General features: G+C 66.3%; 51 protein-coding genes and 1 riboswitch (1 of these 52 cut by a window edge). Of the genes, 28 read left to right on the forward strand and 23 right to left on the reverse strand.

Annotation, left to right across the window (positions count from 1 at the left end; all coding sequences use genetic code 11):
- Nucleotides 1–2,154: InlB B-repeat-containing protein (locus DA1_RS10480; RefSeq protein ID WP_444979538.1), on the reverse strand; the 2,154-nt coding region annotated here is incomplete at its 3' end.
- Between the two features lie 505 nt (nt 2,155–2,659).
- Here DA1_RS10480 and DA1_RS10485 point away from each other — a divergent pair.
- Entirely contained in the window at nt 2,660–3,046 is a 387-nt protein-coding gene (locus DA1_RS10485; RefSeq protein WP_034395824.1) for a hypothetical protein, read from the forward strand.
- A 49-nt stretch (nt 3,047–3,095) separates the two neighbouring features.
- On the opposite strand, the gene DA1_RS10490 is transcribed toward DA1_RS10485, so the two are convergent.
- The 6 genes from DA1_RS10490 to DA1_RS10515 form a co-directional block, all read right to left on the reverse strand.
- Complete coding sequence (locus tag DA1_RS10490) at nt 3,096–4,382, reverse strand: arsenic transporter (protein WP_034395822.1); 1,287 nt, start codon at nt 4,380–4,382, stop codon at nt 3,096–3,098.
- A 102-nt stretch (nt 4,383–4,484) separates the two neighbouring features.
- Nucleotides 4,485–4,988: an arsenate reductase ArsC gene (locus DA1_RS10495; RefSeq protein ID WP_034395819.1), complete on the reverse strand. Its 504-nt coding sequence runs from the start codon at nt 4,986–4,988 to the stop codon at nt 4,485–4,487.
- A gap of 40 nt (nt 4,989–5,028) precedes the next feature.
- Nucleotides 5,029–5,352 (reverse strand): ArsR/SmtB family transcription factor, encoded by a 324-nt coding sequence (locus DA1_RS10500; RefSeq protein ID WP_012206185.1) that lies wholly within the window; start codon nt 5,350–5,352, stop codon nt 5,029–5,031.
- Nucleotides 5,353–5,517: 165 nt separating this feature from the next.
- The gene (locus tag DA1_RS10505; RefSeq protein ID WP_034395816.1) at nt 5,518–6,222 is read right to left on the reverse strand and encodes an SDR family oxidoreductase; all 705 of its coding nucleotides are present in this window, start codon (nt 6,220–6,222) and stop codon (nt 5,518–5,520) included.
- A 30-nt stretch (nt 6,223–6,252) separates the two neighbouring features.
- A complete protein-coding gene (locus DA1_RS10510; protein ID WP_034395813.1) occupies nt 6,253–7,254 on the reverse strand; it encodes an NADP-dependent oxidoreductase in 1,002 nt (333 codons plus the stop codon).
- Between the two features lie 73 nt (nt 7,255–7,327).
- A complete protein-coding gene (locus tag DA1_RS10515; RefSeq protein WP_034395810.1) occupies nt 7,328–7,933 on the reverse strand; it encodes a TetR/AcrR family transcriptional regulator in 606 nt (201 codons plus the stop codon).
- A 70-nt stretch (nt 7,934–8,003) separates the two neighbouring features.
- On the opposite strand from DA1_RS10515, the gene DA1_RS10520 reads away from it, so the two are divergent.
- The 4 genes from DA1_RS10520 (at nt 8,004) to DA1_RS10535 (ending at nt 11,811) form a co-directional block, all read left to right on the forward strand.
- The gene (locus DA1_RS10520) at nt 8,004–9,314 is read left to right on the forward strand and encodes a flavin-dependent oxidoreductase (RefSeq protein WP_034398818.1); all 1,311 of its coding nucleotides are present in this window, start codon (nt 8,004–8,006) and stop codon (nt 9,312–9,314) included.
- A 131-nt stretch (nt 9,315–9,445) separates the two neighbouring features.
- Nucleotides 9,446–10,348, forward strand: coding sequence for a glutamate ABC transporter substrate-binding protein (locus DA1_RS10525; RefSeq protein ID WP_013801878.1), 903 nt, complete (start codon nt 9,446–9,448; stop codon nt 10,346–10,348).
- Between the two features lie 3 nt (nt 10,349–10,351).
- On the forward strand, nt 10,352–11,014 hold the full coding sequence (locus DA1_RS10530) for an amino acid ABC transporter permease (protein ID WP_034395807.1): 663 nt from the start codon (nt 10,352–10,354) through the stop codon (nt 11,012–11,014).
- Nucleotides 11,011–11,811: an amino acid ABC transporter permease gene (locus DA1_RS10535; protein WP_034395804.1), complete on the forward strand. Its 801-nt coding sequence runs from the start codon at nt 11,011–11,013 to the stop codon at nt 11,809–11,811. The genes DA1_RS10530 and DA1_RS10535 overlap by 4 nt, the downstream gene beginning before the upstream one ends.
- 6 nt (nt 11,812–11,817) lie before the next feature.
- Here DA1_RS10535 and DA1_RS10540 read toward each other — a convergent pair whose 3' ends face one another.
- On the reverse strand, nt 11,818–13,275 hold the full coding sequence (locus DA1_RS10540; RefSeq protein ID WP_034395801.1) for an MFS transporter: 1,458 nt from the start codon (nt 13,273–13,275) through the stop codon (nt 11,818–11,820).
- A 128-nt stretch (nt 13,276–13,403) separates the two neighbouring features.
- Between DA1_RS10540 and DA1_RS10545 the strand changes: the two genes are divergently transcribed.
- The 3 genes from DA1_RS10545 to DA1_RS10555 all read left to right on the forward strand — a co-directional run bounded on the left by DA1_RS10545 (nt 13,404) and on the right by DA1_RS10555 (nt 16,695).
- On the forward strand, nt 13,404–14,342 hold the full coding sequence (locus tag DA1_RS10545; protein WP_034395799.1) for a LysR family transcriptional regulator: 939 nt from the start codon (nt 13,404–13,406) through the stop codon (nt 14,340–14,342).
- 175 nt (nt 14,343–14,517) lie between these two features.
- Nucleotides 14,518–15,201, forward strand: a complete 684-nt coding sequence (locus tag DA1_RS10550) for an energy-coupling factor ABC transporter permease (RefSeq protein WP_034395797.1) — start codon at nt 14,518–14,520, stop codon at nt 15,199–15,201.
- A gap of 330 nt (nt 15,202–15,531) precedes the next feature.
- The gene (locus DA1_RS10555; protein WP_034395795.1) at nt 15,532–16,695 is read left to right on the forward strand and encodes a GGDEF domain-containing protein; all 1,164 of its coding nucleotides are present in this window, start codon (nt 15,532–15,534) and stop codon (nt 16,693–16,695) included.
- A gap of 89 nt (nt 16,696–16,784) precedes the next feature.
- Here DA1_RS10555 and DA1_RS10560 read toward each other — a convergent pair whose 3' ends face one another.
- Nucleotides 16,785–17,864, reverse strand: a complete 1,080-nt coding sequence (locus tag DA1_RS10560; RefSeq protein WP_034395792.1) for a glycosyltransferase family 9 protein — start codon at nt 17,862–17,864, stop codon at nt 16,785–16,787.
- A gap of 188 nt (nt 17,865–18,052) precedes the next feature.
- Here DA1_RS10560 and DA1_RS10565 point away from each other — a divergent pair, with 188 nt between their 5' ends.
- The 7 genes from DA1_RS10565 to DA1_RS10590 all read left to right on the forward strand — a co-directional run bounded on the left by DA1_RS10565 (nt 18,053) and on the right by DA1_RS10590 (nt 25,004).
- Nucleotides 18,053–20,167 carry a metallophosphoesterase family protein gene (locus DA1_RS10565; RefSeq protein ID WP_034395789.1) on the forward strand — a complete coding sequence of 705 codons (2,115 nt, stop codon included), beginning with the start codon at nt 18,053–18,055 and terminating at the stop codon, nt 20,165–20,167.
- A 226-nt stretch (nt 20,168–20,393) separates the two neighbouring features.
- Entirely contained in the window at nt 20,394–20,549 is a 156-nt protein-coding gene (locus DA1_RS31050; RefSeq protein WP_012206197.1) for a hypothetical protein, read from the forward strand.
- Nucleotides 20,550–20,797: 248 nt separating this feature from the next.
- Complete coding sequence (locus DA1_RS10570) at nt 20,798–21,199, forward strand: BLUF domain-containing protein (RefSeq protein WP_034395786.1); 402 nt, start codon at nt 20,798–20,800, stop codon at nt 21,197–21,199.
- Between the two features lie 60 nt (nt 21,200–21,259).
- The gene (locus tag DA1_RS10575; RefSeq protein WP_034395782.1) at nt 21,260–23,044 is read left to right on the forward strand and encodes a putative bifunctional diguanylate cyclase/phosphodiesterase; all 1,785 of its coding nucleotides are present in this window, start codon (nt 21,260–21,262) and stop codon (nt 23,042–23,044) included.
- A gap of 86 nt (nt 23,045–23,130) precedes the next feature.
- Nucleotides 23,131–23,309: riboswitch (yybP-ykoY riboswitch) on the forward strand.
- Between the two features lie 19 nt (nt 23,310–23,328).
- Nucleotides 23,329–23,898: a manganese efflux pump MntP gene (gene mntP / locus DA1_RS10580; RefSeq protein ID WP_034395779.1), complete on the forward strand. Its 570-nt coding sequence runs from the start codon at nt 23,329–23,331 to the stop codon at nt 23,896–23,898.
- 164 nt (nt 23,899–24,062) lie between these two features.
- Nucleotides 24,063–24,470 carry a PRC-barrel domain-containing protein gene (locus DA1_RS10585; protein ID WP_034395775.1) on the forward strand — a complete coding sequence of 136 codons (408 nt, stop codon included), beginning with the start codon at nt 24,063–24,065 and terminating at the stop codon, nt 24,468–24,470.
- Between the two features lie 159 nt (nt 24,471–24,629).
- Entirely contained in the window at nt 24,630–25,004 is a 375-nt protein-coding gene (locus DA1_RS10590; protein ID WP_034395772.1) for a cytochrome c, read from the forward strand.
- Nucleotides 25,005–25,006: 2 nt separating this feature from the next.
- Here the strand turns inward: DA1_RS10590 and DA1_RS10595 are convergent, their stop codons facing one another.
- Nucleotides 25,007–25,942, reverse strand: a complete 936-nt coding sequence (locus tag DA1_RS10595) for a LysR substrate-binding domain-containing protein (protein WP_034395769.1) — start codon at nt 25,940–25,942, stop codon at nt 25,007–25,009.
- A 90-nt stretch (nt 25,943–26,032) separates the two neighbouring features.
- Here DA1_RS10595 and DA1_RS10600 point away from each other — a divergent pair, with 90 nt between their 5' ends.
- A complete protein-coding gene (locus DA1_RS10600; protein ID WP_034395766.1) occupies nt 26,033–27,397 on the forward strand; it encodes an MFS transporter in 1,365 nt (454 codons plus the stop codon).
- A complete protein-coding gene (locus DA1_RS10605; RefSeq protein ID WP_013801864.1) occupies nt 27,394–28,032 on the forward strand; it encodes a LysE family translocator in 639 nt (212 codons plus the stop codon). Before DA1_RS10600 ends, DA1_RS10605 begins: the two co-directional genes overlap by 4 nt.
- A gap of 125 nt (nt 28,033–28,157) precedes the next feature.
- On the opposite strand, the gene DA1_RS10610 is transcribed toward DA1_RS10605, so the two are convergent.
- A complete protein-coding gene (locus tag DA1_RS10610) occupies nt 28,158–28,463 on the reverse strand; it encodes an antibiotic biosynthesis monooxygenase family protein (RefSeq protein ID WP_034395763.1) in 306 nt (101 codons plus the stop codon).
- Nucleotides 28,464–28,629: 166 nt separating this feature from the next.
- Nucleotides 28,630–29,643 (reverse strand): NAD(P)H-quinone oxidoreductase, encoded by a 1,014-nt coding sequence (locus DA1_RS10615; protein WP_034395761.1) that lies wholly within the window; start codon nt 29,641–29,643, stop codon nt 28,630–28,632.
- Nucleotides 29,644–29,765: 122 nt separating this feature from the next.
- Between DA1_RS10615 and DA1_RS10620 the strand changes: the two genes are divergently transcribed.
- Nucleotides 29,766–30,662, forward strand: a complete 897-nt coding sequence (locus DA1_RS10620; protein ID WP_034398816.1) for a LysR family transcriptional regulator — start codon at nt 29,766–29,768, stop codon at nt 30,660–30,662.
- Here DA1_RS10620 and DA1_RS10625 read toward each other — a convergent pair.
- Genes DA1_RS10625 through DA1_RS10650 form a run of 6 tightly spaced genes read right to left on the reverse strand, consistent with a single transcriptional unit; the run spans nt 30,634 to nt 36,150 of the window.
- Entirely contained in the window at nt 30,634–32,595 is a 1,962-nt protein-coding gene (locus DA1_RS10625) for a hybrid sensor histidine kinase/response regulator (protein WP_034395759.1), read from the reverse strand. The genes DA1_RS10620 and DA1_RS10625 overlap by 29 nt on opposite strands.
- A 45-nt stretch (nt 32,596–32,640) precedes the next feature.
- Nucleotides 32,641–33,501, reverse strand: coding sequence for a sensor histidine kinase (locus DA1_RS10630; protein ID WP_012206210.1), 861 nt, complete (start codon nt 33,499–33,501; stop codon nt 32,641–32,643).
- On the reverse strand, nt 33,498–34,484 hold the full coding sequence (locus DA1_RS10635) for an ATP-binding protein (RefSeq protein WP_232625580.1): 987 nt from the start codon (nt 34,482–34,484) through the stop codon (nt 33,498–33,500). Before DA1_RS10635 ends, DA1_RS10630 begins: the two co-directional genes overlap by 4 nt.
- Before the next feature lie 47 nt (nt 34,485–34,531).
- A complete protein-coding gene (locus DA1_RS10640; RefSeq protein WP_080736943.1) occupies nt 34,532–34,936 on the reverse strand; it encodes an anti-sigma regulatory factor in 405 nt (134 codons plus the stop codon).
- Nucleotides 34,926–35,300, reverse strand: a complete 375-nt coding sequence (locus DA1_RS10645; RefSeq protein WP_034395755.1) for an STAS domain-containing protein — start codon at nt 35,298–35,300, stop codon at nt 34,926–34,928. Before DA1_RS10645 ends, DA1_RS10640 begins: the two co-directional genes overlap by 11 nt.
- Before the next feature lie 7 nt (nt 35,301–35,307).
- A complete protein-coding gene (locus DA1_RS10650) occupies nt 35,308–36,150 on the reverse strand; it encodes an STAS domain-containing protein (protein WP_034395752.1) in 843 nt (280 codons plus the stop codon).
- A gap of 450 nt (nt 36,151–36,600) precedes the next feature.
- On the opposite strand from DA1_RS10650, the gene DA1_RS10655 reads away from it, so the two are divergent.
- Nucleotides 36,601–37,302, forward strand: a complete 702-nt coding sequence (locus DA1_RS10655; protein ID WP_034395749.1) for a pentapeptide repeat-containing protein — start codon at nt 36,601–36,603, stop codon at nt 37,300–37,302.
- Between the two features lie 35 nt (nt 37,303–37,337).
- On the opposite strand, the gene DA1_RS10660 is transcribed toward DA1_RS10655, so the two are convergent.
- Together DA1_RS10660 and DA1_RS10665 are read right to left on the reverse strand one after the other, a co-directional pair.
- Nucleotides 37,338–37,838 (reverse strand): hypothetical protein, encoded by a 501-nt coding sequence (locus tag DA1_RS10660; RefSeq protein ID WP_155294311.1) that lies wholly within the window; start codon nt 37,836–37,838, stop codon nt 37,338–37,340.
- A 103-nt stretch (nt 37,839–37,941) separates the two neighbouring features.
- The gene (locus DA1_RS10665) at nt 37,942–38,205 is read right to left on the reverse strand and encodes a VF530 family protein (protein ID WP_034395743.1); all 264 of its coding nucleotides are present in this window, start codon (nt 38,203–38,205) and stop codon (nt 37,942–37,944) included.
- Between the two features lie 206 nt (nt 38,206–38,411).
- Between DA1_RS10665 and DA1_RS10670 the strand changes: the two genes are divergently transcribed.
- The 6 genes from DA1_RS10670 to DA1_RS10695 all read left to right on the forward strand — a co-directional run bounded on the left by DA1_RS10670 (nt 38,412) and on the right by DA1_RS10695 (nt 44,425).
- A complete protein-coding gene (locus DA1_RS10670) occupies nt 38,412–39,968 on the forward strand; it encodes a methyl-accepting chemotaxis protein (RefSeq protein WP_034395741.1) in 1,557 nt (518 codons plus the stop codon).
- 26 nt (nt 39,969–39,994) lie between these two features.
- On the forward strand, nt 39,995–40,300 hold the full coding sequence (locus DA1_RS10675) for an NIPSNAP family protein (RefSeq protein WP_012206218.1): 306 nt from the start codon (nt 39,995–39,997) through the stop codon (nt 40,298–40,300).
- A gap of 112 nt (nt 40,301–40,412) precedes the next feature.
- A complete protein-coding gene (locus DA1_RS10680) occupies nt 40,413–41,405 on the forward strand; it encodes an ABC transporter substrate-binding protein (RefSeq protein ID WP_034395739.1) in 993 nt (330 codons plus the stop codon).
- A 19-nt stretch (nt 41,406–41,424) separates the two neighbouring features.
- Nucleotides 41,425–42,288 (forward strand): ABC transporter permease, encoded by an 864-nt coding sequence (locus DA1_RS10685; protein WP_034395737.1) that lies wholly within the window; start codon nt 41,425–41,427, stop codon nt 42,286–42,288.
- The gene (locus tag DA1_RS10690; protein WP_034395735.1) at nt 42,285–43,010 is read left to right on the forward strand and encodes an ABC transporter ATP-binding protein; all 726 of its coding nucleotides are present in this window, start codon (nt 42,285–42,287) and stop codon (nt 43,008–43,010) included. The genes DA1_RS10685 and DA1_RS10690 overlap by 4 nt, the downstream gene beginning before the upstream one ends.
- A gap of 47 nt (nt 43,011–43,057) precedes the next feature.
- Entirely contained in the window at nt 43,058–44,425 is a 1,368-nt protein-coding gene (locus DA1_RS10695; RefSeq protein WP_034395732.1) for an LLM class flavin-dependent oxidoreductase, read from the forward strand.
- A gap of 31 nt (nt 44,426–44,456) precedes the next feature.
- On the opposite strand, the gene DA1_RS10700 is transcribed toward DA1_RS10695, so the two are convergent.
- Nucleotides 44,457–45,350 (reverse strand): amino acid ABC transporter substrate-binding protein, encoded by an 894-nt coding sequence (locus tag DA1_RS10700; RefSeq protein ID WP_034395730.1) that lies wholly within the window; start codon nt 45,348–45,350, stop codon nt 44,457–44,459.
- A 181-nt stretch (nt 45,351–45,531) separates the two neighbouring features.
- On the opposite strand from DA1_RS10700, the gene corA reads away from it, so the two are divergent.
- On the forward strand, nt 45,532–46,506 hold the full coding sequence (corA, locus tag DA1_RS10705) for a magnesium/cobalt transporter CorA (protein WP_012206223.1): 975 nt from the start codon (nt 45,532–45,534) through the stop codon (nt 46,504–46,506).
- A 114-nt stretch (nt 46,507–46,620) separates the two neighbouring features.
- Entirely contained in the window at nt 46,621–47,541 is a 921-nt protein-coding gene (gene ppk2, locus DA1_RS10710; RefSeq protein WP_034395727.1) for a polyphosphate kinase 2, read from the forward strand.
- A gap of 138 nt (nt 47,542–47,679) precedes the next feature.
- On the opposite strand, the gene proA is transcribed toward ppk2, so the two are convergent.
- The gene (gene proA / locus DA1_RS10715) at nt 47,680–53,733 is read right to left on the reverse strand and encodes an anti-phage protein ProA (RefSeq protein ID WP_034395724.1); all 6,054 of its coding nucleotides are present in this window, start codon (nt 53,731–53,733) and stop codon (nt 47,680–47,682) included.
- Between the two features lie 201 nt (nt 53,734–53,934).
- Here proA and DA1_RS10720 point away from each other — a divergent pair, with 201 nt between their 5' ends.
- Nucleotides 53,935–54,822, forward strand: coding sequence for a LysR substrate-binding domain-containing protein (locus DA1_RS10720; protein WP_034395721.1), 888 nt, complete (start codon nt 53,935–53,937; stop codon nt 54,820–54,822).
- 59 nt (nt 54,823–54,881) lie between these two features.
- On the opposite strand, the gene DA1_RS10725 is transcribed toward DA1_RS10720, so the two are convergent.
- Nucleotides 54,882–55,534: the 3' portion of an EamA family transporter gene (locus DA1_RS10725; RefSeq protein WP_034395718.1), read on the reverse strand. 217 nt of this gene lie beyond the right edge of the window; the window shows 653 of its 870 coding nt (coding positions 218–870); the start codon falls outside the window, past its right edge; the stop codon is at nt 54,882–54,884.

Raw genomic sequence — 55,534 nt, forward strand, 5'->3', positions numbered from 1 at the left:
GGGATAGGTGTTCAGCGCGAAGGTGGCACCCACGCTGCGCGGGCTGGTCACGTTGGTGAGCTGGCATGCACCTGTGCCCGCGCAATCGCCTGACCAACTGGTGAAGTGGTAACCCGCATCAGGCGTGGCGGTGCAGCTTGCGTCCTGGCCGTGGGTGACGGGGTTGGGTGCGCAGGTGACCGTGCCGTTGACGGCGGCGGGGGTGGCGATGGAGTGGGTGTTGGGCGTGAAGGTGGCCGAGACGGTGCGCGACGCGGTCACGCTGGTGAACTGGCATGCACCCGTGCCCGCGCAATCGCCCGACCAACTGGTGAAGTGGTAACCCGCATCGGGCGTGGCGGTGCAGCTTGCATCCTGGCCGTGGGTGACGGGGTTGGGCGTGCAGGTGACTGTGCCGTTGGCCGGGGCGGGGACGATGCCGATGGAATAGGTGTTGAGTACAAATGTGGCACCCACGCTGCGCGGGCTGGTCACGTTGTAGAGAATGCACGCGCTGGCAGTGCCCGAGCAATCGCCCGACCAATGGGTGAAGTGGTAGCCCATCGCGGGCGAGGCGACGCAGATCGTGTCTTGCCCATGGGGCACGGGGTTGGGCGTGCAGTTCACGCTGCCGCCGGTGATTGCGGGGGAGGCAATGGCGTAGGTAATGGGCGCGAAGGTGGCTCCCACGCTGTGCGCGCTGGTCACGTTGGTGAACTGGCATGCACCCGTGCCCGCGCAATCGCCCGTCCAGCCGGTGAACTGAAAGCCCGTTTGCGGCGTGGCAGTGCAGCCAGCGGCCTGGCCGTGGGGCACGGGATTGGGCGTGCACGACATGCTCCCGCCCGTGGTGGCAGAGGTGGTGATGGCGTAGGTGATGAGCGTCGTGTTGGCAGAGACGGTGGTAGTCCCGAGAACCACGGGCTGGCAAGCTCCCGTGCCGCTGCATGCGCCGCCCCAGCCGCTGAAGGGGCGGGCGACAGGGTCGTGCACCGTGGCCGCGCAGGTGGCGCTGGAGCCATGGGTCACTGGGTTCGGGGTGCACTGTGCGCTGGCGATGCCCGCATCCGTGTTGACTGTCACCATGTATTGGCGCGGTGCCAGGCAAGCGGCCGTGGTGCCGCCGCTGATGCCCGCGCAATTCCAGCGGAAGGCATCGGCCGCGGCAGACTGGTTGGTGGCCGAACCGGCGCTGCACAAGAGGGTTGGCAAGGTGAGCGAAGGCGCCGTGCTGCCACACGCGCCGTTGGTGGGCGGCGGGGCGAAGGTGGCGCTGATGGTGCAATTGCCGGTAATGGTCGCAGTGGTGTAGGTGTTGCCCGCAAGCGATCCGCCGCAGCCGCTGACCTGCACCGTATAGCCCGGTGGCGTGGTGAGCGTGAAGCTGGCCTGCTGCCCCGCCGCTACATCGCGCCCCGCCTCGATGCTGCCGCCGCCCGTGGCCTGGGAGGTAACGAGGTAGGCGCGAGGCACGGAGCATTGCGGCGAAGGGTTGCCGCCGTAGCTGCTCTGGCACACCCAGGAGAAGGAGTAGGTATCGCCCATCACGCCGCTGGTCGTGCCCACGCTGCACAGCAAGGCGTCTGGCGGATAGCGGCGAGGCGTGGTGCTGCTGGCACTGCCGCACACGCCATCGAGCTGCACGGAACCGGCCTCGACCGTCATGCCGATGGAGGTCTGCGGCTCGGCCACCCAGGCTGGGTTGTGGCTCGCGCCCGAATACCAGGTCAGCCCGTCGTTGGTGGCCGTGGTGATCTGGCGGCGGATCATGGTCTGGCCGATGCTGCGCACCACCACCCAGGCAAAGTCGCCCGCCGCCACGATGCGGTCGCCCGTGAACACGCGCATGCCTGGCGTGGCCGCGTCGGCGATGAAGGGGGTGCAGGCCGTCATGTCCGCGAACGGCGTGGCGGCGCTGGCGTCGGTTGCGCACACTTGCAGCTCGAACTGGTCGATCTGGGTGAGATTCATCTTCACCTGCGTGATGCGCAGCGACTGGCTGCCAATCGGGATCCGGTTGGCCACCCACAGGTTGGTGTGGTAGCTGGAGTTGTGCTGGATGAGCCACGGGTCATTGGCGGCTGCCAGGTTGTCGAATACCGTGACTGCACCAGCAGACACTGAAGCCGCCGCCGTCAGCAGCAGCATGGCAATTCGAAGGGCAAGGGTTTTCATGGCGATGCGGTGGGTGGGTGGAGCTGTGTTCCACCCAGCCGCGATCGGCCATGAAAAATGCTTTCAGCGCTTGTGTATCAAGCGCTGAAAGCCATGTTTATGGAAGCGTGTGGCACGGGTGGATGCGCACTGCCGGCCATCTTGCGGGCGCGCAGCCCTGGCGGCTTGACTGTGCGTTCGTGCCGCGCTTGACTGGACGTTTCGCAAGCCTCACCCCCCCCAAAAAAGGGGCGTTCCCCTCCCCCTCCCGCGCTATCATCCGCCCCGGCCCCCTGTCCCGGGGCTGATGCTTCAAAACATCCGTCGTATAGCGGCACAGCCTCTCCGAAAGCGAGGCTTGGTACACCGAATCCATCAGTCAATGCAGATGCAATGGCCTGTGGCTTCGATCCGCAATGGAGCACGGAACAATGAACGCCGTTTCTCTCGCCTGCGCGCCGTCTTTTGGCGCAGCCCCTCGCTCATGCCAGCCCTTTGTGCCCGGCCAACTGCGGAGGGACATGGCATGAACCCCACCCAGCCCTCCCCCACCACGGACAGCCACACCACGCGGCAACTGTCCAATGCGCTCACCCAGGTGGACCATCTCGTGCAGCAAGGCTGTGCAGAAATCTCCGCCATCGCCCAGCTGGCTCTGGCCTGGCTGGAGACCCCCAAGGGCCACCGGCACCTGGACGTGGTGGCACGCGCCCTGCAAAGCATCCGCGACAGCGCCGAGACGCTGGCCGACTACGCCGGCACCGAGGCCCAGGCCATGGGCTGCGGGTTTGACGATCCGGCCGAGATGCGCCGCGCTGAAGCGGCCGAGGCGGCGGCAAAGGCAATGGCAATGGCCCACCTGTTTGAACGCCGCGCCAATGTGCCGATGCCTGCGCAGGACGGCAGCAGCTGATGCGCCTGCGCGCCGGCCGGCCGGCGTTCAGCCCACGTTCAGACCACACTCAGCCCACACTCAGCCGCAGCGCAAGCGCGACCAGCGTGATGGCAAGGACCGGAAGGGTCAGGACGATGCCGACGCGCAGGTAGTAGCCCCAGCCAATCGTCATGCCCTTGCGGGCCAGCACATGGAGCCAGAGCAAGGTGGCCAGGCTGCCGATGGGCGTGATCTTGGGGCCGAGGTCACAGCCGATCACATTGGCATAGACCATGGCTTCCTTCACCAGCCCCGTGGCCCCGGAGTGCTCGATGGACAGGGCGCCCACCAGCACCGTGGGCATGTTGTTCATCACGGAAGACAGGCCCGCCGACAGAAAGCCGGTGCCTATTGCGGCGCCCCACACGCCGCCGCCCGCAAATACTTCCAGCACTCTGGCCAGGGCGCCGGTCAGCCCTGCGTTGCGCAGTCCGTAGACCACCAGGTACATGCCCAGCGAGAACACGACGATCTGCCATGGCGCGCCCTTCAGGACCCGGCCTGCGCTGATGACCCGGCCATGGGCGGCGACGGCCAGCAAGAGCAGCGCACAGGCCGCGGCCACGGCGCTGACGGGAACGCCCAGCGGCTCCAGCCCGAAGAAGCCCAGCATCAACAGCGCCAGCACGGCCCAGCCTGCGCGGAAGGTGGCCAGGTCCCGGATGGCGGCCGATGGCGGCTGCAGGCGCTCCAAGGCATAGGTGCGGGGCAGATCCTTGCGGAAGAACAGGAACAGCACGCCCAGGCTGGCGGCCACGGCAACCAGGTTCACCGGCACCATGACCGATGCATAGTCGTTGAAGCCGATGCCGAAGAAGTCCGCCGAGACGATGTTGACCAGGTTGGAGACCACCAGCGGCAGGCTGGCCGTGTCCGCGATGAACCCTGCCGCCATGACGAATGCCAGGGTGCTTGCGGCAGAAAAGCCCAGGGCCACCAGCATGGCCATCACGATGGGCGTCAGGATGAGCGCGGCGCCATCGTTGGCAAAGACCGCTGACACCACGGCGCCCAGCAGCACGATGAAGGCAAACAGGCGCCTGCCGCTTGCGCGGCCCCAGCGGGCCACGTGCAGTGCAGCCCAAGCGAAGAACCCGGCCTCGTCCAGCAGCAGGCTGATGATGATGACCGCCACGAAGGTGGCGGTTGCGTTCCAGACGATGCCCCAGACGACGGCGACATCGGCCCAGTGCACCACCCCCAGGGCCAGTGCCACGATGGCGCCGAGCGACGCGCTCCAGCCGATGCCCAGGCCTGCGGGCTGCCAGATGACAAGGACAAGGGTGGCTGCAAAGATCAGGAGGGCCGCAAGCATGTGCTGTTTTCTTCGAGGATGTGCAGGCGGCAGCGGGGGCCGCAGCGGTGTCGGTGCCGGGTGACGGTGGCAGGTGTCGGTAGCAGGTGTCAGTGGCAGGCTTCAGCCACGGGCCAGGTCGCGGGCAGACTGCTGCAGCGCGTGCCTGGCCAGGGACGATGGCGGCAGGTTGACGAGCCGCTCCAGGCGCTGCCGCATGGCCAGCAGGGTCTGGCGGAATGCGGCCTGCCGGCCTTCGTCGCTTCCTTCGGCCTGCGACGGGTCCGCGTAGCCCCAGTGCGCGGTGGCGGGCTGGCCCGGCCAATAGGGGCATGCCTCGCCAGCGGCGCTGTCGCAGACAGTGATGACCAGATCCATAGGGGGCGCATCAGGCGCGCCGAACTCATCCCAGCTTTTGCTGCGCAGGCCTTCGGTGCACACGCCCGCCTGCTCCAGCGCCGCAATCGCCATCGGATGGGGCTGCTGGTTGTCGCGGGGGCTGCTGCCTGCGGAGTAGGCCTTGAAGCGCCCGCCGCCGAGGTGATTCAGAAGGCCTTCCGCCAGGATGCTCCGGGCAGAGTTGTGCGTGCACAGAAACAGGACGTTCAGGGGTTTGTCGGTAGTCATGGCAGGAAGTGTTCGGGGCGGGGAAACCGGGGGAGCAGCGTCAGCAGGACTTGCAGGACATGTCGGCCACCTCGCATGCCGCGCCTGCACAGCAGTTCTGCGTCAGGAAGCCAAGCAGGCCGTTCATGCGCTCATAGGCGGCGCGGTACACCAGGTTGCGGCTGGCCCGCTCCTGCGTCACCAGGCCCGAGCGGGTCAGTTCCTTGAGATGGAAAGACAGCGTGGTGTTGGCGGCGCCCAGGCTTTCTGCCATGACGCCCGGCGTCAGCCCCTCGGGCCCGGCCACGACGAGCGCGCGGAAGATGCGCAGGCGCAAGGGGTGGGCAAGCGCGGCCAGGGATTCGACGACTTCAGATTCATCCATGGGCAAATCATACGATATTTCAACAAATATGGAAATATAGACCAGCCGGCGCTGACCGATCGTGCCAGCCCATGCCAACCCACGCCACCCCATGCAGATGGGCACCCATGGCTGACCGCCGTGCCCGGTTGCCGAAAAGCGCAGGCAAGCGGGCACGGTCCGATCTCAGGCGCCCTGTGGCAGATAGCTCGGCCGGGCCGCCGTCATGCCGCGCTTGACCTGCTGGGTGAGCTCGTCGGCCAGCACTTCATCGAGCCCGGCCTCCAGTCCGTCCAGCGCGCGGCTGACGATGTCCTCGGGGCTGGACTTCGGCGCTTCAAGCCCGCGCGTGAGGTCGGTGTCGACATAGGCCATGTGCAGGCCCAGCACCTGTGTCTTCTGCCCTGCAAGCTCGCTGCGCAGGGCGTTGGTGAGCGACCAGGCGGCAGATTTGCTGGCCGAATAGGCGGCCAGTTCCCCACCGTTCACCCAGGAGGCCACCGACAGCACATTGAGCAAGGCCCCGCCGCCGTTGGCCTTGAGAACCGGCGCGAAGGCCTGGCTCATGCGCAGCACGGCGAAGAAGTTGGTCTCGAAGATGCGCCTGGCGACCTCTTCGCTGTCGGGCGCCATGAAGCCGCCGGGCTGGGCGATGCCGGCGTTGTTGATCACCAGCGTGACGTCCGACGCCAGCGCGGCGGCGGCGGCCACGTCCTGCGGGCGGTTCACGTCCAGCTGCAGGGCATGCACGCCGGGCTGGGTGACGGTGGCGGGGTCGCGCGCGCCGGCGTAGACCTTGCGGGCGCCACGGGCGAGCAGCTCGCGCGCGAAAGCCAGGCCGATGCCGCGATTGGCACCGGTGACGAGAACAACAGCGTTTTCAATTTTCATGGAGCACTCCAGGGGTGGGGGAAAACAGATTCAACGGATCTTGATGACGACCTTGCCCTTGGCATGGCCGGCTTCGGCATAGGCAAGGGCCTCGTTGGTGGACTCGAATGCGAAGACCTTGTCCACGACCGGGCGGATGGCGCCCGCTTCGATGAGGCGGGTGATCTCGCGCAGCTGGGCGCCGTTGGCCCGCATGAAGAGAAAGGAGTAGTCAATGCCACGGCCTCGCGCCCGGCGCCTGATGCCGGAGCTGAGCAGCCGCATCACCAGCCGCACGAATGCGGGCGCCGCGATGTTTCTGCCAAATGCGGGATCGGGCGGGCCGGAGATGGAGACCAGCTTCGCGCCGCCCTTGAGCACGCGCAGGGATTTGCCAAGCGTCTTGCCGTCCTGGCTGTTGAGCACCACGTCGTAGTCGTGCAGGACGTTCTCGAAGTCCTGCGTGCGGTAGTCGATGACGACATCCGCACCCAGGCTCCTGACCAGCTCGAAGTTGGCCGCGCTCGTGGTGGTGGCCACAGTGGCGCCCAGGTGCCTGGCCAGCTGGATGGCGAACGTGCCCACGCCGCCGGAGCCGGCCTGGATGAAGACCCTTTGCCCCTTCGACAGCTTCGCCGTCTCCACCAGGGCCTGCCAGGCCGTCAGGCCCACCAGGGGGATGGAGGCGGCCTCTTCCATCGTGAGCCCCTTGGGTTTTGGCGCCAGCGACGACTCCTTGACCGGCACGAACTCCGCGAACGTACCGATCCGGAAATCGTCCGTGCGTGCATAGACCTCGTCGCCCGGCTTGAACTGCCGCACGCTCGGGCCGGCCTTGACCACCACGCCGGCCACGTCGTGGCCCAGGATCAGGGGCAGGCGATAGGGCAGGATGAGCTTGAATTGCCCGTCCCTGATCTTGGAGTCCAGCTGGTTCACGCCTGCGGCATGGACCTGGACCAGGACTTCATCGTCACGCAGCTGCGGCTCGGGCACCTCTGCCAACTGCAAGGCGCGGTTCGCTCCATAGCTTTCCAGAACAAATGCCTTCATGGTCTTCCTTTATATGATGATCATCATATGTAATGGCGAAAAAAATCCAGGCATATGCACAGGGCATGCGCCATCACTGGCTGGCCGGCGTCAGGTGCTTGAGTGCTGCTTCGCGCAGGCTGTCGGACAGGGCCGGATCGTCCACTGCCCGTGCCAGCAGCAGGCTGCCGACCATGGTGGACAAGGTGACGAGCGCGCGCTCATGGGCGCCGGGCTGTCCCCAGTCCGGCGATTGGCGGGCGATGAGATCGACCATTTCCTTGATGTGGCCCGTGGCCACGCGGCGCACCTCCGGCGCCTGGCGCGAGGTCTCGGAGCCCAGGGCCGCCAGGGGGCAGCCCACCTCGGCGCGCTGGACATGTTCCTTGGAAAGATAGGCGGCCAGCATGGCCTGCAGCACCATGCCGGGCGGCGCCTTGGCCACCACGTCGGCGACAGCGGCGCAGGACTCGGCGCAGGCCTTGCCCGCCGCTTCGGCCAGCATGGCATCGCGCGAGGCGAAATGGGCGTAGAAGGCGCCGTGCGTCAGGCCCGCCGCCTTCATGATGTCCGCCACCCCGGTGCCGCCATAGCCGCTGCGGCGGATGGCACGCGCTGCCACGGAGACGATGCGCTCATGCGTGGCCTCCTTGGCGGAAGCCCGGGCGCTGGAATTTGTGTTTCGCATGATGGTCATCATACATTGTTTGCCCCATGCACGCGCCGCAGATGGGACATCCGCCCGCAGCCATTGCATGGACAATCCCGGGATGTCTGCTGCTGCTTCACACAACAATCCATCCCGCCCCGTGCTCATTGCCGGCGGCGGCATCGGTGGCATGGCCACTGCCCTCACGCTGCACCAGATCGGCGTGCCCTGCATCGTGTTCGAGTCGGTGGCGCAGTTGCAGCCGCTGGGCGTGGGCATCAACCTGCAGCCGAACGCGGTGCGGGAACTGCATGACCTGGGCTTCGGCAACGATGTGCTGGACACCATCGGCCTGCAGGCGCGGGAATGGGCGCTGGTGGGCCGCAACGGCAACGAGGTGTATGCCGAGCCGCGCGGGCTGCAGGCGGGCTACCACTGGCCGCAGTACGCGGTGCACCGCGGGCAGTTGCAGATGATGCTGTTCAACGCCGTGCGGGAGCGCCTGGGCGAGGGTGCCGTGCAGCTGGGCCGGCGCGTGGTGGGCTACCGGCAGGATGCCGAGGGCGTGACCGCGCTCATCGACACCCGCGATGGCCAGCGGCTGGAGGTGCAGGGCTCGCTGCTGGTGGCGGCCGATGGCCTGCACTCGGCCGTGCGCGCGCAGATGCACCCCGCGCAGCCGCCCATCCAGTGGGGCGGCGCCATCATGTGGCGCGGCACCACGCCGGGCGTGCCGGTGCGCACCGGTGCGTCCTTCGTGGGCGTGGGCTCGCTGCGCCATCGCGTGGTGCTGTACCCCATCACGCCGCCGGACCCCGTCACGGGCCTGGCCACCATCAACTGGATCGCCGAGATCACGGTGGACAACGACGGCGGCTGGCAGCAAGGCGACTGGAACCGGCGCGTGGCGCTGGAGGAATTCATCCACCACTTCGACGGCTGGGACTACGGCTGGCTGGACGTGCCGGCCATGCTGCGCGGCGCCACGGATGTCTTCGAGTACCCCATGATCGACCGCGACCCCGTGCCCACCTGGGTGGACGGCCGCGTGGCCTTGCTGGGCGATGCGGCGCACGTAATGTACCCGGTGGGCTCCAACGGCGCCAGCCAGGCCATCGTGGACGCGCGCGTGCTGGGCGCGCAGCTGCTGGACCACGGCGTGGGTCCGCAGGCGCTGCGCGCCTATGACGACAGGCTGTGCAAGGACATCTCGGCCCTGGTGCTGCGCAACCGCGGGGCCGGCCCCTTCGGCCTGCTGGGACTGGTGGACGAGCGCTGCGGCGGCGTCTTCGACCATATCGACGAGGTGCTGCCGCGCGAGGAGCGCGAGGGCTTCATGGCCCGCTACAAGGCAGCGGCCGGCTATGCGATCGAGACGCTCAATGCCGCAGCCCCCACCATCGCGCCCGGTCGGCGCATGGCCAGCACGTGACCGGCGCGTGACCGGCGCATGACCAGGGACTGAGCCCTTGTGCGGCAGCAAGGGCCGCGAGTCGCCATAATCGGCCCTTGCCCCTGGCAGCCATCCCCAGATTTACATCACAGACCAAGCAGGAAGACCACATGCCCATCAAATCCATTCTGAAATCCACCGTGGTGACGCTGGCGATCGTGGGCAGTGGATCGCTTTTTGCGCAGGGCGCGCCCCTGAACACAGCGGCGTTTGACGCCCTGGTGGCGCAAGGCCCCGTCGCCGACGCCGCGACCATTGCATCGAGCACCTGGGCCAGCAAGATCAAGCAGACCGGCACGCTGCGCCTGGGCAGCACCCAGACCTCCAATCTGTTCTCCCTGCTCAACGAGAAGGACGGCAAGATCCGCGGCTTCGACGCAGGCCTGGCCCAGCTGCTCACGCGCTACATCCTGGGCGATGCGTCCAAGTACCAGTTCGCACAGGTGACCTCGTCCACGCGCGAGCAGGTGCTCATCAACAACCAGGCGGACATGGTGATCGCCACCTACTCCATCACCCCCGCACGCGCCGAGAAGATCTCGTTTGCCGGCCCCTACTACACCTCGCAGGCCGGAGTGCTGGTCAAGGCAAGCAACAAGACCGTGCAGTCGTACAGCGATCTGGCAGGCAAGAAGGTGGCCACGCAGGCCGGCTCCACGGGCCCCGCCATCCTGGCGCAGCACGCGCCCAAGGCGGTCGTGCAGGAGTTCCAGACCCACCAGGAAGCGCTGGACTCCCTGCGCCAGGGCCGTGTGGACGCCTATGTGACCGACTACACCCTGCTGCTCAACACCCTGAGCCTGGGCACCGGCGACGCGCGGCTGGCGGGCGCGCCCTTTGGCGCCCAGGATTCCTACGGCATCGGCCTGCCCAAGGGCTCGGACGGCGTGGCCTTCATCAACGCCTTCCTGAAGAAAATCGAAGCCGATGGCACCTGGGCCAAGCTGTGGACCGTCTCCATCGGACAGCGCACCGGCAGCACGGCCGTTCCCACGCCGCCCGCCCTGCCCTGAACGATGGGTGACATCTCCCGGCTCCTCGCCGACCACGGGCCTGCCTTCTGGCAGGCCCTCTTGCTGACCTGGAAGCTCACCGCCTTCTCGTTCCTGCCCGGCTTCCTGCTGGGCGTGGTCGTCACGGTGCTCAGGCTTCTTCCGCTGCCGCCGCTGCGCTTCGTGCTGACCGCCTACGTCGAGATCTTCCGCAACATTCCCAGCGTGGCGCTGCTGATCTTCATCGTGTTCGCGCTGCCCGATCTCAATGTCGTGATCGACTATGAGCCCAGCGTGATCCTGGCCCTGACCCTGGTCTGCTCCGCGTTCACGGCCGACTATCTGCGCGCGGGCATCAACACCATTGCCGGCAGCCAGATCGAGGCCGCGCTCAGCCTGGGCATGCGGCCCATGCAGATCATCTCGGCCGTGGTGCTGCCGCAGGCGCTGCGCTCGGTGGTGCAGCCGATGACGTCGCTGCTCATTGCGCTGATGCTGTCTACCTCGCTGGCGTCCCAGGTGCCGCTTGCGGGCCGGGAGCTCACGGCGCTCGTGTCCAAGATCGCCAACGACTCCGCCGCCGGCATGGCAGCGTTCGCGGTGGCTGCTGCTTTGTACGTGGCCACCGGATTGCTCATTGCCTGGGTGGGCGCCATCCTGGAAAAGAAGCTGCGGATACTGCGATGAGCCGTTCTCTGGAAGACATTCTGTTTGGCGCGCCCAGCCCGCAGGCCAGGAAGATCACGCAGGTGGTCAGCCTGATCGCCGCGGCCGGGCTGATTGCGCTGGCTGCGGGCGTCGTGTGGCGTTTTCATTCCGCAGGCCAGCTCGAGGCCCGGTTCTGGGAATTCTTCGCCTGGCCCACCACCTGGGCCTTTCTGGCCAAGGGCCTGCTCGGCACGCTGGCATCCTCGGCCATGGCCGCCGTCATTGCGCTGAGCCTTGGGCTGGTGCTGCTGGCGGGGCGCCTGGCGCGGCCCCGCATCGTGCGCTGGCCCAGCATCGCCGTCATCGAATTCCTGCGCGGCACGCCCACGCTGCTGCTCATCTACGTGTGCTTTCTGGTGCTTCCCGCAGCCGGCATCAAGCTCGGCACGTACTGGATGCTGACCCTGCCCATAGGCCTGAGCACTGCCGCCGTGGTGGCCGAGGTCTATCGCGCAGGCGTGCTGGCCGTCCCTCGCGGCCAGACCGATGCCGCGCGAAGCCTGGGGCTGACCGAGGTCCAGGTCTTCCGGTTCGTCGTCTTCCCGCAGGCCCTGCGCTACATCGTCCCGGCCCTGGTCGCGCAGCTGGTCATCGTGGTCAAGGACACCACCTTCGGCTACATCGTCACCTATGGCGAGCTCATGCAGAACGCCAAGGTGCTCATCGCCAACTACCACGCGCTGGTGCCCGTGTACCTGGTGGTGGCGGTGCTGTACTGCCTGGTGAACTACGCGATATCGAGGGCGAGCAGGCAGCTGAGCCGGCCGGTGCACTGAGCCTCGTCACGAACGGCTTGTCGCGAGAGCACGGCTTGCAACTGCCATTGCCATGGCCAGGGCAACGACGATCAGAACGGCCGTGACTGCGAACGTGATCCGCATCGCGTTGGCAATGGCCTCGGGATGCGCCGTTGCGATGTCGGGCGACTTCGAAGCGAGCGCGAAAACGGTCCCCATCATGGATGCCCCGGTGATGAGCCCGAGGTTGCGTGACAAGCTGAGCATGCCCGAGATGACGCCGCGCTGGTCTGGATGGACATTCGCCATGACGGCGGTGTTGTTGGCCGCCTGGAAGAGCTGATATCCAGGGGTCAGGACGACGATGGCAGCAACGTATCCCGCCACGCCGAACATCGCCGCAAGCACGGACAGTGCAAATGCACCCGCCGCCATGGCGATGAGCCCGACGATGGCCATGGATGGCGCGCCCCAACAATCGACGGCACGGCCAGAGGGGACACCGCTCAATATGGCGATCAACGGGCCCACCGCCATCACGATGCCAACAATGGCTTCGTTGAGCCCGAGCGCACGGGCGAGGTAGAACGGCCCCACCACCAGCGTCGACATCATCACCGTCGAGACGAGCGCATTCATGGCAAGGCTTGCGCTGAAGCCTGGATCACGGAACATCGCCAATCGAATCAAGGGCGATGCGGCTTTCGCCTCGGCAAGCACGAAGAGCACGGCACCCAAGGCAGTGGTCAACACAAGAGCCCCGTTGAGCGGACCGAAACTTCCGCGCCCCAGCGTCATGGCCAGTGCGTACGCCACAAGCGTCACAGCCAGCAGCAAGGTGCCCAGATTGTCGAAGCGGGCCCGCCCCGTCTTCTCCCCCCGGCAATCGGCGGGCAGGTAACGGTGCGCGAGAACCCATGCCACGATACCCAGCGGTACGTTGATGAGAAAGATCGCCTGCCAACCGAGTCCGGCGATCAGAACGCCGCCCAGCGATGGACCGAGAGCGGTGCCCATTGCGGACATCGTTCCGAGCAGTCCCATGGCGCTGCCGGTCCTTTCCTTCGGCACCGCCCCAGCGACAAACGCCATGGTGAGGGCCATCATGATGGCCGCGCCAAGACCCTGCACCGCCCGGGCGGCAATCAGCAGCCGGAGCGTGGGCGCCAGGCCGCAAAGGACCGAGGCCAGCGTGAACAGGAAGATGCCGACCAGCAGCAGCCGTCGGCGGCCCATGACGTCACCGAGCCGTCCGACGCTGACGATCAGGGCGGTGATGGCCAGCAGATAGGCAAGGACGACCCACTGGACCTGCTGGAAAGAGGCGCCGAACGCCTGAGCCAAGGTCGGCAACCCCACATTGGCGATGCTGGTGCCCAGCGATGACAGCAACATGGATAGCGAAAGGCTGGCAAGCACCCACCGAATCGAAGGCGTCCGCGCTGCACTGTCAGCGGCTATCCCATCTCTTGCTGTCGTGACTGATTCTGGTGTGATTTTCATCGTTGGCGACTCCCGAAATTGAGCTATCGGAAGCGTAGTTCCCTGCCCGGCATGGCGGAAGGCGCACCACTTTCACTTTATTCATGCGTCTGGCGCCATGTCACCACACGCCGTGCTACGGTCAATCCATGTCAAGACCCGATCTCAACCTGCTTGTCACCCTGGATGTGCTGCTTGCGGAAGGCAACGTGGCGCGCGCCGCCCAACGGTTGCGGCTGAGCCCGTCAGCGATGAGCCGGGCGTTGGCGCGTTTGCGGGAGACGACGGGCGATCCACTGCTGGTCCGGGCCGGGCGCGGCCTCGTTCCCACACCTCGGGCGCTCGAACTCCGCGAGCGGGTCAGCCAGCTCGTGCAGGACACGGAAGCGGTTTTGCGCCCTGCCGAGCAGCCCAACCTCCAGCAGCTGGTCCGAACGTTCACACTGCGGACCAGCGAAGGCTTTGTGGAGAATTTCGGACCGGACCTGATTGCCCGCGTCGGCGAGCAAGCGCCTGGCGTTCGCCTTTGCTTTGTGCAGAAGTCAAACAAAGGGAGCGGCCCGCTTCGCGACGGCACGGTCGATCTGGAGACCGGCGTTGTCGGGAGCACGATAGGTCCGGAGGTGCGTGCGCAGGCGTTGTTCCGAGACCGTTTCATTGGCGTCGTGCGAATGGGGCACCCGCTGAGCCAGGGCGAGATCACGCCCTCGCGCTATGCGGCCGGCAGGCATATCCTGGTGTCCCGGCGAGGGCAGGACAAGGGGCCCATCGATGAAGCCTTGAGTTCTCTCGACCTGCAACGGCAGATCGTTGCGATCGTTGGCGGCTTTTCAGCGGCGCTGGCCTTGGCCCGGGCCTCCGACCTGATCGCCAGTGTTCCCGAACGGCACACGGGGAACCTGCGTGCCGGAATGCACAGCTTCCCCCTCCCCGTCCCTGTGCCGGAGATTACGGTCTCACTCCTGTGGCACCCGAGGCTGCATGCCGATCCGGCGCACCGGTGGCTGCGCGGGTGCGTACGGGAGATCTGCTCGGAACAGCACAGCGATTCCTGGTCATGCGAAAAAGCGGCCGAAAGCCCGGCGTGAGAGCCAGCGCGTGAAACCGATGGCTATCCGAAGTGCGGCAGCGTGACTACAGCGTGGCCACAGCGTGAAATGAACATGGCGCAGCACACCGTCCCCGGCTATGCTCGGTGCCTTTGCCGTTGCGCAGTCGGTGCCCGCCGGCTCTCCAACGGACCTTGCCTGTTCAGGACCTCCCATGCACATCGAACCCGGCGTCGTCAGCCCCGAGAAAATCGCCCTCAGTTACGTCACTGCCGCAGCGGCCTTCGGCCTGACCGCCGCCCTGGCACGGCAAAGCCTGCGCGACAACGGCGGCGCGCTCGCGCTGCTGGTGCGCAGTGTGATCACCACCGCGCTGGTGTTCAGCTTCTTCGAGGTGTTTCCGCATGAGCCGGTCGGCGTATCCGAGGTCCATCTGATTCTGGGCTCGACCTTGCTGCTGATGTTCGGCGCGGGTGCTGCGGCCATTGGCCTGGCGTGCGGCCTGCTGGTCCAGGGCCTGTTCTTTGCACCCTTCGACCTGCCGCAGTACGGCATGAACGTCACCACCTTGCTGGTGCCGCTGTATGCGGTGAGCCAGCTGGCGCGCCGGCTGATTCCGGCCGGCACGGCCTATGTGGACATCAGCTACCGGCAGGCCCTGGCCCTGTCCACCACCTACCAGGGCGGCATCGTGCTGTGGGTCGCCTTCTGGGCAATCTACGGCCATGGCGCCAGCCTGGCCACCATGACCGAAGTCGCAAGCTTTGGTGCCGCCTACATGTGCGTGGTGCTGGTGGAGCCCCTGGTGGACCTGGCCGTGCTGTGGCTGGCCAAGCGTCTGGCCGCCTTCACGCAAGGGCCGCTTTTCAATACCCGCCTGCACGCAGCGGCGATCTGACAGCCGGCTTCCCGGTCACCGCACCCTTGGTGCTCCGCTGTGGCGGGCTGCTCAAGACTCCAGCCGCATCCGTGCTGACCAGCGCCACGGCGGCTGCATCACGGAAATCAGGCCGAAAATCAGGCAACGGGCTCCCGTTCACGGGCCGCCCGATCCGTGACTTCCACCCAACGGACTGCCGCGCAGCAAGGGCCTGAAGGCCCGCATCCTGCGACAATTCGGCCCGCGCGCTCCGCTCCATTTCAATGCGACGGCCCCGACCTGCGCCGCATTGCTCCTTGCCTGGCAGCTATTGCACGGGGCCTGCCTGCGCCGATATCTTCATCGTCCATGGTTCTCGATCCCTTCACCCTGCTCGTTCTCACCACGGCCATGGCCGCCGCCTCGGCGCTGTATCTGGCTGCGGAATGGGGCAGCGTGCGCGAACGCTCGCTGCTGCTGTGGAGCGGGGGGTTTGCCATCATCGCCGTGGGCTGTGTGCTGGCCCTGCTGCGCTCCAGCGGCCATGTGCTGCTGGGCATCTGGTTTCCCAACGGCTTGCTGATCTGCGCGCACTGGCTGTTCCTGGCCGGCGTTGCCGCGTTCACGCACACCCGGCTGCCGCGCCTGTGGTGGCTGGTGGCCGTCGTCTGGCTGGCAATGCTGTTCATGCCCAGCGGACCGTGGTGGTCCAGGGCAATGCTGGGCATCCAGTCGCTGCTGATCGCCGTCATCAGCCTGCGCGCCGGCCTGCTGCTGCGTCCGCACGGCGGCACGCTGGGCGTGGGCGCGGCGCAGCTGCGCTTCGTTCTGCTGGCCCACGGCCTGTTCTATTTCGCCAAGGCCGCCTCGGCCGTGGCGCTGGACACCTTCATCAACCTGGCCAATTTCCACGGCACGGTGATCCTGGTCTCGCTGGTGGAAGGCGTGATGGCGATCATGCTGCTCGCCATGTCCATGACCGGCACGGAGCGCCATCGCCGCGAGGAACGCATCGCGCAGATCGCCGCCCGCGACCCGCTCACCGCCCTGGACAACCGCCGCGCGCTCTATCTGCGCGCACCCCAGCTGCTGGAGCAGGCCTCACCGGCCAGCCCCTGCGCCCTGCTGCTGATCGATATCGACCACTTCAAGCAGGTCAACGACCTGCACGGCCACGATGCGGGCGACCGCCTGCTGCTGACCCTGAGCGACCTCATCCGCAGCGCGCTGCCGCGCGGCGCACTGGCCGCACGGCTGGGCGGGGACGAGTTCGTGATCGTGCTGCGCAGCGTCGACCACGCGGCAGCGCAGGCGCTGGGCCAGGACTTGCGCGAGGCCTTCGCGCAGCAGGCGCGCACCCTGTTCGAGACGCCGGAACCGGTGTCGCTGAGCATCGGTGCCACCTTGTTCGACCAGCCCGGGGTGGAGCTGTCCCACTGGCTCAAGCAGGCCGACGAAGCCCTCTACACGTCCAAGCGCAAGGGACGGGACCGGATGGAACTGGTCCCGCTTGCGCCCGGGCGACCGCACTGAGGGCGCCGAGGGTGCCCTGGCCCTGGACGGGCACCTCGCCTGCAGCCTGCTGCCCACCTTGACCGGTGACGGGCCTGGCCCGGGATGCCTCACGCCAGCTCTTCATCGGCCAGCGCCAGCGCTGCTTGCGCCAGCAGTTCGGCGGCATGCGCATCGTTGCCGGGGGTGAAGACCCGGTGGCGCTGCGGGTCCAGCGGCGGACCCCGGTCCACTTCGCCGGTTTGCGAGGCGACCACGCTGCGCGTGCCCAGGGCAGCAGCCATCATGGAGACGGTGGTGTTGTTGCAAACGGCCACGCTGGCCGATGCCAGCGCCGCGCCCAGCATCCAGATGTCGGTGCGGCCGCTCAGGTCCAGCGCGGGGTGGCGCATTTGCGCGGCCACCGATGCCACCAGGGCGCGCTCGTCCTCGCTGCCGGTGAGCACCACTTCCAGCCCCGCCTGTACCAGCCGGTCGGCCACGGCCGCAAAACCGCTGGCGGACCAGCGGCGCACAGCCAGCCGCGCGCCCGGGTGCACGATGGCGTAGCGGCGGCTTGCGGGCAGCAGCGGGCGGACGCGGGCGCGGTCATCGGCATTCAGCGGCAGGTCCAGCTTGAGACCGCGGCGCGGCAGGCCCATGTAGTCGGTCAGGGCCAGCAGGCCCAGCACTTCGCTGCCCTGCCCCGGCCAAGGCACAAAGCGCAGCGCATCCGCCTCGGGCACCCAGTCATCTGGGTCCGCAAAGCCCGCGTTGCGGCGCGCGCCAAAGTTGGTGACCAGGGCATTGGTGTTGCGGCCCGAGTCGTGCAGTTGCACCACCAGGTCAAAGCGGCGCGAACGCATGCGGCGCTGGAAGAAGCTGTATTCATCGGCCTTGGCCGAGGGCACGCCCGGCAGACCGGGCCAGCCGGGAAACAGCTCGAAGTCATCGACCGAAGACAGCCTTTGCGCCAGGCCTTCGGCCTCGGGCAGCCCGATCAGGGTGATGCGTGCCTTGGGCCAGGCCGCAGCCAATGCACGCAGAACGGGCGTGGCGCACAGCAGATCCCCAAAGCGGCGCGCGCGGAACACGCCGATTCTGCGCAGCTGCGGCAAGACGGCCGACCTGCGGTAATCCGTGTATTTGCCGGGCCTGAGGGCGGGGGTTGAATCGGCCAGCCTCAGCCAGGGGTGATTCATGGAATTCATGGGCACTCTCCGCCTGTGGTTGCAGGCCATGGATACGTAGCAATCAGCGTGCCCGCCGCGCGCCCGCCCCCTGCAAAAGTCGGACGCCGTCTACCACGCCTGGTTGGGTTGCCCTGTCACACCCATGAAACATGGGGTGCAGACAATGCCGGACTTTGTCAATCAGAGCGCCCCGCGCAACACGAAGAATGCAAGTCTGGAAATTGGGAATGGTGGCCGGTGCCGCAGCGCTGGCCCTGGCGGGTTGTGGTGGCAGCGATGGCGATAGGGCAGATGGGGGAACGAACAGCCAGGCCGTGGCCTTCATGGCCGATGTGCACTTCCAGGATGTGTACGGCGACCTCAAGAACAGCAGCTTCAAGGGCGTGCCCACGGCCAATGGCATGTTCGCCACCATCCGCACCATGTATGCGCAGCTGACTTCCACGCGGCTGTTCAACGAGAACTACTTCGCCTTCCGCGCCGCGCTGGACGATTCGCTGGCCAAGGGCGTGAAGCTGGTGGCCTTTCCCGGCGACTTCTCCGACGACGGCCAGCCGCTGAACGTGAACGGCTTTCGCGCGGTGCTGGCCGAGTACGAGAAAAAGGGCATGCGCTTTTTCATCGCGCCCGGCAACCATGACCCTGTCGCCCCCTACGACGATGACGAAAAGGGCAAGGACGACTTCATGGCCGCCAACGGCAGCACGGTCAAGGTCTACGCCAAGAACTACCAGGGCTGCCTGAACGCCGAAGCCAACGTGGTCTGTACCGACCAGTTGATGGAGCAAGGCTATGCCTCGCTGCTGCGCGACCTGGCCCCCTACGGCCTGATGCCCAATGAGAAGGACGTGTACTGGGAGACCCCCTACAGCACCTACGCGCAGGACAAGTACAGCTATGCCGAGGCGGCCAGACAGGCCCAGCTGGGCCAGCGCAGCTACGAGATCTGCAAGGAAGGCGAAGGCGGCAGGTTCAAGCAGGCCGGCTACACCAATTGCACCAGCATTGCCGATGTGAGCTACCTGGTCGAGCCCGTCAAGGGCCTGTGGCTGCTGTCGGTGGACGCCAACGTCTTCGTGCCGGACAAGCTGGACCCCGCCAAGCCCAACTCGCCCAAGGGCTTCACCGGCGCCGGCAATGCGGGCTGGAACAAGATGACCACGCACAAGAAGAGCGTGATGGCGTGGATCGAATCGGTGAGCGCGCGCGCCAAGGCCCAGGGCAAGCAGCTGGTGGCCTTCTCGCACTACCCGACCATGGACTTCTACGCCAACCAGACCGACGCCATCAAGGCCGCCTTCAAGCCCGGCGCCTTCCAGACGGCGCGCGTGCCCGAGCAGGCCACGGCCGAGGCGGTGGCCGCCACGGGCCTGCCGCTGCACATCGGCGGCCACATGCACTTCAACGGCACCAACGACTACCTGAGCAAGAGCGGCAAGTACCTGGTGAACGTGCAGTCGCCGTCGCTGGCCGTCTATGGCGCGGCCTACAAGATCGTGCGCTTCGACACGCCGCGCAAGGTGGACGTGCAGACCGTGGCGCTGAACAACGTGCCGCGCTTCAACGAGCTCTTTCCGCTGTACGAGATGGAATGGAAGTACGTGGAAGGCAGCAGCAAGCCCGAGGACGCCAAGCGCCGCTGGGACAAGGCCATTCTGTCCAGCACCAGCTATGGCGACTTCACCAGCCGCTACTTCGGCGAGCTGTCGCGCCTGCGCTTCCTGGACGAGTACTGGGCCTGCGACATGAAGGACCTGGTCAGCCAGCTCAACCTGCAGCAGATGCTGACCATGGCCCAGCTGGACACCAAGGTCACCTACGCCCAGCTCGCCGGCCTGGCCGCGCAAGGCGTTGCCGTGCCCTTCAAGCCCAGCGCCGGCTGCCTGCAAGGCAGCCCCGTGGCCGGCAATGCCGCGCAGTGGGCCGCCGACTGGAGCGTGGCCGAGAACGCCGCCCGCGCCAAGGCCCAGGCCGCGGGCGTGGACTTCAACGCGCTGGCCAAGGTGTCGGCCTATACCTTCTACGGCGACTTCCACCGCACCGTCTACGCGGGCGGCCTGTCGCTGAACGACATGGGCAAGCAGCGCGTGGAGCAGTACCGCCTGCTGATGAACGCCTTCCCTGCCCTGACCTCGGCGCCCCAGAAAACGGGCGACAAGCTGGCCGACAACACGCCCGTGGGCCAGCCCTTCCAGTACAGCTTCAAGCAGGTGTTCTCCATCCTCAAGGGCCTGGGATCGGGCAAGCCCAGCGACCATTTCTCGGTGGACTTCGACGCCAGGACGCTGCGCGCGGAAGGCAGTGACAGCCTGAAGTTCTGATGGACAAGGCGCGGCCTGTACAGCGCTGATCTGTGCCAAGGGGTGCCCTGCCCCTTCGTGCAGGTCAGCGCTTTCTTGCGTTTGCGCAGGCTTGACTACACGGCTTCCGATCTTTCCTACACCCGGATTTCACGGCGCGCCACACACTTGCTGCATTCCTCCCGCAACCCCTAAAGACCGGCGACATCGGCCCCAGCCGCCACCCGCCGGATCAGGAGTTCTCTCCATGAAGCAGCTCATTCCCATGGCGGGGTCCCATCACCGTTCGTATGTCCCCATGCAGATGGGCCAGCCCATCAGCGACGGCAACTACACCCAGCAGCAGACCAAGGCCAACCAGCGCCAGATAGGCCAGCCCTTGCCGCAAAAGCAGCAGCAATGAGGGCGATGCCGCGCCTGTAAGGCCGGCCACGTCAATCCAGGACTGGAACACCGTCCTCCTCTTGCACAAGCCCCCGCAAGCCCTGCCCGCCAGCGCTTGTGGGGGCTTGTTGTCGTTGGGCCCCGCAGCCGCCCAGGCCCAGGGTGCAAGCAGGATGGTTACATATGCAACAACGGGTTGCGCACCTACGTGACACCCCTCGCGCAACGCATACCATCGCCGCCCAACAACTCAGAAAGGGGGAGGGTATGCAAGAAAATTCTCTCGAATGCTTCCTTTATCACAGCCAGTTGGCCCCAGGGGCTGACACCACATGCATCGCGGCGATCATCAAGGCGGCGCGCACCTTCAACTGGTCGGCCGGCATCACGGGCATGCTGGTTTTCGACGGTGAACGATTCTTCCAGTATGTCGAAGGGCCGCCAGAGCAACTGGCGCTGCTGGTGGAGTCCATCTCGCGCGATGAAAGACACATCAACTTCACGCCCCTGTTTCCGCAGGCACGCCTTGATCAAAGGCGTTTTGCCAAGTGGTCCATGGCCTATGTGATTGTGGAAGACACGGAGCCGCTGGGCACCATCTCCGAGCTTCAAGGCCCAGGCGCACTGGAAAAACTGCAGGAGCTTTTACCGCTGCTGGACGCTCAGTAATCCCTTTGACCCCAAAGGCGCGGCAGTTTTATAGTATGGGTTCACTGAGGCAGGAAATAGATGCTTACCCGTTGGACTACCGAATCCGAGAAAGAGCAACTGCTCGGACTGCAGACCGCTGAAATCCTGGACTTGAACGCCAGAAAGGAATTTCAGCGCATCACTCAGCTCACCAGCCGCATGTTCATGGCTCCAATTGCCATCATCACGGTTCTGGACGAGCACAGGCAATGGTTCAAGGCCCCCGTGGGTGTGGATATGGATGGCAGCCTGCGCACGGATGCCTTCTGTGACCACACCATCAGAAACGAAGGAATCATGGTGATTCCCGATACGCACCTGGACAGCAGATTTTCAGAAAATCCCCTGGTCACCCACAAGCCCAATATCAGGTTCTATGCAGGTGTGCCTTTGATAATGGAATCCGGCCACGCCATCGGCAGCCTGTGCATCATCGATACCCAGCCCAGGACATTCTCCGAAGAGCAAGGCCAGCAACTGCAAGCCATGGCCGCCATCGTTCAGGCTCAACTTCACTACCATCACAGAATTGGAAAAACAAACGAAGTCACGGGCCTGCCAAATCGCACGCAACTCAAGCTGGACCTGAAGAGCCTTTGCATTCTGGCCCCGGGAGCGGCACGCGGCCTGGTATTGATGGAGGTGCTCAACCACGCCAGCCTGCTAGAAATGAGCAATGCGCTGGGCTTGAACTATGTCGAGCAGCTCATGCGCGACATTGCCAAGGCGGTCACGGACATGACGGGGCAGCACGCAACCGTCTACCACGTGGGCCTGGCCAGGTTTGCCTGGGTGATCAGCGCCGGCAGGCAAGAAGATGAGGAGGCATTGGTCAACCAATTGCTGGAATACCTGCAAAAACCCATCACCAGCGCCGATCTGCGGTTTGAACTTCAACCCAGGGCAGGCGTGGTGCGGTTCTACCTGAACCAGCACGAGGTGGACGATGTCATCCGCAAGGCGATGGTGTGCGTGCAGCAGGCCGGATACAACGCACGATCATTTCACCGCTATGAGGAGAATGAGGACAGTCTCCAGCAAAGGTCCTATCGGCTCCTGCGGGACTTCGGACATGCGCTGGGCAATGGGCAGCTGCGGCTGGTGTACCAACCCAAATTCGACAACCACAGTTTCAGCTGCAAGGGGCTGGAGGCGCTCATACGCTGGAAGCATCCACAAATGGGAGAAATCCCGCCCAGCGAATTCATCCCCCTGGTTGAAGCCACGCCGTTGATCCACAGCCTGACACGGTTCGTGATCAAAACGGCGCTGGCGCAGGTGGCGGCCTGGAAAGCCGAGAAACTCGATCTTCAGGTCTCCATCAACATCTCCCCGCGCAATCTGGATGAGGTCGATTTTCCGGACTACCTGAACGCCATGTGCAACCAGCACGGCGTTCCGCTGAAAAACATCGTGATCGAGTGCACAGAAAGCGATGTACTGACAGGCCAGGGCACGGTTCAGGCGCTTCAACACATCAGGAAACTCGGCATAAAGGTTGCACTGGATGATTTTGGCGCCGCATATTCCAATCTTGCATCGCTCAAGAATCTGCCTGCCGAGATATTGAAGATAGACCGGTCCATGGTCTGCGACATCGATACCAATGACCGGGCCCTGTCCGTCTTGAAATCCATCATGACCATGGCCTCGGATCTTGGCTATCGCCTGGTGGCAGAGGGCGTTGACAGCGCCGAAGTCTTTGATTTACTGGTTTCCCTGGGTTTCGATGAAATACAGGGCTACTATTTCAGCAGGCCCATTGAAGCGTCGGAAATCAAGAAATTCGTTGAAGAGCGCAATCGGTACGCCAACGGAAAATAGGGGCAGCCACGAAGATACGAATCATTTCCAGAGAGCCGCATGCCGATGGGGGCATAGGCCCCGATCGAGCCCTGCGCTCCTAGAATCACGCATCCCTTGGGGAGTAGCCTGCTTGCAACCTGCAAGCGCCTGCGTCAACACACTCGGCATCCTGCATGCTGTGGCGCAGGCATCCGTTCTTCGGTTGGCGAGACCATCGGCATTTCACCGCGACACAGGTCACAAGGTCGGGCGGCGGTGAAGTGCCGTTGTGCGCTTGCCCGGCCGTGAAGAACCCCTCCCAGATGAACGCCGCATCCATCCTGCTCCTGGCCTTTGCCATGTCCACCGACGCCTTTGCCGCTGCCGTGGGCAAGGGCTCCGCCCTGCTCAAGCCCCGCTGGTCCGAAGCCCTGCGCACAGGCGCCATCTTCGGCATCATCGAAGCCCTGACGCCGCTGGTCGGCTGGGCGCTGGGCTATGCGGCTTCCGACTACGTCAAGGCATGGGACCACTGGATTGCCTTCGTGCTGCTGCTGGTGCTGGGCGGCCGCATGCTGATGGGCGCCCTCCAGGCCGCTGACGGCGAAGAAGAGGCCAAGCCCGCCCGGCACGGCTTCTGGCTGCTGGTGGCCACCGGATTCGCCACCAGCATCGACGCCATGGCCGTGGGCGTGGGCCTGGCCTTCCTGGATGTGAGCATCACCACCGTGGCCCTGGCCATCGGCTTTGCCACCTTTGCCATGGTGACCCTGGGCGTCATGGTCGGCCGCCTGCTGGGCAGCATTGCGGGCCGCTGGGCGGAGACCGTTGGCGGTGTGCTGCTGATCGGCATCGGCTCGGTGATTCTGTATGAGCATCTGAGCGCAATCTGATTGGAGACCTGCACCCCGCCAGCGCACGGTTGCGGGAGCTTGTAGGCAGGCTCCTCGCCGCGCCGCTCGATTGGCTGACAGGCCTTTGCTTGCTTTTCCGATCTCCGTGCGCTTGGGCAGCACTCCTAATGAGGGCTTCAAATTTTGTTTTCCAGGAGTTCTCTATGACAGGTCACAAGACGCTGAAGATGGGTTTGATCGCCGCCGCACTGATCGCAGGTGCAGCCTCCACCAGCTGGGCCCAGCCCGTGGCGGGCACCACCACGCTGGGCGTGGCGGCCACTGAAGTCCAGGCCGTGGCCACCGGCTGGAGCCTGAAGAAGTCCGTGCTGGGCAAGAGCGTCTACAACGAGGAAGGCAAGGCCGTGGGCAAGATTGACGATGTGATCGTCGCACCCGACAAGGCCGTGTCGTACGCCATCATCGGCGCGGGCGGCTTCCTGGGCATGGGCAAGCATGACGTGGCCATTCCCGTGAACCAGTTCCGCGTGGAAAACAACAAGATCACCCTGCCCGGCGCCACCAAGGACGCGCTGAAGGCGCTGCCCAAGTTCGAATACGCGAAGAAGTAAGCCAGGCGCGCCCTCTCGCCTCATTCACAAGCTTCACAAGCCCTGCACTGCAGGGCTTTTTCGTGGGCGCGTGGCTGACAGCCAGGCAAGCGTCCAGCGTGGCCGTGGAAGGCAATATGATCGCGGCGGATCAGATTCATACAAAAAATCCACGAGCAAATGAAAATACTCTTCGCCGCGTCATTGGGAATATCGTTGGTCATTCAGGCATCGCCCTCCTTTGCGGACAACAGCAATGGGAAGCAGCTCTATTCATCGAGATGCGCCATGTGCCACGGGGCAGACGCCAGGGGCACGGGCCCGCTGGCCAACAAGAGCAACCCTCCCACGCCCGACCTGACGACCGCCGCCTTCAGAAAAAGGCTGCATGATTATCCGGGCGTGATTGTCTCGTCCGTCATTCTTCGCCCGAATGGAGATTTGATTCCCCGGACCTTGCGGGAAAACGGCGTGAAAGTACCGCCCCATGCCTGGACGGTGAAGGATTTTCGTGACCTGAATGAGTATTTCAGTGGCCTGATCACGAAGAAATAAATTCAAATTGCGATTTCCTGCCTGCGCACATGCTCGCGCACTGCATCGACCAGGATGCGCGCAAGGCGGTCCACGGGCTCCGGGGCATCCAGCGCGGCGCGGCCCAGGATCAGGTCCATGGACGGCAGGGCCGGCAGGCCAAGGGCCTGTGCATCCAGCGGCCTGACGTGGGCGGGCAGGCCGAACGGCGTGCGCACGGACAGGCCCAGGCCGGCCGCCGTGGCGGCCCAGACGGCGGTCAGGCTGGCGCTGTTGAAGGCGTGCCGCCAGGCCAGGCCCTTTTTGTCCAGGGCGGCCGTCACGATGTCCCGCAGGGGGCAAGGCGCCTCAAGCATGGCCAGGGGCAGCGCCTCATCGCCCTGCGCCCCGCCGTTGAGGCCGCGCGCCCAGCCGGCCTCGGCCGCATCCAGCGATGCCGGGCCAATCCACTGAAGCGGCAGCCGCATGATGTGCTCGCCATGCACGCAGGCATGGTTCATGCCCACATCCCAGAGCAGCGCCAGGTCGAACTGGCCCAGGGCGATGCGTTCGCGCAGTTCATCGCTGCGGGCCACGCTGGCCTCGATGCGCACATGCGGGTGGGCACGTGCGAACTGCCCCAGCACATGGGGCAGCACGCTTTCGCCCAGGTCTTCCTGCAGGCCCAGGCGCACCAGGCCGCGCAGCTCGCTGCCGCGCACGGCCGCCACGGCGCGGTCGTTGAGTTCCAGCAGGCGCAGCGCATAGCCGCGCAAGGTTTCCCCCGCCTCCGTCAGCACCAGCCCCCGGCCGGACTTGCGCAGCAAGGGCGTGCCGCATTGGGACTCCAGCTTCTTGAGCTGGGCACTGACGGCCGATGTGGAGCGGCCCAGCCGGTCCGCCGCCCGGGCAAAGCTGCCCAGTTCGACGCCGGTGCAAAAGGTGCGCAGCACATCCAGGTCATAGAGAACGCGTGTCATTGCCAAGCCCCCAATCGTGCTGAAAAAATGGATTGTAGATACGAAATTATGTGATTTTCAGGATGGTTGAGGCCCAACATACTGCCGCCCATGACCTCCTCTTCTCCTGCACCCGGCGCCGATCCGGGCCCCCTCCTGCCCTTGCCCTCCCCGCCCCGCCACCGATGGAAGGTGCTGGCGGCAGGCGTCATCGCCAATGCCGCGTTTTCCGTGGCTTTCAGCGGGATTCCCATGACGGCCATCCTCATGCGTTCGGGCTACCAGCTGGACACCCGGACGCTGGGCCTGGCGCTGGGGCTGATGGGCCTGGGCATTGCGCTCAGTGAATTGCCCTGGGGATTGCTGACGGACCGCTGGGGTGACCGGCCGGTGCTGCTGCTCGGCCTGTGCGGCACGGCCGTGGCCCTGGCGGCCATGGCGCTATGGGCTTCGCCATCGCCGGCCCATATCCCGCCGTTTGGCTTGCTGGCTGGCGGCCTGGTGCTGGTGGGGCTGCTGGGCGGCAGCGTGAACGGCGCCAGCGGCCGGGCAGTCATGGGCTGGTTTGCCGAGGGCGAGCGCGGCCTGGCCATGAGCATCCGCCAGACCGCCGTGCCGCTGGGTGGCGCCATCGGCGCGCCCTTGCTGACCAGCCTGGCCACGCATGCAGGCTTTGCCGCCGTCTATGGCGTGCTGGCTGCGCTGTGCCTTGGGGCTGCCGCATTCGCCGCGCTGTGGATTCAGGAGCCGCCGCAGTCACCGCTTCGAAGCAAGGCCGCCGCGCCGCACCACGCCGGATCCACCACACTCGGCCCATTGCGCGATCTGCAGGCCTGGCGCATGGCCGCCGGCATCGGCATCCTGTGCGCCCCGCAGTTCGCCGTGCTGTCCTTTGGTATGGTGTTCCTGCATGACCATGCCCAGTTGGGGCTGGGCGCGGCGGCCGCCCTCATGTCGGTCGTGCAACTGGCTTCCATGGCCTTGCGGATCTGGAGCGGCCGCTGGACCGACAGGCACCGGAACAGGCCCGCCTTTCTGCGCGCCTGCTGCCAGCTCACCCTGGCGCTGTTCGCGGGCCTTGCGGTCCTGAGCTGGGCCGGCCACCCGGTCGGGTCTGCTGCGATGGGTGTGGCTCTCATGGTGATGCTGGGCATCTGCGGCATCTGCGTGTCCGCCTGGCATGGCGTGGCCTACACGCAGCTGGCCGGGATGGCCGGCGCAGCCCGCGCGGGCACGGCGCTGGGCATGGCCAATACCTCCGTGTTCGCGGTCTGCTTTCTGGTGCCCCTGGCCATACCGCATCTGCTGTCGGCCCAGGGCTGGGGGCTGGTCTGGGCCTGTGCGGCGGCCTGCGCGGGCTGGGCCATGCAGCTGTTTGCACGGGCCGGTGCCATTGGCAACGCCAAGGCCGCGAAGACCCCCCAATTGCACGAGAATGTTGGCTGTCTTCCCCCACCGACCTCCCCTCGATCATGACCATCGCCCACTGGCTTGTTTTCTGCGGCGTCTCGCTGTTGATGTGCTTCACCCCCGGCCCCGCCGTGTTGCTGGCCATCTCCAACTCGGTGGACGTGGGCGCAAGGCGAACGGCACTGAGCTCGCTGGGCAGCTCGGTCGGCATCTTTGTGGTGTCCGGGCTGGCGATGATCGGCATGGGGACCATCCTCGCCATGTCGGCCCATGCATTTTTGGCCATGAAGGTGGCGGGCGCCATGTACCTGATCTGGCTGGGCGTCAAGCGCTGGCGCAGCAAGGACGGCTTGCTGGGCAGCGATGCGGGCCTGGCCCCCACCCAGCGGCGCGAGCGTAAGAACTGGCAACTGGTGGCCCAGGGCATGGGCGTGTCGCTGACCAATCCCAAGGCCATCCTGTTCTTCTCGGCGCTGTTTCCCCAGTTTGTCGTCCCGGGCGAGCCGCTGCTCACGCAGTACCTGGTGCTGACCACCACCTTCGCGGTCTGCGCCCTGATCTCGCACGCCTGCTACGTGCTGCTCATCTCCCTGATCAAGGGCCACCTGGTGGCACACGCCAAGCTGTTCAACCGCATCGTGGGCGGCACCTTCATCGCGCTGGGTGTGGGACTGCTCAGGACACGGCACAAGCTGGGCTGAGTGTGTGCGCAGCCCCTGCTCGCACGGGCCAGGTGCGCTGCGCAAGCCAATGCAAGCGCGCCCCCAGCGCCTGCCACGCCCGCCACGCCCACGAAGGGCGGGCGGCGCGGCCGCAGATGCCAGGCTCAGTTCGCCCGCGCATCCTTCACCACGAAATGCTCCACATGCGGTGCCTGCGCAAAGTATGGGCCGATGATGGCGCGCCACTGCGCGAAGGCGGGTGACTCGCGAAAGCCCACGGTGTGGTCTTCCAGGGTCTCCCAGTTCACCTGCAGCACGTAGCGGCCGGGCGTTTCCATGCAGGCAAGAATGCTGTGCCCACGGTATCCACCGGCCTTGGACAGCACGTCGGCCACGGCCTGGGTCAGGGCCTGGCCGAATTCCTCGTGCCTGGCGGGATCGACCCTCAGTTCGGCAATTTCAACAATCATGGATATCTCCTGGAGAGGCGGCTCGATGTCGGCGCGGGAGGGCGGCCGAGGGCATCGCTCCTGGTTGAGAGACTGGATGCGCGCAGGGCTGCGCGCATCCGGAGACTTGGAATATTGCAGAACTTGAGGATTCCTGCCCAGGGGATGCGCGCCCCGGGCAGGCGCCTTACTGCCCGGCCTGCTCAGGGATCAGCAGCAGCTTGCCCACGCTCTGGCCCGATTCCATGCGCCGGTGCGCCTGCGCGGCCTCGGCCAGCGGGTAGGTGCTGTCGATCACCGGGCGGATGGTGCCGGCCGCCAGCGCGGGCAGCCAGCGCTGGGCGAAGCGCTGGACCATGGCCTGCTTGACTTCGGGCGGGCGCGACTTCATCACCGTGCCGAAGATCCGCAGGTGCTTGTACAGCAGCACATCCATGGGCACGGCCGCCGCCAGCGCGCCGCCCAGCAGGCCCACGCAGACCATGCGCCCGCCCATGCCCAGCGAGCGCATATTGCGCTCCAGGTAGGGGGCGCCAATGAAATCGACCACCACGTCCACGCCCTTGCCGCCCGTCCTGTCGGCCACCACGGCCTGGAAGTCTTCGCTGCGGTAGTCGATGAACACATCGGCGCCAAGGCCCGTGACGGCGTCCCGCTTGTCGCCGCTGGCCGTGGCAAACACGCGCGCGCCGGCCGCATGCGCCAGTTGTACGGCCGCCGAGCCCACGCCGCTGCCCGCCGCGTGGATCAGCACCGATTCGCCGGGCTGCAGGCTGGCCAGGTGGAACAGCGCCTCATGCGCGGTGACGAAGACTTCGGCCACCGCGCCGGCGTCGGTCAGCGACAGGCTCTCGGGCACATGCATGGCCATGCGGTGGTCGATGCGCGACAGCTCGGCATAGGCGCCGCCGCCCACGATGCCCATGACGCGGTCGCCCACGGCAAAGCCCTGCACCTGCGCGCCCACCTCCACCACGGTGCCGGCGATCTCCAGGCCCATGAGGTCGGATTCGCCAAAGTGGGCGCGGCCATAGGCGCCCTTGCGGTGGGATACATCGGCACGGTTCACGCCAATCGCGGCGTTGCGCACCAGAAGGTCATGGGGCCGGACTTCGGGCCGGGCCACGTCGCGGGCCACGAGCACTTCGGGGCCGCCGAAGTCGTCGAAAACAATGGCTTGCATGCTTGTGCTGTCTTTCATTGCGCAATGAGTATTCAAAAAAGGGTTGAAGGTCCGATACCCAAAGCTTACGACTGCTCCAAGCCGCTCAAACGCAGCGATTTCGCTCTACAGTGCTGCAAATCTGCATCAACGAAACCGCCATGAACTGGGATGACACCCGCATCTTCCTCGCGCTGACGCGCACGCCCTCCCTGCGCGCCGCCGCGCGCAGCCTGGGCGTGGACCAGGCCACCGTGGGCCGCCGCCTGAACGCGCTGGAGGCCGAGCTGGGCAGCAAGCTGTTTTTGCGCGCCAGGGATGGCTACCTGCTCACCGCCGCTGGCGAGGCCGCGCTGGGCGCCGCGCGGCGCATGGAAGGCGCGGCGCTGGACCTGCGCACGCGCATCGAGGGGCTGGACGACAGCCCGGCCGGCCTGGTGCGCGTGACCAGCACCGACTCGATCGCAACCGAATTCCTGCTGCCCGCCATAGAACGCCTGCAGCAGCGCTGGCCCGGCATCCGCGTCGATCTGGAGGTGTCCACGCACATGCTGAACCTGGGCCGCCGCCAGGCCGATATCGCGTTTCGCAACGTTCGCCCCGAGGCACCCGAGCTGGTGGTGCGCCGCGTGGTTGCCTGGCCCGTGGGACTGTTTGCGAGCGCAGCCTACGTGGCGCGCTTTGGCCAGCCGTCGGCAGAGGACGAGTTGCGCGGCCACCACCTCGTGGTCTACGGCCCCTTCCTGGAGCAGCGGCCCGTTCCCACCATGGTCGATGTGCCCGCGCGCCAGGCCCGGATCGCCATGGCCGCCAACTCGAGCCTGCTGGTGCGCAAGGCCGTGGCGGCCGGCATCGGCCTGGGCGAAATGCCCGTGAGCATGGGCGAGCGCGAAGGCCTGCTGCGCATCTGGCCCCAGCGCCAGCGCTCGGACGACTACGAGGTCTGGCAGGTCATGCACCCCGACCTGCAGCGCACGGCCCGGGTGCGCGTCACGGCCGAGTTCCTGGCCCAGGCGCTGGGCCAGACGATCAGCCCTGCTCCAGCAGCACCCGGATGAGTAGGTGCGGCTGCAGCGGCTTTTCCAGATAGTGGTCAAAGCCTGCCTGCAGCGCCTGGGTGCGGTCCTGCTCCCGGGCAAAGGCGCTGAGCGCCACGATCTTCACCTGTCTTGTTCCGCCAAAGTGAGCGGCCTCCGCTTCGCGCAGGGCCTTGACCAGCTGGAACCCGTCCTTTCCCGGCAGCCCTATGTCGCTGACGATGAGGCTGGGCCACTGCGCCTGGACCAGGGCCATGGCCTGGTCGAAGTTCTCGGCACTCCTGACGGTGGCACCCTGGTCGGTCAGCACCACTTTCAGCATTTCGCTGGTGTCCGCATTGTCTTCAACGATGACGATGTCCTTGCCTTCCAGGGATTCGCCATTTTCAAGATGCGCATTCATCGGGTCGGCCTGGGAGGCGCTTGCCTCGTGCAGCGGAATCTCCACCCGCATGGTGACGCCACGGCCCACGCCTTCGCTGTGGGCACGCACGGTGCCCCCATGCAGCTCCACCAGGTGCTTGACGATGGACAGCCCCAATCCCAGGCCGGAATGGCCACGGGTGGCGGGGGCGGAGGCCTGCGAGAAGCGCTCGAAGACATGCGGGAGGAATTCAGGCGCGATGCCCACGCCCTCGTCCGCCACGCTCATCACCAGGCTTTCGTCCCTGATTTCAAGGCCCACCTTCACCACGCTGCGCGCATTGGAGAACTTGATGGCGTTGGAGACCAGGTTCCACAGGATTTGCTGGAATCGCGTGACATCGATCCACGCCATGATGTCATCGGACGGCGCCTCGAACTGCAGGGTGATGTTCTTGTCGGCGGCGTTGTCGCGCAACGGCTCCAGGCTTTGCACGGCCAATGAGCAGACATTGACCTCCTCGCGGTGCAGATTGAGTTTTCCCGTCGTCAGGCGCGAGATATCCAGAATGTCCGCAATGATGCGGCTTTGTGCCTTCACGCCTTTCTCGATGGCATCTATGCCCTTCTTGAGCATGGCCTCGCTGAGGTTGGCGCGCTTGAGCAAATGCGTGCCCCCGTTGAGCAGGGACAGCGGCGTGCGCAGTTCATGCGAAAGCACGGCGACAAAATCATCCTTGGTGCGGCTGATGCGCTCTGCGGCCACGCGCGCCGCCTGCTCCTGCTCCAGCATCTGCTGGCGCTGCCTCTCGAACTCCAGCGACTCCGTCAGGTCCTGGGCCACGGCCAGGCGGATGCCGGGCTCGATGGGATCGGAGAACTTCCAGGAGATCAGGCGCTCCTGCCCGTCTGCCTGGAGGATGGGGAACTCGCCGCGCCAGGACTTTTCTGGGTCTTCGGCCAATTGCTGCGCAGCTTTTTCCCGAACGGCCTGCGGAACAAAGCCGGCCAGCGGTTTGCCCGCCAGGTCGTCAATGCCGCGCTGCAGCAGTGCCTGCGCCTGGGAGTTGGCATCGCTAATCAGGCCGCCGGTGCTGACCAGCATCATGGCCGCCGGCGCCTGGTCATAGATGGCGCGAAAGCGTGACTCGCTGCGGCGCAGCCCGTCTTCCGCCAGGCGTGCGCGGATCAGGGCATGCAGCGTGGCAATCAGCAGCTGCGGCTCCACGGGGTGCACCATGTAGGCGTCGGCCCCTGCGTTGAGGCCCGCCACCTGGTGGTTGCTTTTCACATACTCGGCCGACAGGTGCACCACGGGAATCAGGCTGGTGTGCCGCGCACCGCGGATGGTGCGGCATACGTCAAAGCCCGAGATATCGGGCAAGTGCACATCCAGCACCACGGCTGCCACGCCGGTCTCCGACAGGGCAATGGCCTTTTCCCCGGTTTCCGCCTCGACCGTCTGGAATCCCGCCGCCCTGATGACCCGTGCCGTGGAGTAGCGCGTGGCAGGGTTGTCATCAACGACAAGAATGGTGTGCAGGCTTCGGTCGAATGAGGGAAGAATCATTCCAGTCGTGTTCTTGGGCATGATGTTCCTGTTGTTTTTGATGGGATGAAGACCGGCTTGGCCGTATCAGGCCTTCAGATCCTTGGTATCGACCGGAAGATGCGCGGGAACGATCACGGAAAAGGTCGAGCCTTCGCCCAGGGCGCTTTGCACTTCCACCCAGCCCCCCAGAAGCTGTGCCAGCTGCTTGGACAGGGCCAGGCCCAGGCCCGTGCCCCGCAGGCGCTTCTGGATGGGTGAATCGACCTGGGTGAAGTCATTGAAAATCGCGTCGTGGAATTCCGAGGCGATGCCTATGCCGGTATCCGCCACCGAAAATTTCACCAGCATGTCCCCCACCAGCTCTGCCGACACCTTGATCTCGCCCTGCGGCGTGAATTTCAGTGCATTGGAGATGAAGTTTCTGAGGATCTGCGAGAGCTTGCGGTTGTCGGTGTAGAAGCGCGGCAGATCACCGGGCTCTTCGAACACCAGGCTCAACTCCACGTTGTCCGCCATGGCCTTGAACATGCCGCGCAAGGCGGCAAACAAATCCATCATCTCGAACCAGCCCGGCGAGATTTCCAGGCGGCCCGCCTCGATCTTGGCCAGGTCGAGCAGGTCGTTGACCATCTCGGAAAACTCGGCGGCGGTTTCCTGGATGAAGCCGACCTGCCGGGTCTGCTCGGTGGTGAGCGGTCCATCCACATGGTCCAGCAGCAGGCGCGCATTGCTGCGGATGGCGCCTATGGGCGTGCGGAACTCATGGCTCATGTAGGAGAGGAAATGGCTCTTGAGTTCGGTGGCCTTGCGCAGCTTCTCGGCCTGCACATCCAGCTCGCCGTAGAGCGCGACCACGCCGCGATTGGTCTCGTCCAGCTCCTCGCGCAAGGACCTGATCTCGGCGCGGCACAGTTCCAGTTCAGCTTTGAGATCGTCTTCGTTCATTGCTCTTCCTCGGCCTTGAGGACGACCACGGTGGCGTCATCCCTGCTGCGGGTGTTGTGCCAGAGAAGGCAGGCAGCCAGCAGGCCGGGGTCCCTGCCCAGCAGGCCCGCATAGTCCCCATGCTTCCAGCGGGCGGACACGCCGTCGGAGTGCAGCACCAGAACGCCATGGTCAAGGCTGGAGCAGTCGGCCACCCTGGGCCGCGAGATCTGTACACCTGCCGTGCCGTGCTGGCTGCTCAGGGAAAGGCTGGCCACGCCATTGAAAAGCCTGCCACTGATGTTTCCCGCACCGCAGCTGTGCACGCCCTGTGCGCCGAAGCGCACCGCCAACAGGGCCGCCCCGCGCGTGCCACGCAGCGCTGCATGGGCCTGGGCCACGAACTCCTCCAGCGGCATGGCGGCATAGGCACCGCCGTTCCCGTTCCCATTCCAGTTCTGCGACGCAAAGACATCGACCGCCGCCCGGGCCGCCTCGCCCGCCAGCGGTCCATGGCCCAGGCCATCGACCACCAGCACCTCGGCCAGCCCCGCGCCCGACCTGACCGCCCAGGCGTCGCCGCTGATGGTCTCGGGCGCCACGGCCAGGCAAACGGCGCCCATGCGCAGCGACAGTGCCGACGGCGCCCTGCGGCCTTTGCGCAGCCGCGCCAGGCTCACCGTGCCGGTGGCTTCAGAGACGACAAAGAAGTCGTCGGCCACCCTGGAGATGGCCCCCAGGCCCGTGCCCGGCGAGCCCGAGCCGGTGCTCACCCCGTCCTGCATGGCGGTGGCAATGTCCTCGATGCCCGGGCCGCGGTCGACACAGATGATTTCGATGTCATGCAGGGGCGGCCGCGCGGCTATCCAGATTTCAGCGTCCCGGGCATGCCGCACCAGGTTGGTGGCCAGCTCGGTCGCCACCAGCCCCGAACGGCCCATGTCCTCGTCGCCCCAGCCCATGTCGGAGGCCAGTGCAACCACATGGCGCCTGACCTCACCCACACGGCTCGCATCGCCTATTGGAAATGAACGATGGGTCCAGCCCCGGATTACTTCCACTTGGTGATACTCACTCGTGTGCCCTGGCCCAGCTCGGTTTCTATCTTGAAATCATTCACCAGCCGCTTGCTTCCCGGCAGGCCCAGGCCCATTCCCGTGCCGGTGGTGAAACCATCGGTCATGGCCATTTTCAGATCCTTGATTCCAGGCCCTGTGTCTTCAAAAATCAATTGCAAGGCCTGTTTTCCATTGACTTCGATGATGGCCCAGTTCATGTGGCCACCTTTTCCATGAATCAGCGTATTGCGGGACAGCTCGCTTGCAGCGGTAATCATCTTTGTCTGATCGACCAGCGAGAACTTCAGCATCTGGCAAAGCGAGCGCACCGTTTGGCGCGTGGCAACAATCTGCTGCTCGTTTTGTAACGGCATTTGGCCGCTGCGATCATGTTCCAAGGGTGGCTCCCGACTGCTGGGCCCGCAAAAGGGCCAATCCCCTCTCGACGGTCATCGCCGTCCTGACCCCGCCAAGGGACAGGCCCAACTCCACCAGGGTGATTGCAACGGCAGGCTGCATGCCCACCACGACGGTGGCGGCAGACAGGATGCGGGCAATGCCCGAGATGGTCACCAGCATGCGCCCGACGAAGGAGTCCACCACCTCCAGCGCCGAGATATCGATCATGACGCCGCTGGCGCCCGTGCTCGCGATGCGCTCGGCCAGGTCGTCCTGGAGCGCCAGCGCCGTCTGGTCCTGCATGTCGATCTGGATGGAAACCAGCAGCACATCGCCCATGCGCAGGATTGGAATGCGGTCCATGGATGGCTCACTCCTGTGTCTGGCGGGTGATGCGCCAGCCGGTCTTGCCCATGGCCAGCTTGAGCGCCTCGGCCAGCGTGGCCTTGGTGGTGATGTCGCGCATGTCGATGCCCAGGTGCACGATGGTCTGGGCAATCTGGGGCCTGATGCCGCTGATGATGCATTCCGCGCCCATCAGGCGAATGGCCGTCACGGTACGCAGCAGGTGCTGGGCCACCAGCGTGTCCACCGTCGGCACGCCGGTGATGTCGATGATGGCCAGCTCCGACTCGGTCGACACCAGGCTTTGCAACAGGGATTCCATCACCACCTGGGTGCGGTTGCTGTCCAGCGTGCCGATCAGCGGAATGGCCAGCACCCCCTCCCACAGCTTGACGACGGGGGTGGACAGCTCCAGCAATTCTTCCTGCTGGCGGATGATGATCTCCTCGCGTGCCTGCTGGAAGCTGCTGACCGTGTGCTGGGCCATGTTGTCCACCAGCACGGTGGCCTTCCAGATTTCCTGGATGGCCGCTGCAGGATCGCCCGACAGCCCGCGCTGGATGTGTGCGAACAGCGGCTTTTTCAGCGACAGGATGAACTGGCTGGTTTCACCGGCACGCTGGCCCTGGGCGGCGCGGGTGCGGGACAGCTCGGCCAGCAGGCGCCGCGCGGGATTCCAGCCCTCGTCCGAAAACCTTTGCGGATCGGCGCCGGAGGCGAAGGCGCCCACAATGGCGTTGATAATCCCGCGCGCTTCTTTTTCAGCATTCTTTCCAAGCGTGGAATCACCCATGCTGGCCTGGGCCATCCAATCATGGATCAAGGCATCAATATCATTTTGGAGTGTTTGCTGGATAATTCCGGTCATAGATATTTGCTGGATTTCAAATAAATTATTCGTTGAGGCTGCCAGGGAACTGCATTGGTGAAAATACAGCTGGTGTACCAACCATATTTTTCTACAGATTATTCACTGATGCCCTCGTCACGCGAGACACAATTTGTAATATCAAATGGCATCTTCCTGTAAGGGTTTTTCGACAGATGCATGTCCGCCAAGCAGCCACCTGGTCAGCAAGCCCCGGTCAGCAAGCTCCCGGTACGCAGCCACGGGGGACGTGGGCACGCCGGCTCCGCCCTTCTTGGAGGGCGGAACCGGCACCGGAAGCAGCCCGCAACCCGTGTGCTCACAGGTTTTTTCATCCGTCAAACTGCGCAATATATGCCCTTGAAAAATCCCAAGGGCATTTCACACCTGCGCGCGGCAAGGCCATACACTGCCCAGCCTTTCTGAAATACGCCATGCCTGATATTGACCATGCAAACAACGCCTTCCACAAAAACCATCGTCAATCAGATTTTTGATGAGGACCGTTTGTCGGAGCTATTGAAACAAGAAGCCTCTGATGGCCTTGGTTTCGAGCAATGCGAATTCGATGGATTGAATCTCTATCAACTCGATTTGCAGGGCGCGCAATTTGTGGAGTGCAGTTTTGCCGACACCTGCTTTGAAAGCTGCCAACTGGCCGGCACCCGCTGGCTGCATTGCAAGGCGGGCCACGCCGATTTTCGGCTGGCCAACCTGACGGATGCCCTGTTTTGCCAGAGCGACCTGAACAACACCAACTGGGAATTGGCCAAGCTGGCCTCAGCGCGCTTTCTTGAAGTCAAGCTGACGGGCGCCAGGTTTGGCGGTGCGCAAACCCTGGGCATTGATTTTCATGAGTCCCTGCTGATTGGTGCCGATCTGCGCGGCATGTCCTTCCGCAAGAAAACGCTGGAAGGCCTGAACTTCAGCGATGCCGATCTGGCCGGCTGCGACTTCCGCGATGCCGTTTTCCACAAGGCAAGCCTGCGCGATGCCCATCTCAAGAATGCCCGGTTCGATGGCGCGGACCTGCGCTCGGCGGACTTGCGCGGCTTGACGATTGCCTCGCTCAGCCAGCATTTCAAGGGCAGCCTGATCTCGCATGAGCAGGCTGCCGAGCTGGTGGGCGGGCTGGGCGTGCGCGTGATGTGAAGTCGAGGCGGGTGCGCCGCCACCGCCATCCGCACTCAGTAAACGATGTCGTGCTTGTACAGCAGCCTGGAGATGTCCTTGGGCACAAAGCCTGTCAGCAGCGAGTTCTCGTCGAGCAGATTGATGAACTCCCCCGCCGTGCAGGACTTGGAGTGGTCAATGATGAAGTCCAGAAACTCCTCGCTGACGCGGTCACCGTCCTGCTCGAAGGACCAGCTGTGCTCCTGGCCGCCCGATTGAAAGCGCAGCGTGACGGTGTCGCCCTCCATGCCGGATTCGATGCCCTCATAGCCGATGGCGCCACCGCAAGCCTTGGCGAAGCGCTTGAGCAGGGCCACGTAGTCTTCGTCGGCCTCGTTGTCTTCGCCAATGCCGCCATCGAACAATTTGACCTGGGCGGCCTTGGTGTGCTGGCGCAGTGCCGCCATCAAGGCGTACTCGTCCTCGATGGAGGCGATGTCGAAATCCGCAGGCACGATGCCGTGCGTCTTCATGGCGGAGGCAATCACGGCGACAGGGTTCTGGCTCTGGGTCATGGTGGTGTCTGAAAGGGTTGCGGGATCGGAGACGGTGCCGATGATAGGCACAGCCTGTGCCTGCGCACTGGACATCTTGTCCGGTGGCGTCCGGCTTGCGCCTTCAGTCTGTGGAAGCGGGGCTGCGCCTGTCCTTGCGCAGCATGTCCAGATAGAGCGCTTCCACCTTCTCGCGCGCCCAGGGCGTCTTGCGCAGGAATTTGAGACTGGAGCTGACGCTGGGGTCCAGCGTGAAGCAGCGCACCGGAACCTGCCGTGCCAGGGCGGGCCAGCCATAGCGGGCCTCCAGGGCACGGACGATGGCTTCGAGCGTGACGCCGTGCAGCGGATTGCGGGGCTGGGCGGCGGGGGGCGGAGTTTCTTGCATGGGGTGATTCTCCCTTGTGATGGACCGCAAGCCTGGCAGTGCGGTGCACGCGCTGGTGCCGAAGTTGGCAGCGGCAGGACAGGTTCCGCAGAAACGGGGCTGCGCCGGCACTGTGCGAGCGCGGAAAAATTTGTAAACACATGAAACCAAAGAAGAAGTTTCTGTAGCATTCACGGCGTCCCCGCCTCTTCTTCGAACCCGCTTCCATGCCTGCCCTGTCCCTTCGCCAGAAACTGCTGGCTCCGCTGGTTTTCTGCCTGCTGGCGCTGCTTGCGCTGACCCTGTTCAACGCCTACCAGGCACGCAGCAAGGCCTATGAGGCCCGGCAGCAGGCGCTGCGGGACTTTGTCGATTCGGCAGACAGCCTGATTGCCGCCATTGCGGCAGAGGCCAAGGCCGGCAAGCTGCCTGAAGAAGACGCCAAGGCCACGGCCATTGCCCGCGTGGGGCAGCTGCGCTATGCCGGTGGTGCGGGCTACATCACCAGCATCACGACGGATTCCGTGGTGCTGAACAACCCCGCAAGCCCGGGCATCAACGGCAAGAACATGGGCGCCTTCCAGGACGCCAAGGGCAGCTACCTCTACCGCAGCATTGCCGCCGTGGGCGCGTCTGCCCAGGGCAACGGCTACCTCACCTACTGGTGGCCCCGTCCCGGCGCGAAGGAGCCCAGCGAGAAGCTGGCCTATGCCAAGCGATCCACCTCCTGGAACTGGGACCTGATCGCGGGTGACTATGTGGACGACATCCAGCAGGCCTTCATCGCCACCATCATCAAGTCGGTGGCGGCGCTGGCGGTGCTGGGCGCACTGCTGTCGTTGATCGCCTGGATGGCCACGCGCAGCGTGCTCCAGGCCATCGGCGGAGAGCCGGCCGTGGCGGCAGCGATCGCCAACCGCATCGCCGCCGGGGATCTGTCGCAAACCGGGCTGGAGGGGGCATCGCACGCACCGGAAGGCAGCGTGATCGCGGCGGTGCAGCGCATGAGCGAGCAGCTGCGCCAACTGGTGACGCGCATCCATGACACGGCGGGCATCATCCACCGCTCGGCCGGCGAGATTGCCACGGGCAGCCTGGACCTGTCGCAGCGCACGGAGCAGCAGGCCAGCTCGCTGGAGGAAACGGCGGCGTCCATGGAGCAGTTGACCGCCACCGTGCACCAGAACGCGGAAAACGCGCAGCAGGCAAGCCAGATCGCCTCGGGCGCCTGCGCGGTGGCCGAGCGCGGCGGCACCGTGGTGGACCAGGTGGTGAGCACGATGGGCGAGATCAATACCTCGTCGCGCCGCGTGGTGGACATCATCGGCGTGATCGACGGCATCGCCTTCCAGACCAACATCCTCGCACTGAACGCGGCCGTGGAGGCTGCGCGCGCTGGCGACCAGGGGCGCGGCTTCGCGGTCGTGGCGGGCGAGGTGCGCACCCTGGCGCAGCGCAGCGCCTCGGCCGCGCGCGAGATCAAGACGCTGATCCAGGCCTCGGTGGAGCGTGTGGATGCCGGCGCCACCTTGGTGGACCAGGCCGGGCAGACCATGCGCGAAGTGGTCACCACGGTGCGCAACATCACAGGCATCGTGACCGAGATCGCCTCGGCCAGCCGCGAGCAAAGCAGCGGCATCGAGCAGGTGGGCCATGCCGTGACCGACATGGACCGCGTGACCCAGCAGAACGCCGCACTGGTGGAGCAGTCCTCGGCCGCCACGCAGGTGCTGCAGCAGGAGTCGGAGAAGCTCTCCCGCCTGACGGCATCGTTCAAACTCTAGGCTTCGCTTCCCTTCTCTTTTCAGACATGATCACCTGCTACCTGCGCTACATCATCGACCCGTTCAAGGCCAAGGAATTCGAGGAGTACGGCAAGACCTGGATTCCGCTGGTCGAGAAATTCGGCGGCAAGCACCACGGCTACTTCCTGCCGTCCGAAGGCGCCAACAATGTGGCGCTGGCCATGTTCAGCTTCCCCAGCATGGCGCTGTACGAGGAGTACCGCATCAAGTCCATGCAGGACCCCGAATGCCAGGCCGCCTTCCGCTACGCGGAGGACACGCGCTGCATCCTGAGCTACGAGCGCAGCTTCATGCGCCCGGTGTTCGGCTGAACCTCCCCCCGCGCCACGCCCATGTGCGTGGCGCGCGTTTGCAAATACGGAATCGGTATTTTCACAACTGAAGTACGCTAACTAGCATCCATCCCATTGCAATCTTTTGAGGATGGAGCGCGTGAACAAGCGTCGTTTCCTGCTGGCCGGCCCTTCTCTGCTGGCCGCTGCCGCCCTGGCTTCCACCACCGCCGCACGTGCTGCGGCCGACCCCAGGACCCGATTGGTCGTCGCCGACCAGAGCGAGCTGCTGCGCCACCTGCTGGATGCCAGCGGTGAGCGCAAGCGCCTGGGCTTTCAGCTGGAGCTGCCCAACTTCGCGGGCGGCCCGGCCATCTTCGAGGCCATACGCGCAGGCGCGCTGGACATTGCCTATGTGGGCGACACGCCGCCCATTCAGGCGCGCGCCGCCGGTGTGCAGCTGCCCATCATCGCCACCTTCACGCGCGAGCGCGCCCAGTACCGGCTGGTGCAGCGTGCCGATGCAGGCATAGAGCGCCTGGCCGACCTGCGCGGCAAGCGCCTGAGCTATGTGGAAGGCTCGGGCCGCCAGGTCTTCCTGATCGAGGCATTGACACGCGCGGGCCTGACGCTGGCCGACGTGAAGCTGGTCAACCTGCGCGTGGCCGAACTCAACGACGCGCTGCGCGCCAAGGCCGTGGACGTGGCCGTGCTCATGGAGCCCCATGTCACGCGCCTGGGCAAGCAGATCGGCGCGCGGCCCGTGCCCGATCCGCAGGAGCGCACGCTGCTGCCCGCCACCTCGTACCTCTACGCACGGCCCGACGTGCTGGCCGACCCGGCCAAGTCCCAGGCCATCGTCGATTTCCTGGGCGCCTTCGTGCGCGCAGGCAAGTGGAGCAATGGCCACGAGCAGGAATGGGGCCGCCACTACTACACGCAGTTCCAGCGCATCGATGCGGAGAGCACGGCGGCCATCCTGGCATCGCAGTCCGACCTGCTGTTCCAGACGGCCGCCGAGGCGCAGCCCCACCACCAGAAGCTGATCGACATCCTGCACGCAGCCGGCAGCCTGCCGCAGCGGCTGGATGCGGCCGGCTCCTTCGTGTCCACCTACGACCGCGTGATCGTGGCCAACCGATGAACCGGCCAGAAAACACACGATGACGCAAGCGCACCTGGACATCAACGCGGCCGGTCTGGCACCGGCCACCGCAGCCGCCGCTCAATCCGAGCCCGCCACCCGGGCCGCCGTGCAACTGGTGCCCGCGCGCCTGTCGCAGGGCGCGCTGCTGGTGGGCCCCGGCCTGCTGCTGGTGCTGTGGGAGGCGGCCTCGCGCCTGGGCTGGCTGTCGCCCGAGACACTGACCGCGCCCTCGCAGGCCCTGGTCGCCGGCTACGGCATGGTGGCAGACGGCAGCCTGCTGCCCCACCTGCTGGCATCGGCAGGCCGTGCCTACAGCGGGTTGCTGCTGGGCGTGGTGGCTGGCGTGCTGCTGGCCCTGGCCTCGGGCCTGACGCGCACGGGCGAGGCCCTGCTCGACGGCCTGGTGCAGATCAAGCGCGCCGTGCCCACGCTGGCGCTGATTCCCCTGGCCATCATCTGGCTGGGCATTGGCGAGTCCATGAAGATCTTTCTGATCTTCACGGCCGTGCTGGTGCCCGTCTACATCAACACCCACGCGGCCCTGCGCGGCATCGACATCGGCCATGTGGAGCTGGCCCAGACCCTGGGCCTGTCGCGCGCCGAATTCATCCGCAAGGTGGCGCTGCCGGGCGCACTGCCGGGCTTCTTCGTGGGCCTGCGCATTGCCGTGTCGCTGTGCTGGACGGCGCTGGTGGTGCTGGAGCTGATCAACACGCAGACCGGCATCGGCTACCTCATGAACCGCGCCCGCGACTGGGGGCAGACCGATGTGATCGTGGTGGGCATCCTCATCTACGCCCTGCTGGGCCTGCTGTCCGACGCCGTGGTGCGCCGCATCGAGGCGCACGTGCTGTCCTACCGGAGGTCGCTGGGATCATGAGCCATCACCCCACCCCGGGCGCCGTGCGGCTGCAGCGCTTCACGCGCAGCTTTGGCGGCAAGAACGTGCTGGACGCCATCGACCTGGACATTGCCCCGGGCCAGTTCGTGGCCCTGCTGGGCGAGTCCGGCTCGGGCAAGACCACCTTGCTGCGCGCGCTCGCCGGGCTGGACGGCCATGCGCAGTCCAGCGGCGCGGCCAGTGCGCAGGGCAATGTGTCCGTGCTGTTCCAGGACGCGCGCCTGCTGCCCTGGCTGTCGGTGCTGGACAACCTCACGCTGGGTCTGGGCGCGCGTGCCGTGCTGCCCGCAGCACGGCAAATCCTGCACGACGTGGGCCTGCAGGACAAGGCCGGCGCCTGGCCCGCCACGCTGTCGGGCGGCCAGAAGCAGCGTGCATCGCTGGCCCGCAGCCTGCTGCGCGACCCGCACGTGCTGCTGGCCGACGAGCCCTTCGGCGCGCTGGACGCGCTCACGCGCATGCGCATGCACGGCCTGCTGCTGCGCCTGGTCGAGCGCATACGGCCCACGGTCATCCTCGTCACGCACGACGTGGACGAATCCCTGCTGCTGGCCGACCGCATCCTGGTGCTCAGGGACGGCCGCATCGCCGAAGACCACGCCGTGGACCTGCCCCATCCCCGCCGCCCCGACCATCCTGTCTTCATGCAGCTGCGCGCCACCTTGCTGCGCAGCCTGGGCGTCGAGACAGAGATCGCCTGACGCCGGCCCCGCCCGCGAAACAACCCACACAACAAAGGACTGCTCCCATGTCTCGGCAACTGCACCTGAACCTGTTCCTCATGACGCGCGGCCACCATGAAGGCGCCTGGCGCCATCCCGGCGCCAACCGCAAGGCGCTCACCGACCTGGAGCTGTACGTCGATGCCGCACGCATCGCCGAGGCCGCCAAATTCGACGCCGTCTTCCTGGCCGACAGCCTGGTCGGGCCCGAGAACGGCCAGCAGATCACCTCGGGCCTGCTGGACCCGCTGGTGCTGCTGACGGCACTGGCGCTGCGCACCGAGCGCATCGGCCTGATCGGCACCGCCTCCACCACCTACAGCCATGCCTATACGCTGGCGCGCCAGTTCGCCTCGCTGGACCATCTGTCCAAGGGGCGGGCGGGCTGGAACATCGTCACTTCCTGGGCGCCCAATGCGGGCCTGAACTTCGGACTGGCCGACAACGTGGACCACGGCGACCGCTACCGCATCGCCGAGGAATTCGTGTCCGCCGTCGATGCGCTGTGGCGCAGCTTTCCGGCCAGCGCCCTGCTGGACGACACGGCGGCCGGCCAGTTCCTCGATGCATCGCAGATCCGGCCCGTCCACTTCGAGGGCAAATACATACGCACGCGCGGCCCGCTCAACGTGCCCGGCAGCCCGCAGGGCCGGCCCGTCTTCGTGCAGGCCGGCCAGTCCGAGTCCGGCCGCGCCTTTGCCGCGCAATGGGCCGAGGCCATCTTCACGGCCCACGGCTCGCGGGAATCGGCCCAGGCCTTCTATGCCGACATCAAGGGACAGGCGCAGCAGTTGGGCCGCCGCCCGCAGGACATCGTGATCCTGCCCGGCATCAGCGCCGCCATAGGCTCTACCGAATACGAGGCGCGCCAGGTCTGGGAAGAGCTCGACAGCCTGACCAGCATCGAGGTCGGCCTGGCCCGCCTGTCCGCACGCTTTGGCGGCCACGACTTCTCGGCCGTGCCGCTGGACCGCCTGCTTACGCGCGACGACTTCCCCGATCCCGACAAGGTCGAAGCCTCGCGCAGCCGCGCCGTGGGCTACGTGGAAACCAGCCTGCGCGACGGCCTCACCCTGCGCGGCCTGCTCAAGCGCCTGGCCGGCGCCCGCGGCCACCTGGCCGTGGCCGGCACGCCCGAACAGGTGGCCGACATCATCGAAGACTGGTTCAAGCACGGCGCAGCCGACGGCTTCAACGTCATGCCGCCCATACTCAACCAGCAGTTCGAGCTGTTCACCAGCGAAGTCGTGCCCCTGCTGCGCAAGCGCGGCCTGTTCCGCGAGGAATACGAAAGCCGCACGCTGCGCGGGCATTTCGGGCTGGGGGAGCTGGCGGGGACGGGGGCGGGTGGTGCCCCAGCCGCCCGCCCAAGGGAGCAAGCGCTGGCGGCTTGACCGATGCGGCGCAGCGGCTGCACAGACAGGCCTACAGCAGAATGTCCGCCGTGGGGTACTTCCAGAAGTCGCGCAGCAGGTAGCTGATCGGCAGGTTCAGATTCGTGGAGCTGGGTGGAATCGGCTGCAGGAACCACTTCTCGTAGATGGGGTGGATTTCGCGGCTGGTGATGATCCGCTTCATCTCTTCATCGACCAGTTTCTTGAACGCGGTATCGGCCTTCGGCAGCATGATGGCCAGGGGTTCGGTGGACAGGAACTTGCCCACCACCTTCAGGGCGCGTGGATCGGGCCGTGCAGCGGCCAGCCCGTTGAGAAGCACGTCATCCATCACGAACGCGTCGGCTTCGCCCTTCTCCACCATCTCCAGGGCCCTCGCGTGATCGGGGGCCTCCACAATGGTGATGCCCATGAGGCGCTGCCTGTTGGCCTGCGTCACCAGGGCCATCGGGCTGGTGCCCTTGGTGGAAACCAGCTTTTTGCCCTTGAGATCTTCCATCGCGTTGACGGTGCTTTCGGCCTTCACGAGCATCCGGGCGCCGGTGATGAAATGGGGAACCGTGAACGCCACGGTCTGGCGCCGCTGCGCGTTGTTCGTGGTCGAGCCGCACTCCATGTCGGCCTTGCCCTGCTCGATCACGGCCATGCGATTGGCGGGCGTGACCATCAGGAACTCCACCTTCATGTCCTTCCTGCCTGTCTGCTTGCGCACCGCCTCGGCCAGGCGAAGGCACAGATCCAGCGCGTAACCGACGGGCTTGCCGCTGCGCGTGTCGATGTAGGAGAAGGGGACCGACGATTCCCGGTGCGCAATCACCAGCGCGCCACCGGCCTGGACCTTGTCCAGCACACCGGCTGCAGATACACCGCTCAAGGCCGACAGGCCCAACGCACCCAACGCAATTCCCCACTGGCGAAAGATCATCGAAGTCCTTGGATCGCAAGCGCCGGGCGGCGCCCAGCAGTGTCGTGACAGGTTATACACGTATTGTTACCAGATGTGCAAACCTGGCTGCTGGCGGTTTTGCCGGCACCTTGGCCGCTGGCTTTTCCCCCTCCCCCGTTATGGCAGGATCACCAGCACCAGAATTACCGAGGGAACTCCCATGCTGATCAACTGCGTCGCCTACGAAAACGGGGCCAAGCTGGCGGACATTCCCGTCGCCGACATCAGCAACTACATAGAGCGCCCCGGCTGCTTCGTCTGGGTGGCGCTGGCGGACGCCACGCCGGCCGAGCTGGAGGAGATGCGCCAGGAGTTCGGCCTGCACGCCCTGGCCGTGGAGGATGCGCTGCACGGCCACCAGCGGCCCAAGCTGGAGGAGTACGGCAGCTCGCTGTTTGCCGTGATGCACCTGCTGGAGCCCGAGCCCGAGCGGCCCGGGCACTTCAACCACGGCGAGGTCGATGTCTTCGTGGGCTCCAACTACGTGCTGTCGGTGCGCAACCGCAGCAAGCGCGGTTTCCTGGGCGTGCGCGAGCGCTGCGAGAGCGAGCCCGAGCTGCTGCGCCACGGCTCGGGCTTTGTGCTGTATGCGCTGATGGATGCGGTGGTGGACCGCTACTTTCCCATCATCGACGCGCTGGAGGTGGAGCTGGAGCAGATCGAGCAGCAGATCTTCACCAAGGGCGCGGCGCGCGACAACATCAAGCAGCTGTATGAACTCAAGGGCCGCGCCATGGACCTCAAGCACGCCGTGGCCCCCCTGCTGGAAGCCGTGGGCAAGCTCAACGGCGGGCGCGTCCCCCAGATCTGCGTGGGCTCCAGGGACTACTTCCGCGACGTGATGGATCACCTGGGCCGCATCAACGCCCAGATCGACACCATGCGCGACACCGTGGGCACGGCCATCCAGGTGAACCTGTCCATGGTGTCCATCGAGGAAAACGAAGTCACCAAGCGGCTGGCAGCCTGGGCCAGTATCTTCGCCATCTGCACGGCCTTCTTCGGCGTCTGGGGCATGAACTTCGAGAACATGCCCGAACTGAAGTGGCAATACGGCTATCCGGCCGCACTGCTGTTCGTGCTGGGTGTTTGCGGCCTGCTCTACTACAAGTTCCGCAAGGCGGGGTGGCTGTAGGCGGCGGGAAGGCGAACGGTGCCAGGGTATTCCCCCAGCCGCACCGTCACAGCCGCGTCACACATCCACGCCACCATCCCAGGCGCCAACTCCTGGACGCCCGGATTCCCCACCATGTACGACGAACTTCTGCCCGACCACCATGATTCGCTGATGCAGCGCATCGAACGCGATCTGCTCGACAGCTACGACGAAGAACTGGAGATGGAGATAGACGACGCCCGACTGGGCAGCGGTGGCGACGATCTGGACAGTGCCGACACCGTGAGCCGCCAGACCTACTTTCGCGAACTGCTGCGCCTGCAGGGCGAGCTGGTCAAGCTGCAGGACTGGGTGCAGCACCACAGGAAAAAGGTGGTCATCCTCTTCGAGGGCCGCGATGCGGCCGGCAAGGGCGGCGTGATCAAGCGCATCACCCAGCGCCTGAACCCGCGCGTGTGCCGCGTGGCCGCCCTGCCCGCGCCCAATGACCGCGAGCGCACGCAATGGTATTTCCAGCGCTATGTCTCCCACCTGCCCGCGGGCGGCGAGATCGTTCTCTTTGACCGCAGCTGGTACAACCGCGCGGGCGTGGAGCGCGTGATGGGCTTTTGCTCCGACGAGGAGTACGAGGAGTTCTTCCGCTCCGTGCCCGAGTTCGAGAAGATGCTGGTGCGCTCGGGCATCACGCTGGTGAAGTACTGGTTCTCCATCACCGACGACGAGCAGCACCTGCGCTTTCTGGGCCGCGTGCACGACCCGCTCAAGCAGTGGAAGCTCAGTCCCATGGACTTCGAGAGCCGCCGCCGCTGGGAAGACTACACCAAGGCCAAGGAAGCCATGCTGGAGCGCACCCACATCGCCGAGGCGCCCTGGTGGCTGGTGCAGGCCGTGGACAAGAAGAAGGCGCGGCTCAACTGCATCTCCCACCTGCTGACGCAGCTGCCCTATGAAGAGATAGAGCACCCGGCCATCGTGCTGCCAGAGCGCACGCGCAATCCCGAATACACACGCAACCCCGTTCCCCAGCACATGTACGTTCCGGACAAGTACTGACACCCCCTGAGGCGCTTCGCGCCTTCCCCCTCTCTACCCGCTTTGCGGGGGAGGGGGACGACACCCTCGGTGCGGGGGCGGCCCTTCCTTGGTGTCTCTGGCTTCAGCAAGTGCCCATTTCATGCGCACGGCCGACTTTCAGACCTTATGCGCCTCGCCGTCCTCCACGGATGCCTCGGACGCCTCAGGCGTCTCTGGCGCTGGCGCTGGCTCTGCCCCGGCGACTGCAGCCGCCTGCGGCACCTCGGCAACCTCGACAACCTCGGCCGCACGCTTGCGCCGGTCCTGCTCCAGCAGCGCGGTCAGCGCCGCGTGGATGCGCTCCAGCGTGCCGCCCGGGTTGACCCACCAGTCCGTGGACCAGATGCGCAGAATCTGCCAGCCCAGGCCGCGCAGCACCTGCTCGCGCAGCTTGTCGCGGTCGCGCGCCGTGGCCGAGCGGTGGTAGGTGGCGCCGTCGCACTCCACGCCCGCCAGGTAGCTGCCCGCATGGTCCGGGTGCACCACGCCCAGGTCCACGCGGAACGAGGATGCGCCGATCTGCGTGTGCACGCGCCAGCCCTTGCGCTCCAGCGCCTGGGCCACGCTGGCCTCGAACGGGCTGTCGAAATCGCCCTGGCTGCCATGGTGCGACTCGGCCAGCGCGCGCGGGCCGCGCTCGGCAAATTCCAGGAAGTGCTTGAGGTCGCGCACGCCCGCCGCCTGGGTGCGCGACAGGTCCATCTGCTCGCCGCGCAGGCTGGAGAAGATGCGAAGCTCCTGCCGCGCGCGCGTCACCGCCACGTTCAGCCGCCGCTCGCCGCCATCGCGGTTGAGCGGGCCGAAGTTCATGGACACCGCGCCCGAGATATCGGGCCCGTAGGTGATGGAAAAATACATGATGTCCCGCTCGTCGCCCTGCACGCTTTCCAGGTTCTTGACGAAGACGGGCTCCAGCAGCGCATCGGAGAAAAACGGCTCCAGCCCCGGGTCCTTGCGGCGCTCCTCGTCCAGCAAATCCTCGATCAGGCTTTGCTGCTCGGAGTTGAAGGTGACCACGCCGATGGTGGCACCCGACTGCGCAAACCCCGGCGACTTCAGACGCGCCACCAGGTCGGCCACCAGGGCCTTGGCCTCGGGCTGGTTGATGCGGGCGCCACCTTTTTCATAGCGGCCCTGCACGGCGTGGAAGCTGACGGCGCGGTCGTCGGTGACGGGCGAGGGAAAGGTCACCAGCCCGCCGCCGTAGTAGCGGTGGTTGCTGAAGGCGATCAGGCTTTCATGGCGCGAGCGGTAGTGCCACGACAGGTTGCGCGTGGGCAGGCTGGCGCCCAGGCATTCGTCCAGGATGCTTTCCATGTCGCCTTCCACGCCCTGCGTGTCGTCGTCGAAGGTGTCGGAGGTGTCGGCGCGGCCGAAGAAGCTGGTGGGCGGCAGCTGCTTGGGGTCGCCCACCATGACCACCTGCCTGGCACGCGCCATGGCGCCGATGGCGTCCCAGACGGGGATCTGCGAGGCCTCGTCGAAGATGACGATGTCGAAGTTGCTGGTCTCGGCGCTCAGGTACTGGGCAATGGACAGCGGGCTCATCAGCAGGCAGGGCGTCAGGCGCAGCACGGCCGAGGGGATCTGCTCCAGCAGCTGGCGCAGCGGCAGGTGCTGGCGCTTCTTGGTGATTTCGCGCCGCAGGATGCCCCACTCGCTGTTGCGCTGGATGCTGTCGGCCGACGGCAGGCCCGCGCACAGCCGCGCACGTATCCACTGGCGCGTGACCGAGGTGAATTCATCGTCCAGCGCGCGGAAGTCGGCAATGCGCCGCTCATGCTCGGCAGAGACGAAGCGCTTGAGCACCTCGTCCTCGTCCACGGCCAGCGCCAGCCACCAGCGCGCGTAGTTGACCTCGAAGGCCTTGGGTGCCTGAGCCGGTTCCAGGCTGCCGGACTCGATGGCGTCGGCCAGCGCACCCAGCCCGCCCGCGCGGGCCGCGGCCTGGGCATTGCGCCAGGCGCACCAGGCATGCAGGCCGCCCTGCCCGGCCAGCACGCCGCCCGCCGTGGCCGCCAGCTGCTCGGCCGTGCGCTGGGCCAGGGCACGCTGCTGCGGCTCGCCATGGGCTGCCGCAGCGCTGAAGGGGTCTATGGCCGCGTGCAGGCCGGCCAGGCTGTCCAGCAACTGCTGGCAGGCCATGCCGACCGCGGCGCCCTCGCCCAGCTCGGCGCTGCGCAAGGCCAGCACCTGGTGCAGGGCCTGGCGTGCCTGGGCCAGTTCGGCCTCCTGCCAGCCCAGCCCGGTCAGCCCTGCCTGCAGCGATCCCTGCAGGCGCAGCGCATGCTCCACGGCTTGCGGGCGCGTGTCCAGGCCGTCCCAGACGCCGGGGCAGCGCAAGCGCAGATCGTCCAGCGCCAGCAGCTGTTCCTCGATGGCGCTGCGGGCCGCCAGCTGCGCATGGGCCTGCTGCAGTGTCGCGCCACAGCGGCCCTGGGCCACGGCGGCGTGCGATGCCATCAGGCCGCCGCGCCGCGTCAGTTGCAGGCGCTCGCGCTCGAAGGCCAGCGCGTCCTGCAAGGCCTGGGCATCGGTTTCCAGGCCGCGCCACAGGCCGTGGCTGGCATCGGCCAGCGGCAGGTAGCCATCGAGCTGGCGGTCGATCTGGTACAGGGCCTGCAGGCGCTGCACTTCGGCAGCCCAGCGCTCGCCGCCATGGCCTTCGGCCACGGCCTCCAGGCCGTCGAGCGAGAAGGATTTCTGCGCGCGCGCGGCCAGCAGGGCCGAATTGGCCTTCAGGGCGCTGCGCGCATGGTCGGTGCGCGTGCGGTGTCCGGCCCACAGGCCGTCGGCTGCGGCGCCGGGCTGGATCTGGTCCAGTTCCTCGCGCAGGCCCCGGATGCGCACCAGGGCGGCCAGGTCATCGGCCACGCGCGGCTCGCCCGCGCCTTCGATGGTGGCCTCCAGCGCCGCGCGCACCTTGCGCCGGCCCAGCCAGGACAGCGGCCACAAGGACTTGCCGGCCCTGGCCCATTCGCGCTGCAGCTGCGAGACATTGAGCTGGCCCACGCCCGCGCCGTACTTGACGGACAGGCCCTGGCGCAGCGCCGCGATCTCGTCGATGCACTGCAGGCCGCGCTCCAGCTCGTCGCCCAGGGCCACGGGCCAGGGCGTGCCCAGCCCGGCCTGCAGGCGCCGGCGCTGCGCCAGCAGGTCCAGCGCCTGGGCCAGGCGCGTCTGCAGCTCGGCCGGCCAGGGCGCCGGAATCTGTGCGGACAGATCACCGTGCTGCGCCAGCAGCTGCAGGCCCGATTGCAGGGATTCTCCAATGCGCGCGCCGTCAGGCAGCACGCAGAAAGCCAGGTTGCGGCCTGCGGCCGCAGGCAGCGCGCGCGCGATCACGCCCAGCGCCGAGCGCGCCTGGCGTCCCAGCGCCGGCCACTCGATGCGCAGCAGCCGGCCCAGCTGCTGCGCCGCCTCGGCAAAGCCCTGGCCTGCATCGTGCAGCGCCTGGGCGGCATCCACCATCTGCTGCTGCCAGCGTACGGACCAGTCGCTGGCCTGCACCGTGGCCAGCGGCCCGTCCTCCAGATGCTGCGCGCCCACGGCCTGGGCATTGGCCTGCAGGCGGCCCGCAGTCTCGCGCAAAAGGGCCAGGCCCGCTTCGTCATGGGCCTGGGGCGTGGGCCAGTGAAATCCCAGGCGCGGCAGCGCCTCGCCACCGGCCACGGCGCCAATGGCGCGGTAGATGGTCCAGCCGTTGGCGTGGCGCCGGTGCAGACGCTCCACATAGGCCGACAGCTGCTCGCGCAGGCGGCCAAGCTGGCTGGCCTTGGCGGCCCAGGCCTCGGCATCCACCTGGCCATGCGAGTCCCAGGATTTCTGCAACTGGCCCAGCACGTCGAGCTTGCGGCTCTTGTTGGAGTGCAGCTCCAGGCAGAACTCGCCCAGGCCCACTTCGCGCAGGCGGCGGTAGACCACGTCCAGCGCGGCGATTTTCTCGGCCACGAAGAGCACGCGCTTGTCCTCGGCCAGGCACTGCGCGATCAGGTTGGCAATGGTCTGGCTCTTGCCCGTGCCCGGCGGGCCGATGAGCACGAAGTCCTTGCCGCGCGCAGCGGCCATCACGGCCGACAGCTGCGATGAATCGGCCGGCAGCGGGCTGAAGACCTGCTGCGGCGCGAACTCCTGGTCCAGCCGCCGCGTGTCGGGAAAGGCGATCTCCGAGCGATAGGGCTCGCGCGGCGTGTCGATCAGGTGGGCGACCACGGGCGAGCTGCGCAGTTGGTCGGCGCGCTCGGCCAGGTCCTTCCACATCAGGTACTTGGCGAAGGAGAACATGGACAGCACCACGTCCTCGCTGACCTCCCAGCCGCGCACGTCCTTGATCGCCTCGCGCACGCGGGCCCAGATGCCGGCGATGTCCAGCCCGGCCTCGTCGCGCGGCAGGTCGCCTGCGGGCACGCCCAGCTCCAGCTGGAAGTCCTGGCGCAGCATCTCGACCAGCGTGGGATTGAAGCGCGGCTCGTCCTCATGCGCCTGCAGCGTGAAGCCTGAGCGCGCGCTCTTGCGCTCCAGCGTGACGGGCAGCAGGATCAGCGGCGCGCGCACGCGCACATCGGGCTTGTCGGGCCGGCTCCAGACCAGAAAGCCCAGGGCCACGAACAAGGTGTTGGCGCCGCCTTCCTGCAGCGCGTTGCGCGCGCCGCGGAACAGCTCCACAAAGCGGCTGTCCAGCTCCAGCGGCTCCAGGTCGATGAAGACCTCGCGCCGCTGCAGCGCCTCGTCGGCGTGCGCGCCGCGCAGGTCTTCCAGGCTGCGCGCCTCGTGCAATGGCTGGCTGCGCGGGTCCTTGCCCTGCATGAGCTCGGGGCTGGGCAGCAGCTTGAGCACCTGGCCCCGGGCCAGCGTGTCCTCCAGCGCGGGCGCGGCCACCTGCAGCAGCAGCGATTTCTTGCCGGGCTTGAAGTTGAGCAGGGCATTGCGCAGCGACAGGTCCAGCAGCCGGCGCTGCCAGCGCGCCAGCCTGTCCTTGGGATCGAGCTGGGAGGTGGGCACTTCGCGTGTCTGCGCCTGTGCCAGGAGTTCGGGCGGCGGCTCCACGGTGAGCCGTGGCTCGGCCTGGCCTTCGCCGGCCTCGGGCGCGGCGTCCTGCGGCTGGGCCAGGGCCAGCGCCAGCGGGCGGATGCGTTGCATGCGCGCGCGCCGCACGTCCACCAGCAGCTCGAACTGGTCCTCATGCTCTTCGGCCAGCTGGCGCGCGCCCTGGGCAATGGCCTGGCTGAAGGCCACGGCCTGGCCTTGCGCGGCCAGCGTGGTCTCGAAGACCACCAGCTCCTGCAGCTTGAGCCGCTTGCGCACGGCCGTGATGTCATCGACCACGGCGGTCGAGAATTCCTGCCTGCCTAGCCACAGGCCCACGAAGGCATGGCCGCGCGTGAAGACCAGCAGCGGGTTCAGGTGCGCCTGCTCCAGGCAGGAGGCGAACAGCAGCGTCAGGTCCAGGCAGGTGGCCAGGCCCGCATCCAGCACCTGGGACGCGCCGCGTATCTTCTGGCCCGCATGCTCGAAGCTGGCCGGCGGCAGCGCGTAGTTGAGTTTCTTCTGGAGCACGGAAGTCCAGATGGCCGAGGCCAGTTCCCAGGCCCGCTGCGGCCCCTGTTCATAGCCGTTGATGGCGCCGGACTTGCCCGCCGACTCCAGCGCCTGCGCCGCGCCCTTGAGGATGCGGTCCACGGCCGGGTCGTTGGGTTGCACGAAGGCCGCCACCATCTCGGGCAAATGCCCCAGGCCGCCCCACTGGTTGCGTGCCAGCAGTTCCAGCGGGTGTTCGTGCCGGGCCAGCACCGTCTCTGCCGGCTGGCCGCTGCGCAGCTCCAGCCGCAGCACGGCGGGCTCGGCCTCGGTCAGGCGCGAGAGCAAGGCGCCGTCCAGCGCCACATCCAGGTCGGTCAGCGCATAGGTGCTGTGCGCGGCCACCGACTCCAGGCGCCAGGTACGCGGCTTGATGAAGGCAGGCTCGGAGGCCAGGTGCAGGCTCAGCGCCTGCAGCGGCAGCTCGCCCTCGTTGACGATGGCCAGCTCCAGCAGCGCGGGCACGGCGTTCTGGAAGTCGGCGAGATTGAGCTTGGCGACGGTGCCGATGCGCAGCTGCGGGGCCGTCTGCGGCGCCTGGGCGGCGGCGGGGGCGGCATCTGCGGGGGAATCTCGGCGGGGGTCTTCTGTCATGCGCGGTAGTCCTTGGCTGGCCAGCAGGCGGCGGGAATTGTCGAAATCCCGTCATATTCCTGGCCCGACGATTGTCCGCTGCGAATGGGGCGCCGTGTCCGAGATGGGCGGTTTTCAGGGGTCACTGTTTGCAAAAAATGAGAGCACGGATGAAGGCGCCGGCCACCGGCGCGCCCGGCTCCAGTACGATGCCGGCCAGCCATGCGCAACATCCCGCCCCTTCACCTCATCGCCGCCTTCGATGCCGTGGCGCGAAGCCAGAGCTTCAAGCAGGCGGCCGAAGAACTGAACCTTTCGGACAGCGCCGTCAGCCACCGCATCCGCGAATTGGAAAAGCTGCTGGGCACCCCGCTGTTCCACCGCACCACGCGCGTGGTCACGCTCAGCGCCGAGGGAGCCTGGCTGCACCAGCAGACCCGCGCCCCGCTGCAGGCGCTGGAGACCACCTTCGGCAGCCTGGTGCAGGGGCGCGACGTGGTGCGCATCAGCGCCCTGCCCTCGTTCGCACGGCTGCGGCTGGTGCCGTCGCTCACGGCCTTTCAGCGCAGCCACCCGGACGTTTCCATCGCCATCGATCCGACCACGCGCACCGTCAACCTCCAGCAGGGCGAGGCGGACATCGCCATCCGCTTTGCACACCAGGCGCCTCAGGCACCTCTGGCATTCCACTGCGAGCGCCTGCTGGACGACGAATGGTTTGCCGTGGCCGCGCCACGCTACCTGGAGCAGTTCGAGGGCCTGGATCTGGCCGGGCTGTTCCGGCGGGCCAACCTGCTCTCGCACAGCCGCCAACCCTGGGAGCCCTGGCTGCAGGCCGCGGGCCTGCGCATCTCGTCAGCCCAGCGCCAGCTCAGCTATTCGGACACGGGCTTCATGCTGGACGCGGCGCTGAACCTGCAAGGCATTGCGCTGGGCCGCCGCTCCCTGGTCCAGCGCCTGCTGGCCGAGCGCAGCCTGGTGCGCGTCTCGGACACGGCCATCCCCTGCAGCCAGAGCTATTTCCTGCTGGCTTCCGAACGCGCCATGGTCTCGCGCCATGGCGCGGCCGTCATGGACTGGATTCGTGCGGTGGCGGCCGAGGCCGGATAGCCGGGCGCCGCCGCCCGCGTTCACGCTTCCCACGCTCACACGTTCACGCCCTCACATCCTCAGCGCGCCATGGTCAGCGCAATGCCCAGCAGCACGCCCGCCATGGCCGCCGCCTTGGGCCGCAGATGGCGTTCGGCAAAGAACCGTGCCGACAGCGCAAACACCATGACCAGATTGGCGCGGCGCAGCACCGAGATCACGGCAATCTGCGCGCCCTCCATCTGCACGGCGGCCAGGTAGATGGACTCGGCCAGCACATAGGCCAGCGAAATGGCGGGCACGGCCCAGTTGCGCCCCAGCAGGCTGCGCAGCTCCAGCCCGCGCCAGATCCAGGGCAACAGCAGCAAGGCCAGGGCGCCGCGCTGCAGCGCAGACCAGGCCTGGACGGCAACCAGGTCCATGCGCAGCGTGGCCAGAATGTGCTTGTCGTACAGGGCATTGGCCGAGGACAGCAGCGTGGCCGCCAGCATGCACAGCACCCACAGATTGCGGCCAAAGCCTATGCCCTCCTTCTGGCCGACCAGGGAGAACAGGTAGTACGAGGCCATGGACACCGCCAGCCCCAGCCATTGCCACCAGCCCAGTTGCTCGCACAGCAGGAGCACCGCGCCCAGCGCCGTCCACAGCGGCCCGCTGGCACGCACGCCCGCAGAGATGGACAGCGGCAAGGCCTTCACCGAGTAGTACGACAGCACCCAGGTGGCCACCATCA

Source organism: Delftia acidovorans NBRC 14950, assembly GCF_001598795.1.
In the GTDB taxonomy this organism is placed as follows: Bacteria; Pseudomonadota; Gammaproteobacteria; order Burkholderiales; family Burkholderiaceae_C; genus Comamonas; species Comamonas acidovorans.

Excerpts from the sequence above, each read along its gene's own strand:
- DA1_RS10485 (WP_034395824.1), top strand. The coding sequence starts at position 2,660 with ATGAACCCCACCCAGCCCTCCCCCACCACGGACAGCCACACCACGCGG.
- DA1_RS10490 (WP_034395822.1), bottom strand. The coding sequence starts at position 4,382 with ATGCTTGCGGCCCTCCTGATCTTTGCAGCCACCCTTGTCCTTGTCATC.
- DA1_RS10495 (WP_034395819.1), bottom strand. The coding sequence starts at position 4,988 with ATGACTACCGACAAACCCCTGAACGTCCTGTTTCTGTGCACGCACAAC.
- DA1_RS10500 (WP_012206185.1), bottom strand. The coding sequence starts at position 5,352 with ATGGATGAATCTGAAGTCGTCGAATCCCTGGCCGCGCTTGCCCACCCC.
- DA1_RS10505 (WP_034395816.1), bottom strand. The coding sequence starts at position 6,222 with ATGAAAATTGAAAACGCTGTTGTTCTCGTCACCGGTGCCAATCGCGGC.
- DA1_RS10510 (WP_034395813.1), bottom strand. The coding sequence starts at position 7,254 with ATGAAGGCATTTGTTCTGGAAAGCTATGGAGCGAACCGCGCCTTGCAG.
- DA1_RS10515 (WP_034395810.1), bottom strand. The coding sequence starts at position 7,933 with ATGATGACCATCATGCGAAACACAAATTCCAGCGCCCGGGCTTCCGCC.
- DA1_RS10520 (WP_034398818.1), top strand. The coding sequence starts at position 8,004 with ATGTCTGCTGCTGCTTCACACAACAATCCATCCCGCCCCGTGCTCATT.
- DA1_RS10525 (WP_013801878.1), top strand. The coding sequence starts at position 9,446 with ATGCCCATCAAATCCATTCTGAAATCCACCGTGGTGACGCTGGCGATC.
- DA1_RS10530 (WP_034395807.1), top strand. The coding sequence starts at position 10,352 with ATGGGTGACATCTCCCGGCTCCTCGCCGACCACGGGCCTGCCTTCTGG.
- DA1_RS10535 (WP_034395804.1), top strand. The coding sequence starts at position 11,011 with ATGAGCCGTTCTCTGGAAGACATTCTGTTTGGCGCGCCCAGCCCGCAG.
- DA1_RS10540 (WP_034395801.1), bottom strand. The coding sequence starts at position 13,275 with ATGAAAATCACACCAGAATCAGTCACGACAGCAAGAGATGGGATAGCC.
- DA1_RS10545 (WP_034395799.1), top strand. The coding sequence starts at position 13,404 with ATGTCAAGACCCGATCTCAACCTGCTTGTCACCCTGGATGTGCTGCTT.
- DA1_RS10550 (WP_034395797.1), top strand. The coding sequence starts at position 14,518 with ATGCACATCGAACCCGGCGTCGTCAGCCCCGAGAAAATCGCCCTCAGT.
- DA1_RS10555 (WP_034395795.1), top strand. The coding sequence starts at position 15,532 with ATGGTTCTCGATCCCTTCACCCTGCTCGTTCTCACCACGGCCATGGCC.
- DA1_RS10560 (WP_034395792.1), bottom strand. The coding sequence starts at position 17,864 with ATGAATTCCATGAATCACCCCTGGCTGAGGCTGGCCGATTCAACCCCC.
- DA1_RS10565 (WP_034395789.1), top strand. The coding sequence starts at position 18,053 with ATGCAAGTCTGGAAATTGGGAATGGTGGCCGGTGCCGCAGCGCTGGCC.
- DA1_RS31050 (WP_012206197.1), top strand. The coding sequence starts at position 20,394 with ATGAAGCAGCTCATTCCCATGGCGGGGTCCCATCACCGTTCGTATGTC.
- DA1_RS10570 (WP_034395786.1), top strand. The coding sequence starts at position 20,798 with ATGCAAGAAAATTCTCTCGAATGCTTCCTTTATCACAGCCAGTTGGCC.
- DA1_RS10575 (WP_034395782.1), top strand. The coding sequence starts at position 21,260 with ATGCTTACCCGTTGGACTACCGAATCCGAGAAAGAGCAACTGCTCGGA.
- mntP (WP_034395779.1), top strand. The coding sequence starts at position 23,329 with ATGAACGCCGCATCCATCCTGCTCCTGGCCTTTGCCATGTCCACCGAC.
- DA1_RS10585 (WP_034395775.1), top strand. The coding sequence starts at position 24,063 with ATGACAGGTCACAAGACGCTGAAGATGGGTTTGATCGCCGCCGCACTG.
- DA1_RS10590 (WP_034395772.1), top strand. The coding sequence starts at position 24,630 with ATGAAAATACTCTTCGCCGCGTCATTGGGAATATCGTTGGTCATTCAG.
- DA1_RS10595 (WP_034395769.1), bottom strand. The coding sequence starts at position 25,942 with ATGACACGCGTTCTCTATGACCTGGATGTGCTGCGCACCTTTTGCACC.
- DA1_RS10600 (WP_034395766.1), top strand. The coding sequence starts at position 26,033 with ATGACCTCCTCTTCTCCTGCACCCGGCGCCGATCCGGGCCCCCTCCTG.
- DA1_RS10605 (WP_013801864.1), top strand. The coding sequence starts at position 27,394 with ATGACCATCGCCCACTGGCTTGTTTTCTGCGGCGTCTCGCTGTTGATG.
- DA1_RS10610 (WP_034395763.1), bottom strand. The coding sequence starts at position 28,463 with ATGATTGTTGAAATTGCCGAACTGAGGGTCGATCCCGCCAGGCACGAG.
- DA1_RS10615 (WP_034395761.1), bottom strand. The coding sequence starts at position 29,643 with ATGAAAGACAGCACAAGCATGCAAGCCATTGTTTTCGACGACTTCGGC.
- DA1_RS10620 (WP_034398816.1), top strand. The coding sequence starts at position 29,766 with ATGAACTGGGATGACACCCGCATCTTCCTCGCGCTGACGCGCACGCCC.
- DA1_RS10625 (WP_034395759.1), bottom strand. The coding sequence starts at position 32,595 with ATGCCCAAGAACACGACTGGAATGATTCTTCCCTCATTCGACCGAAGC.
- DA1_RS10630 (WP_012206210.1), bottom strand. The coding sequence starts at position 33,501 with ATGAACGAAGACGATCTCAAAGCTGAACTGGAACTGTGCCGCGCCGAG.
- DA1_RS10645 (WP_034395755.1), bottom strand. The coding sequence starts at position 35,300 with ATGGACCGCATTCCAATCCTGCGCATGGGCGATGTGCTGCTGGTTTCC.
- DA1_RS10650 (WP_034395752.1), bottom strand. The coding sequence starts at position 36,150 with ATGACCGGAATTATCCAGCAAACACTCCAAAATGATATTGATGCCTTG.
- DA1_RS10655 (WP_034395749.1), top strand. The coding sequence starts at position 36,601 with ATGCAAACAACGCCTTCCACAAAAACCATCGTCAATCAGATTTTTGAT.
- DA1_RS10660 (WP_155294311.1), bottom strand. The coding sequence starts at position 37,838 with ATGACCCAGAGCCAGAACCCTGTCGCCGTGATTGCCTCCGCCATGAAG.
- DA1_RS10665 (WP_034395743.1), bottom strand. The coding sequence starts at position 38,205 with ATGCAAGAAACTCCGCCCCCCGCCGCCCAGCCCCGCAATCCGCTGCAC.
- DA1_RS10670 (WP_034395741.1), top strand. The coding sequence starts at position 38,412 with ATGCCTGCCCTGTCCCTTCGCCAGAAACTGCTGGCTCCGCTGGTTTTC.
- DA1_RS10675 (WP_012206218.1), top strand. The coding sequence starts at position 39,995 with ATGATCACCTGCTACCTGCGCTACATCATCGACCCGTTCAAGGCCAAG.
- DA1_RS10680 (WP_034395739.1), top strand. The coding sequence starts at position 40,413 with ATGGAGCGCGTGAACAAGCGTCGTTTCCTGCTGGCCGGCCCTTCTCTG.
- DA1_RS10685 (WP_034395737.1), top strand. The coding sequence starts at position 41,425 with ATGACGCAAGCGCACCTGGACATCAACGCGGCCGGTCTGGCACCGGCC.
- DA1_RS10690 (WP_034395735.1), top strand. The coding sequence starts at position 42,285 with ATGAGCCATCACCCCACCCCGGGCGCCGTGCGGCTGCAGCGCTTCACG.
- DA1_RS10695 (WP_034395732.1), top strand. The coding sequence starts at position 43,058 with ATGTCTCGGCAACTGCACCTGAACCTGTTCCTCATGACGCGCGGCCAC.
- DA1_RS10700 (WP_034395730.1), bottom strand. The coding sequence starts at position 45,350 with ATGATCTTTCGCCAGTGGGGAATTGCGTTGGGTGCGTTGGGCCTGTCG.
- corA (WP_012206223.1), top strand. The coding sequence starts at position 45,532 with ATGCTGATCAACTGCGTCGCCTACGAAAACGGGGCCAAGCTGGCGGAC.
- ppk2 (WP_034395727.1), top strand. The coding sequence starts at position 46,621 with ATGTACGACGAACTTCTGCCCGACCACCATGATTCGCTGATGCAGCGC.
- proA (WP_034395724.1), bottom strand. The coding sequence starts at position 53,733 with ATGACAGAAGACCCCCGCCGAGATTCCCCCGCAGATGCCGCCCCCGCC.
- DA1_RS10720 (WP_034395721.1), top strand. The coding sequence starts at position 53,935 with ATGCGCAACATCCCGCCCCTTCACCTCATCGCCGCCTTCGATGCCGTG.